55 protein-coding genes (2 of these 55 running past the window's edge) are annotated in these 57,014 nt (G+C 60.2%); 30 read left to right on the top strand and 25 right to left on the bottom strand.

The annotated features are described in order from the left end of the window. From ACFC20_RS01800 to ACFC20_RS01780, 5 genes are all read right to left on the bottom strand, one after another. On the bottom strand, window positions 1–1,571 hold the 5' portion of the coding sequence (locus ACFC20_RS01800) for an EAL domain-containing protein (RefSeq protein WP_375191500.1). It extends 979 nt beyond the left edge of the window; only the first 1,571 of its 2,550 coding nucleotides appear in the window; its start codon is at window positions 1,569–1,571; its stop codon lies beyond the left edge, outside the window. A 131-nt stretch (window positions 1,572–1,702) separates the two neighbouring features. Further along, the gene (locus ACFC20_RS01795; protein ID WP_375191499.1) at window positions 1,703–3,328 is read right to left on the bottom strand and encodes a methyl-accepting chemotaxis protein; all 1,626 of its coding nucleotides are present in this window, start codon (window positions 3,326–3,328) and stop codon (window positions 1,703–1,705) included. Between the two features lie 194 nt (window positions 3,329–3,522). Continuing rightward, window positions 3,523–7,077, bottom strand: a complete 3,555-nt coding sequence (locus ACFC20_RS01790) for an EAL domain-containing protein (protein WP_375191498.1) — start codon at window positions 7,075–7,077, stop codon at window positions 3,523–3,525. A 112-nt stretch (window positions 7,078–7,189) separates the two neighbouring features. Further along, the gene (locus ACFC20_RS01785) at window positions 7,190–8,341 is read right to left on the bottom strand and encodes a putative sulfate/molybdate transporter (protein ID WP_375191497.1); all 1,152 of its coding nucleotides are present in this window, start codon (window positions 8,339–8,341) and stop codon (window positions 7,190–7,192) included. A 40-nt stretch (window positions 8,342–8,381) separates the two neighbouring features. Further along, a complete protein-coding gene (locus ACFC20_RS01780; RefSeq protein WP_375191496.1) occupies window positions 8,382–9,266 on the bottom strand; it encodes a substrate-binding domain-containing protein in 885 nt (294 codons plus the stop codon). 117 nt (window positions 9,267–9,383) lie between these two features. On the opposite strand from ACFC20_RS01780, the gene ACFC20_RS01775 reads away from it, so the two are divergent. From ACFC20_RS01775 to ACFC20_RS01745, 7 genes are all read left to right on the top strand, one after another. Next, window positions 9,384–10,085, top strand: a complete 702-nt coding sequence (locus ACFC20_RS01775; protein ID WP_375191495.1) for an ABC transporter permease — start codon at window positions 9,384–9,386, stop codon at window positions 10,083–10,085. Beyond that, on the top strand, window positions 10,082–10,825 hold the full coding sequence (locus ACFC20_RS01770; RefSeq protein WP_375191494.1) for an ATP-binding cassette domain-containing protein: 744 nt from the start codon (window positions 10,082–10,084) through the stop codon (window positions 10,823–10,825). The genes ACFC20_RS01775 and ACFC20_RS01770 overlap by 4 nt, the downstream gene beginning before the upstream one ends. 31 nt (window positions 10,826–10,856) lie before the next feature. Then, the gene (locus ACFC20_RS01765) at window positions 10,857–11,663 is read left to right on the top strand and encodes a substrate-binding domain-containing protein (RefSeq protein ID WP_375183273.1); all 807 of its coding nucleotides are present in this window, start codon (window positions 10,857–10,859) and stop codon (window positions 11,661–11,663) included. Window positions 11,664–11,813: 150 nt separating this feature from the next. Continuing rightward, a complete protein-coding gene (locus tag ACFC20_RS01760; RefSeq protein WP_375183274.1) occupies window positions 11,814–12,683 on the top strand; it encodes a formate dehydrogenase accessory sulfurtransferase FdhD in 870 nt (289 codons plus the stop codon). Between the two features lie 12 nt (window positions 12,684–12,695). Then, the gene (gene mobA, locus ACFC20_RS01755; protein ID WP_375183275.1) at window positions 12,696–13,283 is read left to right on the top strand and encodes a molybdenum cofactor guanylyltransferase MobA; all 588 of its coding nucleotides are present in this window, start codon (window positions 12,696–12,698) and stop codon (window positions 13,281–13,283) included. Beyond that, a complete protein-coding gene (mobB, locus tag ACFC20_RS01750; RefSeq protein ID WP_375183276.1) occupies window positions 13,280–13,786 on the top strand; it encodes a molybdopterin-guanine dinucleotide biosynthesis protein B in 507 nt (168 codons plus the stop codon). Before mobA ends, mobB begins: the two co-directional genes overlap by 4 nt. Beyond that, on the top strand, window positions 13,783–15,030 hold the full coding sequence (locus tag ACFC20_RS01745; protein ID WP_375183277.1) for a molybdopterin-binding protein: 1,248 nt from the start codon (window positions 13,783–13,785) through the stop codon (window positions 15,028–15,030). The genes mobB and ACFC20_RS01745 overlap by 4 nt, the downstream gene beginning before the upstream one ends. Here the strand turns inward: ACFC20_RS01745 and ACFC20_RS01740 are convergent, their stop codons facing one another. From ACFC20_RS01740 to ACFC20_RS01725, 4 genes are read right to left on the bottom strand one after another with little or no spacing between them, the layout of a single operon-like run. Then, a complete protein-coding gene (locus tag ACFC20_RS01740; RefSeq protein ID WP_375183278.1) occupies window positions 15,031–15,507 on the bottom strand; it encodes a DUF6505 family protein in 477 nt (158 codons plus the stop codon). Window positions 15,508–15,517: 10 nt separating this feature from the next. After that, on the bottom strand, window positions 15,518–16,222 hold the full coding sequence (locus ACFC20_RS01735) for a biotin/lipoate--protein ligase family protein (protein WP_375191493.1): 705 nt from the start codon (window positions 16,220–16,222) through the stop codon (window positions 15,518–15,520). Continuing rightward, entirely contained in the window at window positions 16,219–17,064 is an 846-nt protein-coding gene (locus ACFC20_RS01730) for an Mrp/NBP35 family ATP-binding protein (RefSeq protein WP_375191492.1), read from the bottom strand. Before ACFC20_RS01730 ends, ACFC20_RS01735 begins: the two co-directional genes overlap by 4 nt. Before the next feature lie 19 nt (window positions 17,065–17,083). Beyond that, window positions 17,084–19,063, bottom strand: coding sequence for a 4Fe-4S binding protein (locus tag ACFC20_RS01725; RefSeq protein WP_375183513.1), 1,980 nt, complete (start codon window positions 19,061–19,063; stop codon window positions 17,084–17,086). Between the two features lie 142 nt (window positions 19,064–19,205). On the opposite strand from ACFC20_RS01725, the gene ACFC20_RS01720 reads away from it, so the two are divergent. The 10 genes from ACFC20_RS01720 to ACFC20_RS01675 all read left to right on the top strand — a co-directional run bounded on the left by ACFC20_RS01720 (window position 19,206) and on the right by ACFC20_RS01675 (window position 26,950). Continuing rightward, on the top strand, window positions 19,206–19,784 hold the full coding sequence (locus tag ACFC20_RS01720) for a DUF3305 domain-containing protein (protein ID WP_375183512.1): 579 nt from the start codon (window positions 19,206–19,208) through the stop codon (window positions 19,782–19,784). Window positions 19,785–19,797: 13 nt separating this feature from the next. After that, window positions 19,798–20,439, top strand: coding sequence for a DUF3306 domain-containing protein (locus ACFC20_RS01715; RefSeq protein ID WP_375191491.1), 642 nt, complete (start codon window positions 19,798–19,800; stop codon window positions 20,437–20,439). Between the two features lie 109 nt (window positions 20,440–20,548). After that, a complete protein-coding gene (locus ACFC20_RS01710; RefSeq protein ID WP_375191490.1) occupies window positions 20,549–21,160 on the top strand; it encodes a molecular chaperone in 612 nt (203 codons plus the stop codon). A 39-nt stretch (window positions 21,161–21,199) separates the two neighbouring features. Next, on the top strand, window positions 21,200–21,391 hold the full coding sequence (locus ACFC20_RS01705) for a twin-arginine translocation signal domain-containing protein (RefSeq protein WP_375191489.1): 192 nt from the start codon (window positions 21,200–21,202) through the stop codon (window positions 21,389–21,391). 91 nt (window positions 21,392–21,482) lie between these two features. Further along, window positions 21,483–24,368: a formate dehydrogenase subunit alpha gene (locus ACFC20_RS01700; protein ID WP_375191488.1), complete on the top strand. Its 2,886-nt coding sequence runs from the start codon at window positions 21,483–21,485 to the stop codon at window positions 24,366–24,368. Between the two features lie 15 nt (window positions 24,369–24,383). Continuing rightward, a complete protein-coding gene (gene fdh3B / locus ACFC20_RS01695) occupies window positions 24,384–24,992 on the top strand; it encodes a formate dehydrogenase FDH3 subunit beta (protein ID WP_375191487.1) in 609 nt (202 codons plus the stop codon). An 88-nt stretch (window positions 24,993–25,080) separates the two neighbouring features. Then, window positions 25,081–26,256: a formate dehydrogenase subunit gamma gene (locus ACFC20_RS01690; RefSeq protein WP_375191486.1), complete on the top strand. Its 1,176-nt coding sequence runs from the start codon at window positions 25,081–25,083 to the stop codon at window positions 26,254–26,256. Beyond that, window positions 26,253–26,378, top strand: a complete 126-nt coding sequence (locus tag ACFC20_RS01685) for a hypothetical protein (RefSeq protein WP_375191485.1) — start codon at window positions 26,253–26,255, stop codon at window positions 26,376–26,378. The genes ACFC20_RS01690 and ACFC20_RS01685 overlap by 4 nt, the downstream gene beginning before the upstream one ends. Next, a complete protein-coding gene (locus ACFC20_RS01680) occupies window positions 26,371–26,610 on the top strand; it encodes a sulfurtransferase TusA family protein (RefSeq protein ID WP_375191484.1) in 240 nt (79 codons plus the stop codon). The genes ACFC20_RS01685 and ACFC20_RS01680 overlap by 8 nt, the downstream gene beginning before the upstream one ends. Window positions 26,611–26,704: 94 nt before the next feature. Then, a complete protein-coding gene (locus ACFC20_RS01675) occupies window positions 26,705–26,950 on the top strand; it encodes a hypothetical protein (RefSeq protein WP_375191483.1) in 246 nt (81 codons plus the stop codon). A gap of 22 nt (window positions 26,951–26,972) precedes the next feature. Here ACFC20_RS01675 and ACFC20_RS01670 read toward each other — a convergent pair whose 3' ends face one another. Further along, on the bottom strand, window positions 26,973–27,527 hold the full coding sequence (locus ACFC20_RS01670; RefSeq protein ID WP_375191482.1) for a hypothetical protein: 555 nt from the start codon (window positions 27,525–27,527) through the stop codon (window positions 26,973–26,975). A gap of 280 nt (window positions 27,528–27,807) precedes the next feature. Here ACFC20_RS01670 and ACFC20_RS01665 point away from each other — a divergent pair, with 280 nt between their 5' ends. Beyond that, complete coding sequence (locus ACFC20_RS01665; RefSeq protein WP_375191481.1) at window positions 27,808–29,733, top strand: methyl-accepting chemotaxis protein; 1,926 nt, start codon at window positions 27,808–27,810, stop codon at window positions 29,731–29,733. Here the strand turns inward: ACFC20_RS01665 and ACFC20_RS01660 are convergent. Next, window positions 29,721–30,410, bottom strand: a complete 690-nt coding sequence (locus ACFC20_RS01660; RefSeq protein WP_375191480.1) for a hypothetical protein — start codon at window positions 30,408–30,410, stop codon at window positions 29,721–29,723. The two genes, ACFC20_RS01665 and ACFC20_RS01660, sit on opposite strands and share 13 nt — an antisense overlap. Before the next feature lie 276 nt (window positions 30,411–30,686). Here ACFC20_RS01660 and ACFC20_RS01655 point away from each other — a divergent pair, with 276 nt between their 5' ends. The 3 genes from ACFC20_RS01655 to ACFC20_RS01645 are packed head-to-tail and all read left to right on the top strand — an operon-like array spanning window position 30,687 to window position 35,594. Further along, window positions 30,687–32,261: an NADH-quinone oxidoreductase subunit L gene (locus tag ACFC20_RS01655; protein ID WP_375191479.1), complete on the top strand. Its 1,575-nt coding sequence runs from the start codon at window positions 30,687–30,689 to the stop codon at window positions 32,259–32,261. Further along, window positions 32,261–34,612 (top strand): YbcC family protein, encoded by a 2,352-nt coding sequence (locus tag ACFC20_RS01650; RefSeq protein WP_375191478.1) that lies wholly within the window; start codon window positions 32,261–32,263, stop codon window positions 34,610–34,612. Before ACFC20_RS01655 ends, ACFC20_RS01650 begins: the two co-directional genes overlap by 1 nt. Next, complete coding sequence (locus ACFC20_RS01645) at window positions 34,605–35,594, top strand: L-threonylcarbamoyladenylate synthase (RefSeq protein ID WP_375191477.1); 990 nt, start codon at window positions 34,605–34,607, stop codon at window positions 35,592–35,594. The genes ACFC20_RS01650 and ACFC20_RS01645 overlap by 8 nt, the downstream gene beginning before the upstream one ends. Here ACFC20_RS01645 and ACFC20_RS01640 read toward each other — a convergent pair. The 3 genes from ACFC20_RS01640 to ACFC20_RS01630 all read right to left on the bottom strand — a co-directional run bounded on the left by ACFC20_RS01640 (window position 35,591) and on the right by ACFC20_RS01630 (window position 38,365). Then, entirely contained in the window at window positions 35,591–35,878 is a 288-nt protein-coding gene (locus ACFC20_RS01640; RefSeq protein ID WP_375191476.1) for a hypothetical protein, read from the bottom strand. The two genes, ACFC20_RS01645 and ACFC20_RS01640, sit on opposite strands and share 4 nt — an antisense overlap. A gap of 123 nt (window positions 35,879–36,001) precedes the next feature. Continuing rightward, entirely contained in the window at window positions 36,002–36,640 is a 639-nt protein-coding gene (locus tag ACFC20_RS01635) for a hypothetical protein (RefSeq protein WP_375191475.1), read from the bottom strand. 186 nt (window positions 36,641–36,826) lie between these two features. Next, window positions 36,827–38,365: a diguanylate cyclase gene (locus tag ACFC20_RS01630; protein ID WP_375191474.1), complete on the bottom strand. Its 1,539-nt coding sequence runs from the start codon at window positions 38,363–38,365 to the stop codon at window positions 36,827–36,829. A 123-nt stretch (window positions 38,366–38,488) separates the two neighbouring features. Between ACFC20_RS01630 and nfsA the strand changes: the two genes are divergently transcribed. After that, the gene (nfsA, locus tag ACFC20_RS01625; RefSeq protein WP_375191473.1) at window positions 38,489–39,226 is read left to right on the top strand and encodes an oxygen-insensitive NADPH nitroreductase; all 738 of its coding nucleotides are present in this window, start codon (window positions 38,489–38,491) and stop codon (window positions 39,224–39,226) included. Between the two features lie 13 nt (window positions 39,227–39,239). Here the strand turns inward: nfsA and ACFC20_RS01620 are convergent, their stop codons facing one another. Further along, window positions 39,240–40,001: a putative 4-mercaptohistidine N1-methyltransferase gene (locus tag ACFC20_RS01620; RefSeq protein ID WP_375191472.1), complete on the bottom strand. Its 762-nt coding sequence runs from the start codon at window positions 39,999–40,001 to the stop codon at window positions 39,240–39,242. 122 nt (window positions 40,002–40,123) lie between these two features. Continuing rightward, window positions 40,124–40,996, bottom strand: coding sequence for a hypothetical protein (locus tag ACFC20_RS01615; RefSeq protein WP_375191471.1), 873 nt, complete (start codon window positions 40,994–40,996; stop codon window positions 40,124–40,126). A gap of 107 nt (window positions 40,997–41,103) precedes the next feature. Between ACFC20_RS01615 and ACFC20_RS01610 the strand changes: the two genes are divergently transcribed. Together ACFC20_RS01610 and ACFC20_RS01605 are read left to right on the top strand one after the other, a co-directional pair. Next, window positions 41,104–41,733 carry a metallophosphatase domain-containing protein gene (locus ACFC20_RS01610; protein ID WP_091990074.1) on the top strand — a complete coding sequence of 210 codons (630 nt, stop codon included), beginning with the start codon at window positions 41,104–41,106 and terminating at the stop codon, window positions 41,731–41,733. Window positions 41,734–41,826: 93 nt separating this feature from the next. Beyond that, on the top strand, window positions 41,827–42,837 hold the full coding sequence (locus ACFC20_RS01605) for an LLM class flavin-dependent oxidoreductase (RefSeq protein WP_375191470.1): 1,011 nt from the start codon (window positions 41,827–41,829) through the stop codon (window positions 42,835–42,837). 28 nt (window positions 42,838–42,865) lie between these two features. On the opposite strand, the gene ACFC20_RS01600 is transcribed toward ACFC20_RS01605, so the two are convergent. Further along, on the bottom strand, window positions 42,866–43,417 hold the full coding sequence (locus tag ACFC20_RS01600) for a glutathione peroxidase (RefSeq protein WP_375191469.1): 552 nt from the start codon (window positions 43,415–43,417) through the stop codon (window positions 42,866–42,868). Between the two features lie 146 nt (window positions 43,418–43,563). On the opposite strand from ACFC20_RS01600, the gene ACFC20_RS01595 reads away from it, so the two are divergent. From ACFC20_RS01595 to ACFC20_RS01575, 5 genes are all read left to right on the top strand, one after another. After that, a complete protein-coding gene (locus ACFC20_RS01595; protein ID WP_375191468.1) occupies window positions 43,564–44,103 on the top strand; it encodes a YqiA/YcfP family alpha/beta fold hydrolase in 540 nt (179 codons plus the stop codon). Window positions 44,104–44,244: 141 nt separating this feature from the next. After that, a complete protein-coding gene (gene dctP, locus ACFC20_RS01590) occupies window positions 44,245–45,273 on the top strand; it encodes a TRAP transporter substrate-binding protein DctP (protein WP_375191467.1) in 1,029 nt (342 codons plus the stop codon). 108 nt (window positions 45,274–45,381) lie between these two features. After that, the gene (locus ACFC20_RS01585; RefSeq protein ID WP_375191466.1) at window positions 45,382–45,975 is read left to right on the top strand and encodes a TRAP transporter small permease; all 594 of its coding nucleotides are present in this window, start codon (window positions 45,382–45,384) and stop codon (window positions 45,973–45,975) included. A gap of 35 nt (window positions 45,976–46,010) precedes the next feature. Continuing rightward, complete coding sequence (locus ACFC20_RS01580) at window positions 46,011–47,297, top strand: TRAP transporter large permease (RefSeq protein WP_375191465.1); 1,287 nt, start codon at window positions 46,011–46,013, stop codon at window positions 47,295–47,297. 31 nt (window positions 47,298–47,328) lie between these two features. Further along, on the top strand, window positions 47,329–47,769 hold the full coding sequence (locus tag ACFC20_RS01575; RefSeq protein ID WP_375191464.1) for a universal stress protein: 441 nt from the start codon (window positions 47,329–47,331) through the stop codon (window positions 47,767–47,769). Between the two features lie 3 nt (window positions 47,770–47,772). On the opposite strand, the gene ACFC20_RS01570 is transcribed toward ACFC20_RS01575, so the two are convergent. The 7 genes from ACFC20_RS01570 to ACFC20_RS01540 form a co-directional block, all read right to left on the bottom strand. After that, on the bottom strand, window positions 47,773–50,034 hold the full coding sequence (locus tag ACFC20_RS01570; RefSeq protein ID WP_375191463.1) for a diguanylate cyclase: 2,262 nt from the start codon (window positions 50,032–50,034) through the stop codon (window positions 47,773–47,775). A 166-nt stretch (window positions 50,035–50,200) separates the two neighbouring features. Further along, window positions 50,201–50,509, bottom strand: a complete 309-nt coding sequence (locus ACFC20_RS01565) for an antibiotic biosynthesis monooxygenase (RefSeq protein ID WP_091990047.1) — start codon at window positions 50,507–50,509, stop codon at window positions 50,201–50,203. A gap of 138 nt (window positions 50,510–50,647) precedes the next feature. Further along, a complete protein-coding gene (locus ACFC20_RS01560; RefSeq protein WP_375191462.1) occupies window positions 50,648–51,688 on the bottom strand; it encodes an extracellular solute-binding protein in 1,041 nt (346 codons plus the stop codon). Continuing rightward, the gene (gene potC / locus ACFC20_RS01555) at window positions 51,685–52,455 is read right to left on the bottom strand and encodes a spermidine/putrescine ABC transporter permease PotC (RefSeq protein WP_375191461.1); all 771 of its coding nucleotides are present in this window, start codon (window positions 52,453–52,455) and stop codon (window positions 51,685–51,687) included. Before potC ends, ACFC20_RS01560 begins: the two co-directional genes overlap by 4 nt. Then, window positions 52,452–53,312, bottom strand: coding sequence for a spermidine/putrescine ABC transporter permease PotB (potB, locus tag ACFC20_RS01550; RefSeq protein WP_375191460.1), 861 nt, complete (start codon window positions 53,310–53,312; stop codon window positions 52,452–52,454). The genes potC and potB overlap by 4 nt, the downstream gene beginning before the upstream one ends. Then, entirely contained in the window at window positions 53,305–54,429 is a 1,125-nt protein-coding gene (potA, locus tag ACFC20_RS01545; RefSeq protein WP_375191459.1) for a spermidine/putrescine ABC transporter ATP-binding protein PotA, read from the bottom strand. The genes potB and potA overlap by 8 nt, the downstream gene beginning before the upstream one ends. Before the next feature lie 119 nt (window positions 54,430–54,548). Then, complete coding sequence (locus ACFC20_RS01540; protein ID WP_375191512.1) at window positions 54,549–55,562, bottom strand: TRAP transporter substrate-binding protein; 1,014 nt, start codon at window positions 55,560–55,562, stop codon at window positions 54,549–54,551. Between the two features lie 214 nt (window positions 55,563–55,776). Here ACFC20_RS01540 and ACFC20_RS01535 point away from each other — a divergent pair, with 214 nt between their 5' ends. Continuing rightward, the gene (locus ACFC20_RS01535) at window positions 55,777–56,955 is read left to right on the top strand and encodes a response regulator (RefSeq protein ID WP_375191458.1); all 1,179 of its coding nucleotides are present in this window, start codon (window positions 55,777–55,779) and stop codon (window positions 56,953–56,955) included. Here the strand turns inward: ACFC20_RS01535 and ACFC20_RS01530 are convergent, their stop codons facing one another. Continuing rightward, window positions 56,956–57,014, bottom strand: the 3' portion of a protein-coding gene (locus ACFC20_RS01530) for a methyl-accepting chemotaxis protein (RefSeq protein ID WP_375191457.1). 1,618 nt of this gene lie beyond the right edge of the window; only the last 59 of its 1,677 coding nucleotides appear in the window; its start codon lies off the right edge, out of view; it ends in the stop codon at window positions 56,956–56,958.

The raw sequence follows: 57,014 nt of genomic DNA, 5'->3' as shown, positions 1-57,014 counted from the left end.
ATTCTGAGCAGGGTTTCTGCAAGCTTTTCCGCATTCCGGGCTGCACTCTCTTCAGTGGTGCCCAGCTCGTTGGCAATGATCACGAACTCGTCACCGCCGAGTCGGGCGACCGTGTCGCATTCGCGGAGGTTCTCGGTCAACAGTCGCGCCAGGCCTATCAGCAGTCTATCGCCAAAGGAGTGGCCGAGACTGTCATTGAGCGTTTTGAAGTCGTCCAGATCAATGTAGAGCAACGCGCCAAACTGCCCATGTCTGGCCGAGGCAGCAAGGGCGCAGTCGATGCGATCCTCGAACAATCGGCGATTCGGCAAGCCGGTCAGTTCATCAAAGAATGCCAGTTGGTGAATACGCTCTTCCGATCGCTTCTGCTCGGTGATGTCGTTAATGAAGCCGCTCCAGACTACACTGCCATTGCCCAGGCGCTCCGGGATCGAATTACCCTGAAGCCAGCGCTCCTCGCCATCAATCTTTACCCGAAATTTATGCTTCCAGGCGCTCAGAGTGTCCGCCGACTCGCGAATTGACGCTTTGAGCCCGACAATATCGTCGTGATGAACAAAACCAAAGACCGTACTGACACCCGCACGTACATCCTCTGCCGTAACGCCAAGCACTGATTCGATCGCGTCGCTGGCATAAGGAAAGTGGGTGTGGCCATCCGCGTCTATCTGGAACTGGTACACCATGCCCGGAAGACGGCTGACAAGCTTCTGAAATCTGTTGTCAATTCGCTGCGCTTCCTGCTCGGAGCGGGCGGCCAAAGCATCCAGGGCAAGGATCCTGTGTCGCAGAATGACTGTTAGCGTGGACACAACCAGAATAAACACACTCGCAATGACGGCGAGCGTTACGATAAGCCTCTCGTCCATGTTTTCGCCAAATTGCCCAACAACACTGGGCTGGTCGGCGGGGATGAACACAGTCGCCGCCATGGCCACGTAGTGAAGGCTGGAAATGGCCAATCCCATGAGAATGGCGGTTGCCAGCTTGAAAACGCCGCCGGACAGTCGAACCGGAAACCGCGCCTCCAATGACTTGATTGCCCGGGGCACGATCAGAGCCAGACTTGCCATGAAAACGGCAACCAAAATGGACGCAACAAACAGGCCGGGCTGGTACACCATTTGCGCATCCACGATCATGCCACCCATACCGACGTAATGCATCACGCCGATCCCGGCACCCATGATGGTACCGCCGAGAATAATGGCCCTGGCTCCTGGTTCGGGTTGTCGCAGAACACTCAGGCCGGCATAACCGGCAAGGACAGCAGGCAGCACCGAGACCAAAGTGGGTAATGGGTCGAAATAGACCTCGATGGGCAGTCGAAAAGCGACCATGCCCACAAAATGCATGGTCCACACCCCAACGCCCATTGCCAGCGCGCCAATGAGATGCCAGCGTCGCACAGCGCTGGGGGATTCCGATGCCCGCATCAGGTCAACATGACTAACGCTGGCAAAGGCCGCGAATATCGCCACCAACACAGAAACCGCAACCAGAGGCAGAGAATACTGGCCAGCCAAGGCTTGCCCCAGAGATGTGCTGGCGTCGGCGAAGTGGAGTTGCATAAAAGCCGGTTCATTTTCACTGGATGTGTCGCCACTATAGCTGGATCCAGGCCTTCCTTGTGTTAAATGAGCCGTTTTTTACATTTTTCCAACGAATCCGGCCCTTCCTGCAATCGCACCTCCGCGCCGAATCACACCACGAACCGGGCTGACATATCCTTCAGGTCCCCGGCAAGACGCGCCAACTCCTCCCCGGAGCTGGATACCTGGCCTATCGAAGCGGCGCTTTGCACGGCCACTTCACTCACACCCGTGATACTGCGATTAATTTCTTCGGACACGGAGCTTTGCTCCTCGGTGGCAGCCGCGATTTGAGTGGTCAGATCGTTGATCCGGACGACGCCCTGGCCGATCGCATCAAGGGCCTGGCGCGCGTGCTCGGCCTGCTGCCGTGCGTCACCCGCCTCGGCCAGGCTGGTTTCAATTGCACTTACGGCCGATGCACTGCCTTCCTGCACCTTTTTCACCGTGGCGGCAATTCGGTCGGTCGATTCCTGGGTTTTCCGGGCGAGCGACCGCACCTCGTCGGCAACCACGGAAAATCCGCGGCCCGCTTCGCCAGCCCTTGCCGCCTCAATAGCCGCGTTCAGTGCCAGCAGGTTGGTCTGGTCGGCAATGCCGGTGATGATGTCGATGACCTCGCCAATATCCAGCGCGTGCCGGTCCAGCTCACGGATCACGTCCGCGGCGGCATTCATGGCCGAAGCCACATCGCTCACGGATTGCTCATTATCACGGATGGTTTGCTGGCCCTTCCCAGTTTCCTGGTTCACGCTGTCTGAAGTAGACGACGCGCCCGCTGCGTGCCGCGCCACCTCCTGGACCGAAGCCACCATCTGGTTCATTGCTGTCGCTGCCTGCTCGGTCTCCCGGCGCTGCTGCTCGATACCCTGAGCGGTTTGCTGCGATACGGTGGACAGCTCCTCAGCCGCGGAAGCGACTTGTACCGAGGCATCTCGCAAGCGACCGAGCATGCCACCAAGCTGCACTCGCAAATCCTCGGCGCTACGGGCCAGTTTGCCGACCTCATCTTCCGAGCCCGTTGTTACAGGTCTGGAAAAATCGCCGGTGGCCATGTGCTGGAGGTCTGTCATGACCACTTTAAGAGGAGCAACAACCGTGCGACGCACCAGCCAGAACAGCAACAATGCAGTCAGGCCTATTGCCAGCACCATGGCCATTATTCCGACTGTCAGCTCGCTCCAGGCATCCGCCATCGTGCGCTCCGCCTTTTCTGTACCACGCTCCTCGATATTTCGCCGAAGGTCCTCAAGCGCATTACGCATGGGTGTCATTAGCCCTTCCAATTCATCGTCAACTCGGTCAGCCTGAAATCCATTGCGATTGAGCCGGTCGCGAGCTGCATGCATAACCTGGGTCATCTCCGAATGAACACGAGCAAGGTTGCTGAGTGAAGCCGATACCTGCGGGTCGTCAAATTGTGTATCCAACTCGCGAATGTTTTTCTTAACGCCGGCCTCGGCCGCTATAAGACGTTGCCAGTAGGCTTCCCGCGCCGAGGGATCCTCTCCCCGGATAAGATAATTTTTCCAGGCTATCGCCTCGGCCGCCGAGCGTCTCTGAAGGTCAGCGGAGTCACCCATCTCCGCCGCTATTTCCTCCTGGATCAGATCGAACTCCCGAACCGCATCCCAGGTTTCGTAGAGCGCGAAACTGGCCGCACACACCAGAAGAAAGACACCTAGCGCAATCGCGCTCAGCAATTTGGCTTCAACACTACGCCGTAAATAACTCATGACCACACCATTTATAGAATTTTTCAATATTTAACGGTTTTTTGATAACCAAAAATTAACAGAGGCGATTCTAGTCACGCAGGGTGTGAGCACAAGTTATTTTGTGTAAATGAAATGAGCCTATGGACAGCCATTCGCCGCCAGGATCCTGTGCTTGGAGTGTGCTAGAAGAAAAGAAATTGATTCGAGATGAATTATTCAGCGTCTTGCTGCAATGACCGGGCGTTCTCCTTGTTTGCCGAAGTAGTGCAAGAGTCTCTTGAAGCCGCCCAACCCGGAATCGCTTCTCCGGGCATCGGTTTGGCAATACCATATCCCTGGCCATAGAGACACCCGATCTCCATCAACCTGGCGCTGTGGTCCGGCGTCTCGACTCCCTCAGCAATAACATCAAGGCCGAACGAGTCGGCAAGGCCCAGTATGCCCTGCACAATGGCAAAATCGTTCGGATCCCGCAGCATGTCGCGCACGAAGCTCATGTCTATCTTAAGCTTCTCAACCGGCAGGCGCCGCAGGTAGGAGAGCGATGAGTACCCGGTGCCGAAGTCATCCAGTGAGAACACAACGCCCAGCGACCGACATTCGTGGATCAGCTCAGAGACGGTTTCAAGGTCCTCCAGTGCCGACGTCTCGACAATCTCCAGCTCCAGCTCTCCGGCCGGCACCGAGGGGTATCGCTCCAGGATGTCCTTCAGGCGACACGCAAAGTGTTTCTGCCGGAGGTGGAAGGAGTTGATGTTCACGCTCACCGGAACCTCAAAACCCTGGTCCCGCCACTCGGCCATTTGCCGCAAAGCCGCACCAAGAACCCACTCGCCCACGCTGACACTCAGTGCGTGATGTTCAATCAAAGGCAGAAACTCACCAGGGGCCACCAGCCCCCGTGCGGGATGCTGCCAGCGAATCAGGGCTTCCAGCCCGATGACTGCCCCGGTTCTCATATTTACCTTGGGCTGGTAAAAGAGCACAAACTCCCCGTTCTGCAGGGCCGCACTTACCTGGCCCACGGATTCGTGGAACTCCCGAACCGCCTTGTCGTTCTCGGTATCAAAGTACTGGTAGCCGTTGCGGCCCTGCTGCTTGGCGGCGTACATGGCCTGGTCTGCCTGGCGCAGTAGCTGGTCGGCGTCCAGGTCGTCCTTCTGGGGATAGAAGGTCAGTCCTATGCTCGCCGTGATGTCCACCTGTCGACCGGACAAGAGTACGTGTCTTGCCACCGCTGCGAGAATCCGCCTGACCACGTCATCGGCGGTTTCCTGCTTCTCGAGTTCCGGCAATACGATGACAAACTCATCGCCACCGAAGCGGGAAAAGGTATCGCTGTCTCGTAGCTCTTCGGAAATACGATGGGTGATGATCCGTAGCAACTGGTCGCCGCTTTCATGGCCCAGGGTGTCGTTCACCTGCTTGAACCCGTCCAGATCAAGAAACAGCACGGCCAGGCGCTTGCGATTGCGCTCGGCCTGGCGCATGGCCTGATCGAGCCGGTCGCCCAGAAGCACCCGGTTGGGCAGCCCGGTGAGTGCGTCGTACCTGGCCATGCTTTCCAGCTGGCGTTGGTAGGTTTTCAACTCGGTGATGTCGCTGATCAGGAAGATGTAGCGCCGCACCGCGCCGCGCTCGCCCCTGATTGCGCTGATTTTCAGGACCAGTTCGACGGCATCGCCGCGCTTGTTGGTCAGCGCGGTTTCTCCCTGCCACTGGCCAAACTGGTCCAGCGCAACGAGCACCGCCTGGCTCAGAAATGCCGTGCCCTGATCGGGAAACAGAGACTCCACTTTGCAGCCCGCGGCCTCATCAATCGGGCAGCCGGTTATCTGGCTGAAGGCGGCATTCACATCCACGATCACAAAGTCCGGGTCGGTCAGGAAAATACCCTCGTCCACGTGGCGGAACACGCTGGCAGTCTCCTGAAGTTTCCGGTCTGACCAGAAGCGCTCCGTGGCAATCGAGATTACCTGGCAGGCACGATTGATAACATCAACCTCCCAGGGCGTTTGTGGGCCACCAACCAGCCGCAGGATCCGAAGGCTCCCCAGCCGAAGCCCCTGGGAATCCCGAACAGGCACCACCTGCCAGGGTCTGCTCGCCAGGGCTGCAATACTCCCTTTACCCACCAGAAGGTAGGAAGCAGGCGGAAAGTAAGTGTTTGCTTCGCAGTCGGGCCCGCCCAGTTCAATCACACAGCGTACCCGGATCATGGATTCAAGGTTGGCCAGGACCGTACGATAGACCTCTTCCAGCGCCCCCCGCCTGGCCAGCTTTTCCAGTGCCTCTCGCCCAAACAGCTCGAGCTCGGACATCCTTCTCTGTTCTGTCACCTCGGTTTCCACCGCAATAAAGCCGGTGATGCCGCCGTTCTCCGCACGCAAGGGCTCACAGTTGATGCGAACCCAGTAGGGCAACCCATCCTTTCCGCGATTGGTTACTTCTTCTTCAAAACTGCGCCTGTCTGCCAGCGCCCGGCGAATTCGTGTTACCGCCTCCTCGTCCGCACCCGCGTTCGCCAGAACGGGGGCGAGCTTGCGGCCCTTCATATCCTCAATGCCGTATCCGGAAATGCGAGTAAACCCCTCGTTAAGCCACTCCACCCGGCCTTCCAGATCGGTAATCACAATGCCGTTGGTTGAACTGTTCAAAGCCGTCGAGAGCCGCCAGATCGGCGCCGTGAGCACCCGACTGAGGATCTGGGAGGCGAGGATACCCAGAAGCAGCAGCACGCCGAGCAGTACCACCAGTTTGAAGGCTGCACCCGCCAGTTGGGCGGCAACAGGGCCCGAGGGTGCCTGAACCACCACCGTGAGTGGCTCACCGTTGTTTACCGACTGAACCATCTGGTAGCGACCCTGCCGTAACGCCTGAACGAACGACAGATTGCCCGGTGGTTCCAGAAAGCGCAGCTCGCCGTCTTTCATGGGCGCAGAGGTTGGCCGAAGCTGGTCTGTCCAGGGCCCACCGTTGCTTGCGACGACCGTTCCGAAGGGATCGAGTATCGCGAAGGCCAGGGAGGAATCGATTCTTGGCCGGGCCACAAAATCTGCAAGAACCTCGTCTGCCGGTCGTTCTGACAGCTCCACATCGGTGGCCAGGTGGTTCAGCAGGCCCGACAGGCGAGCGACCAGAAGGTTCTCCGTGTTTCGCTCATCGTGCTTGCTCGACTGGATGATAGGCAGAGTGCCCGCACCGAGGATGAGCGCCACCAGCGAGTGAAACAGTATGTTCTTGATCTGCTGGCGCCCCAGATAAAACCGGGAAAAACGCCCAAGCCCTATATTGATCAGCAAGACGGCAAGACTGGCCACCAGCACATTGAAAACGGCGTTGATGAACTGCTTCAGGGTAATCAGCCAGGAAGACTCGAACGGCAGGGCAATGATCTGCGTGAGGTACAGCAGGGTGATGGGCATGCCTGCCACAACCCAGAACAGGATATCCGCACTGAGCAGCGACTTGCCTCTGCGGCGGCTCAATCCAAAGACAATCGCCGCTTCCAGAGCGAAGACCAGGCCTGCGTAGGGATGCCCCCACATAAACCAGGTGACCGCTCCACACGCGCCGGCCACCGCCAGTGCCGCGGGCAGGCTCAGAAAAGCGACGGCAATAAAGACAAAAATCGGACCGAAAATGAGATCAACACCGAAGGCGAGGCTCACCGAAAAGATATTGCCCAAACCGGCCAGAAGCGCCAGCACAGGCGCAGCGGCAAAGGTGGCAAGCCGGGCAGAAAACAAACGATTCGCACCGTTCATTGTCCATTACCTCGGTGGGCGGGCATCATCGGCGGGAAGGCTGGAGCAATCGGTTTTCCCGGCTTCTCAATTCATTGTAGTTGACTGGTCAGGAGTTGACGGATTATGCGCCTCAGCCCCTGGAATCCCCGGATTCCCGGGCCTCTGACCCAAGCCCCCGCAGCCACGCCGCGCGGAACGTCTCGGCGGCCACACCGGCGATCAATCCAAAGAACGGATCCGCCCAGAAAGTGACCAGAGCCGTTACGCCAATGACTGGCCAGCAGGACGGTTTGGCAACCCTGAGCCTGCGGGAAAAACCAAGCTCCACCGCTGCAACCAGCAGCAGGGCACCCAGCCCGGCTGCCGGAACCGCAGCAATGAAGGACAGGCCGCCGGGCACCAGCGCTACCAATAACAGACAAGAACCGAGGACCACCGGTGCCAGACCGGAGCGGGCGCCAAAGCGGTAATGGGCTGCAACGCCGCCCGCACCGTGGCACATGGGCAAGGCGCCGAAAGGCGCCAGGCACAGGTTGGCCAGGCCGGTGGTCACGGACAGCCGCGCCGGTGTGGCCCGGTGGCCCTGCTCACCGAAGTAGTCGCCCACCACCAGCGCCGTCAGCACAATGGCATTGGTGACGGTCAGCGCCAGTTGTGGCAGTACGAGCATGGAGAAGCCCTGCTGCCACTCATCCACGGACGGCAGTTGGGGCAGCGGGAAGGGCTGCGAAGACGCCTCAGGCAGCGGCAATCCCGGGGCACCGATCAAAACCCCGATTCCGAGGGCCACGGCGAGCCCTACAAGGGCTGCGGGCCAGGCTGGCAACAGCCTGAGCATAAGGATCAGTACTGCCAGGGTCACCAGACCCGCCATCGGGGAGGTGACGATCAATCCGACGCTCATCCAGGCCAGCAGCAGCCCGAGCCCCAGTTGCAGCCCGCTGAGCACCGAGCCGGGCACCAGCCGTGCAGCCCGGTTGATCCAACCGGTCGATCCCAGCACCAAAAGAATCGCACCAATGAGCACGCCGCCTGCAATCAGGCTGCCGGCACTCATCTGGGTGGTAAGAAGAAGAGCCGCCACGGCTTTCATGGGCTGTACCGGCACGGGCAAACGGTAATACAGCCCTGTGGCAATGTAGAACAGGGCAAAACCCAGCAGTACGGGCACTGGCGCCAGCCCGGCAACGCCAATGGCCCCGAGCGTCAACGGCAGCAGCGTACCTATATCCCCCAGCGCGCCGCTGATCTCGGTGATCAGATTCTTTTTGGTCAACCCCATCAGAGGGCTCCTGCCTTAACGGTCTTTTTATTGTTGTCGTTCAAGCGTTGTACACAACTTTGCCAAGCTCACTTATATCATACCCCCCTAACGCCTCGGCGCGCTGAACAAATCGTTCGCTGCCCACAAACCCCAGCAGGCGCTGCATGGCGGGCTCAAAGTAATGGCGCCGGCGCATGGCCAGATCAAAATGCTCCTGTTGCAGGGGAATGAACGCCAATCCCTGGCGCCGGGCCGCCGCCTCAATACCTATGCCCACATCGGCTTCGCCCTGGCGGATGGCCAGGGCAAGGTCGTCCTCGCTGAGCGATGGATGCACTGCCCAATCCAGTTGCCGGGCATCAATCCGGTGGCGCGCAAGCAGCCCCTGCAGCAAATGGCTCACGCCGGCGTCGGGCTGGCGGTGCGCCAACCGGATACCGGGGCGGGCAATGTCTTCGATCCGGGCCAGTCCGTGGGGGTTGTCCGCCGCCAACAACAGCCCCTGCTGGCGCCTGGCCCAACGAATCAGCACCAGGTCCCGCATACCACTCAGGCCCAGGGTGGCAGGATCGTTGTAGCTCTGGCTGTCCGCGTGCCAGATATGCACGCCCGCCAGCATCGCCCGGCCATCCACCAGCCGCTGGACACCGTCGCCACTGCCCTGGCACAGCAGCGCCAGCTCGGCGCCGCTCTCTTTCACCGCCCACTCCAGCAGCGGATCCTGGCTGCCCGCCAGCACCTGCGGGGTTGGCGAGCTCACGGCGTCGTCGCCCTCCAGGTGGTTCATCAGCCACAGGTCTATACGCTGGCGAGGGAACAACAGCTTACCGGTCACCCGCACGCACGGAATCACGCCCTGGCTGACCAGATCGTACACCTTGCGCTCCTTCAGACGGAGGTACTCGGCGGCTTCAGCCGTGGTGAGGTAGGCGGGAAGGGGCATGGGCTTCTCCTGGGGTCTGCGATAGGCGTATGACTGTTTTTAACTGCATTAATTCCACAACGCTGTGCAAAGCGTAGTGAAAAGCGCCAGGATGCTCAACGGTGAGGAGACGCGGTTGTGGACAATAATAATGCGTTTTATGTAGCACTCTCGCTACTGTTGAATCTAGATTCGTCACTGCTCCAGATTGTGGGACTGTCTTTGCAGGTCTCGCTGATGGCCGTCGTGATTGCAGCTGTGCTGGGGTTTCCCCTGGGCGCGGCCGTGGCGCTTTGGCGATTTCCGGGGCGCGGCGGCGTTGTGGTGGTGCTCAACGCCCTGATGGGTTTGCCGCCAGTCGTTGCCGGCCTGATGGTGTACCTGCTGCTGTCCCGGGCCGGGCCACTGGGCGAGTACGGACTGCTGTTCACACCCGGCGCCATGGTCATCGCCCAGGTGGTGCTGGTACTCCCCATTCTGGCCGCCCTCTCCCGACAGAAAGTGGAAGAGCTTCTGGGAGAATACCGGGAGCAACTGGTGTCTCTTGGCATGTCACGCCTGCGCATGATGCCGACCCTGCTCTGGGATGCCCGCTTCGCCCTGCTGACCATCCTGCTGGCCGGGTTCGGGCGCGCCAGTGCCGAGGTAGGCGCCGTCATGATGGTGGGCGGCAACATCGACGGCATTACCCGGGTGATGACCACCGCCATCGTCCTGGAGACCGGCAAGGGCAACCTGCCCCTGGCCCTGGGGCTGGGCATTGTCCTGCTGACACTGGTTATGCTGATCAACGCCACCGTCTATCTGGTGGGAGAGACGGCAAGGAGGCGCGCAGGATGACCTCTCTCAACGGACTTTTCACCGCGGCCACGGTGCTTTCCCCGGCGCCCGCCCTGCACTTTAACCAGGTAACCTTCAGCCACCAGGAAAAAACGCTGCTGGGCCCCTGCTCGTTTGCGCTCGACGGCACCGGCCCCACCCTGGTCATGGGCCCCAACGGCGCCGGCAAAAGCCTCCTGCTCCGATTGGCTCATGGCCTGCTCACCCCCACCGAGGGTCAGGTATCCTGGTCTACCGGCACCCGCCCGAGGCAGGCCATGGTGTTCCAGCAGCCGGTGCTGCTGCGCCGCTCGGCTATGGCCAATCTGGTGCACGCCCTGGCGGTGAATAACGTAGCGCGCAGAACTCGCACAAAGCTGGTGGCGGAGGCCCTCGAACGGTTCGGTCTCACCGCCCGCGCCCACACCCCCGCACGAGTACTATCCGGTGGGGAGCAGCAGCGGCTGGCCCTGGCCCGCGCCTGGGTGCTTCGCCCGCAGGTCCTGTTCCTGGACGAGCCCACCTCCGCCCTGGATCCGGCGGCCATCAAGGCCGTTGAGGCATCGGTACGGGAATTTCACAACCAGGGTACCCGCATCGTGATGACCACCCACGACCTTCACCAGGCACGACGACTGGCCAGCGATGTGCTGTTCCTCTCCGGCGGACAGGTCCGCGAGCACACACCCGCAGAGACGTTTTTTCAATCGCCGGCCTCCCGCGAAGGGCGGGCCTACCTTTCCGGAGAACTGGTTGACTAGTTCCTTCAAACCGACGACGGGAGAATAAAAGATGAAGAAAGCCCTGAACCTGATACTCGCAGGCCTAACAACCCTGGGATTCGCGCTGAGCGCCCAGGCAGAGGAATACATTACCCTGGCCTCGACCACCTCCACCCAGAATTCAGGTCTCTTCGACGCCATTATTCCCAAATTCAAGGAAGCCACCGGCATTGATGTGCGGGTGGTGGCCGTCGGTACCGGCCAAGCGTTTGAAATTGCGCGGCGTGGCGATGCCGACAGCCTGCTGGTTCACGACACTGCTGGCGAAAAGCGATTTGTCGAGAACGGTTACGCCACGGAGCGCGCCGACGTCATGTACAACGATTTCGTACTGATCGGTCCGTCTGAGGATCCCGCCGGCATCAGCGCCGCACAGAGTGCCGCCGAGGCCTTCGCGGCCATCGCCGAGGCAGAAGCGCCCTTTGCTTCCCGCGGTGATGACAGCGGCACCAACCGGGCCGAACTGCGTCTGTGGGAGAATGCCGGCGTGGAGCCAGGCGGCGACTGGTACCGTGAATTGGGCAGCGGCATGGGCGCCACCCTTAACACGGCCGCCGCCATGGATGCCTACGTGATGTCTGACAGAGCCACCTGGGTGGCCTTCAAGAATCCGCAGAACCTTGAGCTGCTCTATTCCGGCGATCCGGCCATGTTCAACCAGTACGGCAGCCTTGTTCTGTCGAAGGAAAAGCACCCGGGACTCAAGCACGACCTGGCGGAACAATGGCACAACTGGCTGATTTCCGAGGCCGGCCAGCAGGCCATCGCCGGCTTCAAGGTGAACGGACAGCAGTTGTTCTTCCCGAACGCCAAGTAACCATCCCGCCTCGACGAGAGCCCGGCCCCGGCCGGGTTATTTTATGCTTGATCACCCGCTGTTTTTCCCAAACGCCAAATAGGCTAATCTCTGGCAATCTGCGTAGATAACCCACGCTCAAAGACTTCCAGAAATGGCCGCAAAAAAACAATGACGATTGATCCCATACTCCCAGACCCGAAAGACCCCCGACTGTCACGCGCGGTGGAAGGTGTCGACGAAACTGGCCAGCCGAAATCGATCAGCGTGATCGAAGAACGTCCCCTGACCATCTACCTGAACAGCCAGGAAATCGTGACCGCCATGACCATCGGCGACCACCCGGAATACCTGGCACTGGGGTTTCTCCTGAACCAGGGCATGCTGACATCTCGGGATGAGGTCACCGGCATCGACTACGACGAGGAACTGGAAGTGGCGGTAGTCAGAACTGCCGGCACCACCAACGTCGAGGACAAGCTGGAGAAGAAAACACGCACCTCCGGCTGTGCCGTGGGCACGGTGTTTGGAGACATGATGGCCGGCCTGGAGGGGCTGGAACTGCCGGATACTCCGGTACACACCAGCACCTTTTACGATCTGTCGTTCCAGATCAACCACACTCCCAGCCTGTACATGGAGACCGGCGCCATCCACGGCACCGCACTCTGCCAGGGCCGGAAGATCCTGGCCTACATGGAGGATGTCGGGCGCCACAACGCGGTGGACAAGATTGCCGGCTGGATGCACCAGAACGACATTTCGGCCGAAGACAAAGTGCTGTACACCACCGGTCGCCTGACCTCGGAAATGGTGATCAAGACCTCCCTCATGGGCATTCCCACCCTCATCAGCCGCTCAGGGTTCACCGCCTGGGGCGTGGACATTGCCCGCCAGGTGGGGCTGACCCTGATCGGGCGCATGCGTGGCCGGAAGTTCACCTGCCTCAGTGGCCAGCACCGGCTGGTGTACGACCAGGACCTGTCACAGGTGCCCGAAGAGGACAAAAAAATGCGCCGCAAAGGCGCCCGGGACGATTGACGGAGGCGACCTATGACGCAATGCGCGGTGATTCTGGCCGGTGGGCAGGCGACCCGCATGGGCGGTGGCGACAAGGGCCGCCTGATGCTGGGGGACCAGTCGCTGATCGAGCGGGTCATAGCCCGGATCACGCCCCAGGTGGACGCCGTGGTGCTGAACGCCAACGGCGATCTGGCAAGGTTCAGCGACCTGGGATTGCCCGTGGTGCCCGACTCGATCGGGGATTTTCCCGGCCCCCTGGCCGGCGTGCTGGCCGGCATGGACTGGGCTGCCGAACAGGGCTATGAGTGGCTGATCAGCGTGGCCGCCGATACGCCCTCGTTTCCGCTGGACCTGGTTGAACGCCTCGGCCAGGTCGATACACCCATAGCGCTGGCGGCAACGCCCGATCCGGACCGTGGACGTTTGCCCCAGCCCACGTTTGGCCGCTGGCCGGTGGCGCTGCGCCATGATCTGCGGGCGGCCCTGAATGACGGCGTGCGCAAGATCCGCCAGTGGACTCAGGCCAAGGGCGAAACCCTGGTCATTTTCGACGACAACGACTTTTTCAACATCAACACCCCGAACGATCTCGCCTGGGCGGAGCAGAACCTGACGTGAACATCATCGGCATTGTGGGCTGGAAAAATTCCGGCAAGACGACCCTGGCCAGCGCACTCATTCGTGAGCTGTCCCACCGTGGCCTGAAGGTCAGCTCAATCAAACACGCCCATCATCAGGTGGACATCGACCAGCCCGGCACCGACAGCTACAAGCACCGGGAAGCCGGCGCCCGCGAGGTCATCCTCGCCGGTGGTCAGCGCTTTGCCATCATGCACGAGCTGCGGGAGGCCGCCGAACCCTCTCTGGAGGAACTACTGGCCAGGCTGTCACCCTGCGACTGGGTGGTGGTGGAAGGCTACAAGACCCATGGGCATCCGAAAATCGAAGTGCACAGAAAGGACACCTCTCGCACACCGCTGTACCGGGAAGATGCCAACATTATCGCCGTGGCCTCCGATTACGATGCGGATTTCCAGGGACCGTTGTTCGATGTCAATGACATCACCGGCATGGCCGACTTTATTATTGAGAACGTTCCGCCATCAGCGAGAGAGTCATGAAACCCCTTCGCAACGACTGCTTTGCCTTGCCCCCCGGGGTGAACTGGACACCGGTTGAAGAAGCGCTGGAGCGCTTGCACTCGCGCCTGCATCCGGTGGTGGATGTCGACCGCGCTGTGCCCCTATCCGAGGTGAATGGCCGCATTCTGGCGAGCGACGTGCTGGCGCCTCGGGCACATCCTCCCAGCACCAACTCCGCTGTTGACGGCTACGCCCTGGCCGGACCACTGACCGAAGTACCCTGTACTCTGCCGTTAGTCAATGGTCGCAGTGCAGCTGGTGAGCCCTACCAGGGCACGGTTCCGCACGGCCACGCCATTCGCATTCTCACTGGCGCGGTCATGCCGGCAGGCACGGATACCGTGGTTCTGGAGGAGGACTGCGAGGTGGTGGATGGCCAGCTGCAACTGAACGGCACCCTGAAGCAGGGCGCCAATGCGCGGAAGGCTGGTGAGGACATACAGGCTGAAGAGTGCGTCCTTACCGCAGGCACCCGGCTGACGCCCACGCAGATCTCGGTGCTGGCCAGCGTTGGCGTATCTTCGGTGGATGTGTTCAAGCGTTTGCGCGTAGGCGTTCTGTCCACTGGCGATGAAGTCAAACCGGTCGGCGCTGAGGTAACCGACTGGCAAATCTACGACGCCAACCGGCCGATGCTGAGCGGCCTCGTCACCCGGCTGGGCTATGAGCTGGTCGACCTGGGCCACGTGCTGGACCGGGCTGAAGACGTCAGAGCGGCGCTGGCGCGTGGCGCCGAACAGTGCGACCTGATCCTGACCAGCGGCGGGGTCTCGGCCGGCGACGAAGACCATGTATCAAAAACCCTCAAAGCCCATGGCGAGATCAGCAACTGGCGCATCGCCATCAAGCCGGGGCGGCCGCTGGCGCTGGCGATGTTCAAGGGCACCCCGGTGGTGGGCCTGCCCGGCAACCCGGTGGCCGCCTGGGTCTGCGCCCTGCGTTTCGCGGCCCCGGCCATGGCGCTGCTGGCCGGGGGCGAATGGTTTGAACCCCAGGCCTACGTACTGCCCGCCAACTTCTCGAAAAACAAAAAACCCGGGCGCAGCGAAATGTTACGGGCCCGGGTTCGGGATGGCCAGGTAGAGGTGTTTGGCTCGGAAGGCTCCGGCCGGGTAACTGGTCTGGCCTGGTCCGAAGGCCTGGTGGAGCTGGACGAAAGCGCCCGGCAGATCGAGCAGGGCACCCCCGTGCGCTTCATTCCCTACGGCAGCTTTGGCCTGTAATCAGTCCACGCTGCCGTGCACCGCAAAGGCTTCCAGTGAAGCGTCCTGCGGCGCCCGGGAACGATAGGTCTCCTCAACCCCCAGGTCGGTCAGGGTACGGCTGACCATGAGCAGGGTATTGTCCTCGAAGTCCTCACACATGCTGCGCATCTGGTCGATTTCTTCGCAGGCCACCGGGTAGGCGGCCTCGATGTCCGGGGCACCGTAGATCTCCACGAAGGTCTGCGCCAGGGTGTGGCGCAGCCGCTCCAGCTCCGGCTCGGTGATATCGCACACGCCAACAAAGCTGGCGCGACCACCGGATTCAATGCTGTACCAGCCATTGGTAAACGCCTGGCGCGCCTTGCCTTTCAAATCGGCTTCGGTCCAGTTGGAAAACTCGAAGCCGCCGGAAATGGCCCACTCGCCGCTGGGGGCCGGCCGCTCGAAGACGTTCTCATCGGAAATATCCAGTCGCAGGGTTCGGGCCAGTTTCATACGTTTTCTCTCAAAGGTGCTCTGCAAATTCAATCAGACTCACTGTTTCGGTCATCACATCCTGGCGCACCAGCATACGTCCCTTCTCATCCAGCCCCACAAACAGGCCTGTTCTGGGCTGTTCGATGCGTTTGCCGATGGCGTCACAGCGTGGGCGCCATTCGTTGTGCACCCGCTCAAATCCGCTGTCCAGAAAATAGGTCAGCCACAGCAGCGTGTGCTTGGACCAGCTCTCCAGCAGCGCCATCGGCGTTATCTCGACGCAGCCCTCCTCGTACAGGCAGGTCTGATCGGGTGTTTCGCCAGGCTCCCCGCCCGGGTGGGTGAAGGGCACAGCAATGCCGATCACCAGCCAGTTGGGCGTGGCTTTGGGGTCAGACACATCGGCCGCGAACCGGACACTGCCGCACAGCGCCCCGTTCACCTTGATGCGGTCGGGCCAGTCGAACTGCACCGGCACTTCCGGCGGCGCCAGGGCGCCAAGGCTTTCCGCCAGACCAATCTGGGCCACATACACCGCCTGAATGGCCTCTTCCAGAGGGGTCTCGGGCGCCAGCACCAGGGCGGCGCGCAGGGTATCCACCGCTTCGGAGTAAAACACCGTACCGGAATCCACGCCGGCAATGGCGCGGCTGACAGCCTTGTCGAACGGATCCGTGTGCGGCGGCACCACTTCTCCGGTCAGCAACGGGGGAAAACGGGGTGACTCAATCATCGGATGGCCTGGGCGTAGAGTTCAGAACCAACGATTTCATCGGCCAGACGCTGGAATGCCAGCGCCTGTGGGCTCTCGGGCTTGGACACCACGATGGGCACGCCACCATCGGAGCCTATCCGGATGTCCAGATCCAGCGGAATCTCACCGAGGAACGGCGCTCCCAGTTTTTCTGCCTCGGCCCGGGCACCGCCATGGCCAAACGGGTGATGCTCCTTGCCGCAGCCGTCGCAGATAAACGACGCCATGTTCTCCACCAGGCCAAACAGCGGCACGTCCATGCGCTTGAACATATCAATGCCCTTGCGTGCGTCCATCAGGGCAATGTCCTGGGGCGTGGACACTACCACGGCACCCGCCACGAAGAACTTCTGGCTCAGGGTCATCTGTACGTCACCGGTACCGGGCGGCAGATCCACCAGCAGTACGTCCAGTCGCCCCCAGTCCACCTGGTTCATCATCTGCTGCAGCGCGCCCATGAGCATGGGCCCACGCCAGACGATGGCCTCCTCTTCCGAGGTCATCAAACCAAGCGACATCAGGGTGACCCCGTGGTTTCGCAGCGGCAGGATGGTGTGGCCATCCGGGCTCGACGGCCGACCCGACACGCCCAGCATCCTCGGCTGGCTGGGTCCGTAGACGTCGGCGTCCAGCAGCCCCACTTTCAACCCCTTGGACGCCATCGCCACCGCCAGGTTGGAGGAGACAGTGGACTTGCCAACGCCGCCCTTGCCCGAGGCGATGGCGATGATGCGGTCAACGCCCTTTGGATTCTTGTCCTGAGGCCGGGGCGCATCGGTGCCAATCAGGTTACTTTTTCCTACTTCGGTGTACTGGACCATGGAAATTCCTGTCTATCAATCAATTGTCCCGGTAGTCATCACTGGTGCGAACCTTGGGTCTTGCGGCGCCAGCCATGGGCGCTGTGTCGCCATGGAACTGTGCCTTCACCCGGCAGTCGTCACACATCTTGATGAGCTGGACATTATCAGATTTGGTGTACATCCAGTGCTGGTTTTCCAGCTTGGCAACAATCCGGTTGATGGTGCTGGCCACCCCGAACGGCTTGCCACACTGGATGCATTCGAACGGTTCTTCCGCGTGCAGGGCGCGGGCGCTGAGTGCCGCCTTGGACAGATCCAGCTGGGGTTTGAGCGTAATGGCTGTTTCCGGACAGGTGCTTTCGCAGATACCGCACTGCACACAGGCGTTCTCGGTGAACTGCACCTCCGGCCGATCCGGGTGATCACCGAGGGCGCCGGTGGGGCACAGGGACACACAGGCCAGGCACAGGGTGCACTTGTCGGAGTCGATCTCAACCGCGCCGTAGGGCGCGCCCTTGGGCAGAGGAATCGGCTCATTAACCTTTTCCGCCATGGCAGTGGCGGTCACCCGGGTGATATCGCGACGACCGCCAACCAGCAACACCGGCTCGCTGACCCGCCCGGCGTTGTCTCCCGGCGCGGAAAGCTCGATGGCGTCAATGACCCGCACGCGGCTGGGCGAGTTATGGGTACCGGTCAGCATCGCCTGAGCCAGCTCCACTTCGGCCGCCAGCGCCCGCTTGTCCAGTTCATTGTCCGCCAGGATCAGAACCTCCGCGTACCCGGCCCCGAACGCCGCCATGATTTCGGCATGACCAATCCGGTCCACATGCTCAAGGCCAAGCGGAATCAGGTCATCGGCCAGGCCGTCGTCGTAACGGGCCAGGTAGGTGATGGCCTCGGCACCCGCTTCCAGAGTGTGGAACACAAGGCGCGGCGATTCGTGAGTGTGCTCGCGATAGGTCTTTGCCATCACATCCATCACCTTCACCAACGCCTCGTAGGGCGTTTCGTTCATGGTGACGGCGGATGTGGGGCACACGGCCGCGCAGGAACCGCAGCCGGCGCAGATATCGGAATCAATCTGGATGTGATCCCCGGCGGAAAAAATCGCCTCCGTGGGACACACATCGAGACAGCGTGTGCAGCCGGGTTTGTTGGCCCGGGAATGTGCACACAGGGACTCCTCAAGGCGGAAGTACACGGTCTTCTCGAACTCGCCGACCATTTCCCGCGCCGTCAGGGCAATGCGCTCCAGTTCGCCGGATTTGGCAGGATCTGCCCAGAAATAGCCGTTGCGTTTCTCATGGCTCGGGAACGCCGGTGCGCCGCCGCGCAGATCAATGAAGACATCGCATTCGCTACGGGCCGTGGCCTGGGCCGCTGAGTAACCCAGCTCGCCGCGACCGGCCGGGTGAAGCGTCTGCAGGCCGGCAAACTCCAGCTTGAAGTTGCCCAGGGCACCGTAGGCGCTGGTCAACTGCCCCTTGGCCACGTCGTAGGCGGCGGAAGGCAACTGGATGGGGCCGGCGTCGTTGACCACACAGGTCACACCCAGCTCATCCTGCACCAGCCCGGCCATGCGGATGGCCTGCTCGGTCGGGCCCACTATGCAGCAGACCCCACTGGACTGAATGGTTTTCGCCGGCGCCGACGGACCGGGCAACTGGGCCGCTGCCACCAGTGCCGCCTGCTTGGCTTCCAGACGTTTCGGATTGGCGTTGGCGGAACTCCAGCCGGCACGATCCCGGATATCGATAGTGCTCAGCGGCGCCACATGCTGGATCTCCGCGTGGACGTCTTCCGCCAACCGCTCGAACAGCGCCGCCTGCTGGCCGCAGGCAATGAGCACGTCGTTGCGGGCCCCCAGGTGCTCGGCGGCGGTTTTCATATCCTTGCCGCACAGCTGGTCTACCGCAACCACCTGCTCGGCACCGGCAACTGCCTGAAGAACCTCGGAATTGAAGGTCTGGCTTTTGTCACAGGTGCACAACAATAGGGATTTTTTTGGTGTCATCAGGAACTTTACTCTGTTCGTTGTTGTTATACGTATACGACATACTCTCTTAAATTGAGCATGCCACAGGCATCTACTTTCGGACAATTGGATAATTGTTGGAGCCCTGCTAGCTTCTAGCTATAACAAGAAGAGATCCATCATGAGCAGTAGAACCGATCACTGGAAACGCACACTTCAGGTTGGCGCCGTTGTCCGCCGGTCTCCGGGGGTAACCCGCTGGGCCAAAGAAATCTGGAAACCTGTCGCTGTTATCCCCGGGGCACCGGACGCCTTCTGGAAAGAACTGGTCCACGACGGCGAGGTGGTTGACTACCACGCCGGCACGGTCACCATGGAGCTGTTTCGAGCGGATGTCGAGGGCTATCTGGTATCCCTCAACATGAGCGTGCCGTCCGCCTGGGTCATTCTCGATCGGGACGTCACCGGTCAATCCCCCTCAGGCTGGATGCTCAGCACCATTACAGCCAATGCCCACGAGGCGCTGGACTCCCTGGACAGTGGCGAGAGTATCGTCGAATCCGTCCCCATCCCCGAGTCCCTGGCAGCCTGGATCAAGGAATTTATCGACATGCACTACATCGAGGAGCCGTTCAAGAAGCGGCGCCGGGACGAGGTGCGTGTGGATGCGGTGGAAGACGCCAAGGGCGACCCGCGCATCCGACAGGAAAGCGACGTGTTCCGGGCGCCCAACAACATCAAGAAACCCAAAGTGCATTAACGAGGGTGTAGCAATGGTTGAATCCCGTTGGCAGCGCTGGTCCCGTAAAAAGGCCGAAGCCAATAGAAAGGTTGGGCCTACCCCCGCGCCGGCACAGGAACCGGAACCGTCAGCCCCCGCCCCGGACCCGGAGCAGCAGGAGTTGGCCCTTAACGAGACGCTCTCGGAACAGGAGCTGCTGGACAAATACGGGCTGCCTGATCCGGCGTCCATCGAAATCGGTACGGATATCACCGGGTTCATGCGCCGGGAGATTCCCGAGTTTCTGCGTCGCAAGGCATTGCGAAGCCTGTGGAAGTCCAATCCGGTGCTGGCCGTATTGGACGGGCTGAATGACTATGACGAGGATTACACGCTGGCTTCCACGGCCGGACAGACCGTGAGCTCGCTCTATCGGGTCGGTGAGGGCATGGTCGAAAAAGCCAAGAAGGCAGCCGAAGTTGTGGACGAGCCGACCAGCAGTCTGGCGCAGCCGTCAGAGGTCGAGCCTGAACCCGTTAGCGACCAGAGCCCGGAAGCCCAGACCGCACTGGAGGCCGACGATGCCCCGGAGCCGCAGGTTTCTGGCAACCTTCGGGTCACACAGGCGGAACCTGAAGAGACTGAAGAGGCGCCGGAGCCCCGGTTCCGGCCTCGCATGCGTTTTGACTATTAGTGAAATACGATTCAGCTATTGGTAAATATATCGTTGCTTGCTCCACTATTTGCGGTTGTGTACTAAGCTAGTGTGAGAGTGCGCACATAATAATTAGAAGGAAACCGACTTGACTGACACGGCGGAAATCCAGTGCCCTCGTTCGATCACCGAAGAAGATCGCGCCAGGGCTCAAATCTATCAGTTGCTGGGCGTGTTGCTGGCCAACCCGCCGACGGCGGACCTGTTGCAGGGTCTGTCATCCCTCCAGGGTGACGACACGCCCCTGGGCCAGGCTTCGAAGAACCTGGCCGCACTGGCCGAGCGCAGCAACCCTCACGATGTCGAGCGGGAATTCAACAACCTGTTTGTTGGGCTCGGTCGTGGCGAACTGCTGCCCTACGCCAGCTATTACCTTACCGGTTTCCTGAACGAGAAGCCGCTGGCGGAACTGCGAACCGACCTGATGTCCCGGGGCATCAAGGCGCGCAGCGACGTAAAAGAACCCGAAGACCACATCTGCACGCTCTGTGAAATCATGGCCGGCATCATCACCGGCGCCTTTCCCTGTGACAGCGATGTGGCCTCTCAGAAAGCCTTTTTCGATGCCCACCTTGCCAAGTGGGCGGAACTGTTTTTTACCGACTTGGAAGAAGCGCAAAGCGCTGTCTTCTACGCGCCGGTGGGCTCGCTTGGGCGGGCTTTCATGGCAGTGGAAGCGGAGGCCTTTGCAATTCAGTAACCGGGATCGAAGATCCCTTAACCCAGGGGGAGGTGTCCAATGGACAACCCGAAGCGTGAAAACAGCCGTCGCCATTTTCTCAAAATGGCAGCCGTTGCAGCTCCGGCTGCTGTGGCAATGACGGTTGCACCGAACGCCGCAGCCGAGGTGGTCAGGAAAGACGCGCCGAAAAGCCGCGGATTACGTGATACCGAACATACACGTAAGTATTTCGAATCGGCTCGCTTTTAACGGGGGTTTGAGTTGATCAAGGTTGCGAAAGGCCCTTGAGAGACTGAGCTTTCCGGAAAAACGAGAATAATAAAAGAGAGAGGTATGAGACATGTTAAGGAAGAAGACCAACGGGGTAGCGAAAGGCCCCCGTGCAGGCTCCTTGCTTTCTTCACTCGCTGCCAAGACTCTGGACCGTCGTCAGTTCCTGACAACCTCCGGTGTTGCAGTGGGTGGTCTGGCAGCGCTGTCGCTGACATCCGGACGTGTTGAGGCTGCCGCCCCGACCACCGGTGGCGGTGAAGTGGTTGTCAAGAAATCGGTCTGTACACACTGCTCGGTCGGCTGCACGGTAGAAGCCGAAGTCCAGAACGGTGTGTGGACCGGCCAGGAACCCGGCTGGGACAGCCCCTTCAATATGGGCGCCCACTGTGCCAAGGGTGCGTCGGTACGGGAGCACGCCCACGGCGAGCGTCGTCTGAAGACCCCCATGAAGATGGTGAACGGCCAGTGGCAGAAGATTTCCTGGGACACCGCCATCAACGAAATCGGCGACAAGATGCTGCAGATCCGCGAGGAAAGCGGTCCCGATTCCGTGTACTGGCTGGGCAGCGCCAAGTTCAACAACGAACAGGCCTACCTGTTCCGCAAGTTTGCCGCCTACTGGGGCACCAACAACGTCGACCACCAGGCGCGGATCTGTCACTCGACAACCGTTGCCGGCGTAGCCAACACCTGGGGCTACGGTGCGATGACCAACTCGTACAACGACATCCACAATTCCAAGGCCATCTTCCTGATTGGCGGTAACCCGGCAGAAGCCCACCCGGTGTCTCTGCTGCACGTACTGAAGGCCAAGGAAGAAAACAACGCGCCGCTGATTGTGTGCGACCCGCGCTTCACCCGCACCGCCGCCCATGCCGATGAGTTCGTACGCTTCCGTCCGGGCACCGACGTGGCCCTGGTCTGGGGTATCCTCTGGCACATCTTCGAGAACGGCTGGGAAGACAAGGAATTCATTCGCACTCGCGTTTACGGCATGGAAGATATCCGGGCCGAAGTCGCCAAGTGGACTCCGGAAGAGGTAGAGCGTGTCACCGGCGCGCCGGGTGCGCAGCTTGAGCGCGTTGCCCGTACTCTGGTCAACAACCGTCCCGGCACCGTGATCTGGTGCATGGGTGGTACCCAGCACACCAACGGTAACAACAATACCCGCGCCTACTGCGTTCTGCAGCTGGCTCTGGGCAACATGGGCGTCGCCGGCGGCGGCACCAACATCTTCCGTGGTCACGACAACGTACAGGGCGCCACCGACCTGGGTGTGCTCGCCGACACCCTGCCTGGCTACTATGGCCTGGCGGCTGGCTCCTGGGCCCACTGGGCGCGCGTCTGGGAAGAGGATCTCGACTGGCTGAAAGGCCGCTTTGCGGTATGGGACAAGGATGGCAAGTCCCGGGCCATGATGAACGAGAAGGGTATCCCGGTCTCCCGCTGGATCGACGGTGTTCTGGAAGCCAAGGAAAACCTGGAGCAGCCGGACAACACCCGGGCCATGGTTCTGTGGGGCCACGCGCCCAACTCCCAGACCCGGATGACGGAAATGAAGGAAGCCATGGAGAAGCTCGACCTGCTGGTCGTTGTGGACCCCTTCCCCACCGTTTCCGCCGTGCTGCATGATCGTAAAGAGGGCGCGTACCTGCTGCCCACCACGACCCAGTTCGAAACCTACGGTTCCGTGACCGCTTCCAACCGCTCACTGCAGTGGCGGGAAAAAGTGGTTGAGCCGCTGTTTGACTCCAAGGTCGACCACGAGATCATGAAGCTGTTCGCGGACAAGTTCGGTTTCACCGATCGGATGTTCCGCAACATCGCCCTGAACGGCGATGAGCCGTCGATCGAAGACATTACCCGCGAATTCAACAGGGGTATGTGGACCATCGGTTACACCGGCCAGTCGCCAGAGCGTCTGAAGAAGCACATGCAGTACCAGCATCACTTCGACAAGACCACCCTGCGTGCTGTCGGCGGCCCCTGTGACGGTGACTTCTACGGACTGCCATGGCCGTGCTGGGGCACCCCGGAAATGAACCACCCGGGCACCGCCAACCTGTACGATATGTCGCTGCCGGTTTCCGAAGGCGGCCTGACCTTCCGCGCCCGTTTCGGTGTGGAGCACAACGGCCAGAACATCCTGGCAGACGGCGTGTACTCCAAGAACTCCGAGATCAAGGACGGCTACCCCGAGTTCACCATGCAGATGCTGATGGACCTGGGCTGGGATGGCGACCTGACGGCAGAAGAGCGTGCAGTCATTGACGGCATTGCCGGCGCGGAAACCAACTGGAAAACCGATCTGTCCGGTGGCATCCAGCGTGTGGCTATCAAGCACGAATGCGCACCGTTTGGTAACGCCAAGGCACGGGCCATCGTCTGGAACTTCCCGGATCCCGTCCCGCTGCACCGCGAGCCGCTGTACACGCCGCGTCGCGATCTCGTGGCCGACTACCCGACCTACGAGGACAAGACCTTCTGGCGAGTACCAACGCTGTATGAAACCATCCAGCAGAAGGACTTCAGCAAGGAGTTCCCGATCATTCTCACCTCCGGCCGTCTGGTCGAATACGAGGGTGGCGGTGACGAAACCCGTTCGAACCCCTGGCTGGCAGAACTTCAGCAGGAGATGTTCATTGAAGTGAATCCTCGTGATGCCAACAACCTGAACATCCGTGACGGTCACGATGTCTGGGTCCATGGCCCCGAGGGAGCGAAGATCAAGGTCAAGGCCATGATCACGGAACGAGTAGGAGAAGGCGTTGCCTTCATGCCCTTCCACTTCGGCGGGCACTACCAGGGCAAGGACCTGCGGGACAAGTATCCCAAGGGCGCAGACCCCATCGTTCTGGGTGAATCCACCAACACCGTTCAAACATACGGGTACGACTCGGTCACGCAGATGCAAGAGACCAAGGCAACCCTATGTTCGATCATGCCGGCATAAAGAGAGGTGTAGACCATGGCACTTGAAGGACAAGCAAGAGCAAAATTCCTTTGCGACGCCGAGCGCTGCATCGAATGTAATGCCTGCGTGACGGCCTGTAAGAATGAGCACGAAGTTCCCTGGGGTATCAACCGCCGTCGGGTAGTTACCATCGAGGATGGCAAACCCGGTGAACGTTCGATCTCGGTAGCCTGCATGCACTGTTCAGACGCGCCCTGTATGGCCGTCTGCCCGGTGGACTGCTTCTACCAGACCGAAGACGGCATCGTGCTGCACTCCAAGGATCTGTGTATCGGTTGTGGCTATTGCTTCTACGCTTGCCCGTTCGGTGCGCCGCAGTTCCCGCAAGCGGGTAACTTTGGCAGCCGGGGCAAGATGGACAAGTGCACGTTCTGTGCAGGCGGTCCGGAAGAAGACAACTCCACGGTTGAGTTCCAGAAGTACGGGCGCAACCGTATTGCCGAAGGCAAACTGCCGATCTGTGCGGAAATGTGCTCTACCAAAGCCCTGTTGGCCGGTGACGGCAACGAGGTGGCGGACATCTATCGCCAGCGCGTGGTGAACCGCGGTTTCGGTTCCGGCGCCTGGGGATGGGGCACAGCCTACGAGAAGAAGGGCGCATAAACTGGCCCGACCGATTCGGGGCCCTTCGGGGCCCCGTTGTCGGTTACGGCAACAATTTCTTCTTGTTGATTCCGCTGGAGTGCTCTAGATGAACAAAAAACTCTTAGGTGTCGTCGGCCTGTTGCTTGCGACACTGATGCTAAACCCTGTCTGGGCGCAGGACATTCCCGAGCCGGAACGAAGCGCGACCGGAGGAGCTCAAACCCTCGAAGATATCCTGCGACGTCAAAAACAGCTGGAAGTCGACGACAGTTTCCGCTCCCAGAACCTCGGTAACCCCGAAAATGCTCCGCCAATCTCGGCACCCCTGGGTACCCGGGGCGGCGTCTCTGATTCGGAAAACTGGCGGGCTATCCGCTATAACGAGATCGACCCGAGCACGCAGGTCCGTGGCCCTGCCGCAGATGTTCTGATTCAGGACGGCGGTATGCCCTGGTACAAACTTCGTGAGGGTCCGGTTATTACCTATGGTGGTGGCGCACTGCTTGCGATCATTGCTCTGCTGGTGGTGTTCTATTTCGTCCGTGGCCGGATCATGATTGATGGAGGGCCTGCGGGCACAACCATCGAACGGTTCAAGGCCATCGAACGATTCGGCCACTGGCTGCTCGCCGGTTCCTTCATCGCCTTGGGCCTGACCGGCCTGATCACGCTGATGGGCCGAAGCTTCCTGATTCCGGTCCTGGGGCCCGACGCTTTCGCAACCCTGGCTGCCGGTTCCAAGTGGCTGCACAACAACGTGGCCTGGGCGTTCATGCTGGGCCTGGTCATGACCTTCGTGATGTGGGTATCCCACAACATCCCCAACAAGCTTGACTGGCAGTGGTTGAAGGCAGGCGGCGGTATCATCGGCAGCGGCCACCACCCCTCGGCGAAGAAGTTCAATGCCGGACAGAAGATTGTGTTCTGGACCGTCATGATTCTCGGCTTCTCCGTGTCACTGTCCGGACTGTCACTGTTGTTCCCGTTCCAGATGCCCATGTTTGCTGACACCTTCGGCGTCATCAACAGCATTCTTGGAACCAGCTTCCCGACCGATCTGGCGCCCCACGAAGAGATGCAGTACGCCAACATCTGGCACTCGATCGTGGCATTCATCATGATGATGGCCATCATCGCGCACATCTACATCGGCTCGGTCGGTATGGAAGGCGCCTTTGATGCCATGGGCAACGGGCAGGTGGATCTGGAATGGGCACGCCAGCACCACGATCTGTGGGTGGCTGAGGTTGAGGCCAAACAGGGCAAGGGAGGATCATCATGAAAGTCATGATTTCCGCGTTTGTCGCAGCGCTGGTCATAGCGTTCGCAGCTCCGCCAGTGCTGAACCAGTTCGGTTGGTCTTCTGCCGAGCAGACCAGCACCGAGAGTGTGCGTCTTGACTGAGCAAACCGGGGTATACCAGATCGACGCAGTCGGTCTGGTATGCCCACTCCCCATACTGCGTTTCAAGAAGCGCACCCAGGGTCTCCCCAGTGGTACCGAGGTCGATTTCCTGGCCGACGATCCCAGCGGTCGTAAAGACCTGCAGGCACTGTGCGAGATCACCGGCCACCGGATTGAATGGATCGAGGAAGAGGAAGCCGGGGTAACCCGGTACCGAATCCGCCTCGCCTGATTATTAAATCCTATCGTTCTGTTTGAGATCCATAGCAATAAAGCGATCGTACTTCGCCCCTCTCGATTCAATCATTCCGACACGGAGCTGTATCATGAGGGACGGAAAACGACCGGTGTTTTTGACCACCGACCAGATTGCCACGCTGCAGGACATGATTCTGGAAAAACAGTATCAGCTCGCCGCAGCCCAGGCTGAGAACCTTCAGTCAACCGATTACGCGAAGCTCAGTGAGAAGATGAGCCACACCACGGACCTTCTCATGACTCTTTCGAATGCGCTCCCAGAGCCCGCAGAATCCGACCCTTACGCCCTGAAAGAGTTCCGGGAGAGCGCCTGATCCCGTCATCGATCACCACCTTTCAGTGACCACCCCGGGGGTGTTTTCGGGCTTCCAGATTGCCCAGAGACACCTTTACGTCGCGATCAGACAGATCCGGTAATTGCTCAAAATCCGACACCTGCGGAAATGTCGCATCTATCAAGGTAGCCAGCGCGTTATCGATGCACAGGGTTTCCGCTACCGCCCGATGGCAGCCCTGCATCAGTATGGCCTTGATTTCAACGATGTCCCGGGTACCTGTTTCCACCTCCCCGGAACGACTGGCGCCAATCACCGTATGCTCGCCCCGCCAATCGATTTCGCTACCCGCGAAAAAGCGCGCGACAATGTTATTGCACCGGGTTGACGTGGCTTCCAGCAGGGTACGGAAATTGGGCGAACACGCGAGGCTCTCCGCTTTGATTCTTGCCGCCGATTCTTCGTCGGCCACAAACACAAGATAAAGCTTTCCATCAACCACCACGCCCCAGTAATCGCGGGTAAACGCCTCGGGTTTCGGATAGTAAACGCTCGCCGTCAGCGTGGAATGCTTCTTCCTTCGGGCCAGCTCTGACCCTCTCTTGCCACTACTCAACGCAAAAACCTCGATTCAACAACCTCAAAACACGGGCCTGACCGGCTCATGAAAACCAGCCGCCAAAGGTGGTGATTGCAAGTGGCAATTACAAATTGCGCAAACGAGTTCGGCATCAGGTTCTGAGTAAACCGACCCGCGGCAGTCCGGAATCCGGCCCTCCATACTCTCTGGTCGAACAACCTCCAATTTCCTCTCACGCTTTTGCAAAACAGGCCGTTAATAGAACAAAAGGCATCGCCATCGGTGGCAGCAAGGACTTGTTACGGGGGAAGAAAGCATGTCCATCAGGAAACTGTTTATTGTCTGGATATCGGTTGTGCTGCTGGCAATCGCCCTGATTGTCAGCGGTTTGATTGCATACCGTACCCAGCAAACCATCACTTCGGACGTCGTCGATCGCAAAAACGATCTGGTTGAGGAAATCACCGGAATGCTCACCATTACTGATGAGCTGATGTCCAAGCGGGTGCAGAACTCCCTGAACCTCATGATCGAGCGTGGAAACCAGCTGGGTGAGGCCCGAGTTCAGGGCAACGAGGTGGTGGCCGGACAACCCAGGCCAGCGCTGTATCTGGGCGACACTCTGATCAACAACAACTTCGAACTGGTGGATGGCATCACCAAAGTGATGGGCGGCACGGCGACGCTGTTTGTTCGTGACGGTCAGGACTTTGTAAGAGTGTCGACCAATGTGAAAAAGGACGACGGCTCCCGAGCGATCGGCACCACCCTCAACATGGCTGGTGCGGCTGGTCGCGCCATCAGCCGAGGCGAGGCTTACTTTGGCCAGGTGGATATCCTCGGCAATCCCTACCTCACCGCCTACAGTCCGATACGCAACGCGACCAACCAGGTTGTAGGTATCTGGTACGTTGGCTACTCCGCCGACCTTAAAGAACTGGAGCAGGCGATCACGTCCTCTAGCCTCCTTGAGAATGGCTTCGTGGCACTGGTCGACGACAAAGACCGACTCAGGATGCACTCGGACACTATCTCTTCCGAGCAACTGCAGGGCATTCTCGAACAAGGCTCTGATGGCTGGCAGCTTGACCGCATCGTATTCGAACCCTGGGGCTATCAGGTTGTCACCGGATACTCAGAGGCGGAGGTATCTGCCATGGTGCGCAACCAGACGGTAAGCGCGATTGTCGCCATTCTGGTAGGAGGCGTCATTCTGATCGGTGTGCTGAGTGCACTGGCACAGCTGGTTGTCGCACGGCCTTTGCAGAAGATGATCGCCGCAATTGATGATATTGCCAGCGGCGGTGGCGACCTGACGGTCCGTTTTAATCCGAAAGGTAAGAGCGAACTGGATGTGATGGCGCGAGGATTCGATCGTCTGCTGGAGCGACTCCAGGCAACCATTTCCGAGACCAAGGAGTCCTCGGAAAGCCTGGTAGACGCGTCCACCAGGCTACGCGGCATTTCCGCAGACTCGGCGACGGTCGTTTACCGGCAGACCGGCGAGACGGCACAGGTCGCCACGGCCATGAACGAGATGACTGCAACGGCCCAGAACGTGGCGGAGAGTGCCTCCAGAGCGGAGAGTATTGCTCGGGAAGCCGATGGCCTCGCGGAGAGCGGACAGTCACTGATCAAGCAGACCACGGCGAAAATTCAGAATCAGCTCGACAACAATGAGCGCTCCACCCAAACCAGTGCTTCCCTCAAGGAAGCCTCGGATAACATTGGCAGCATACTCGCCGTGATCGAGAACATTTCAGAACAGACCAATCTACTGGCCCTGAACGCCGCTATCGAAGCCGCGCGGGCCGGAGAACACGGGCGAGGCTTCGCGGTGGTTTCCGACGAAGTACGAAATCTCGCCCGCCGCACCCAGGAGTCCATCAAGGAAATTCAGGCCCAGATCAACCACCTGCAGGAAGGTGTGGCCAGTGTGACAGATGTTATTGAGGTGGGTAGTCGGTTGGCCAACGAAACCAGCGGAATGATCCGTGAAACCGGCAACGCAATCGATGCCCTTCGAGAGAGCGTGCTGGCCATACGCGACACCAACATCGAAATGGCCGGAGCCGCCGAACAACAAAGTAGAGTGTCAAAGGACATCAACCAACGTCTCGAACACATTCGGGAAATGGCCGCGAACAGCGAGCAAAATGCGACATCAACCAATGAAGCGGCGGAGAGCCTCGAGCGTCTTGCAGAGACACTGAAAACCCGGTTGGGATCCTATCGGACCTGAGAAACGGACTGCTCGGGTAGCTGACGGCAGCGGTCACTGGCCTGGTTGAGAGACCGGGCCAGTTCGGGGAGCGTGTTGCGGACATAGTAGGCGACGTCCAGATCGCGAACTTTCTCGGCGGTCAGGTCGCCCTGCTTCGATTCCGCCAGGGTACCGTAGGTTTTTTCAGTAATGAGCACATAGTCGGCCCGTCCCAGCCGGAGCATGGCGATGGCCTGCTGCCACTCGCTGACCTCGAACGTCGGCCCCTCAAGATCCCGTAACAGGGCCTTGCCGGCAAATCCGCGAACATAGACATAGCGGGCCTTGTCCTCATGAGGCCTGACCTTGTTGGCCGACAGAGAGATTCGCAGATAGCTGGATTTAACAACCGTATCCCCGAACACCGCGAACCGGTCACGGACGGGGTCCTGAACCAGCGGCAGCCCCACGTCAATGCGCCCCAGCTCAAGTTCATGGACCAGCCTGGCCAGAGGCAGCGTCACGAAATCATATCGGTAGCCGGCACCATCCAGAATACAGCTGTAGGCCCCTGCTATCGGCCCGTAGAGGCCATTTTCACCAACAGCGACGACGTTACTGAACTCCTGCCCGACCCCAACCCGGTAGCTTCTGTTTTCTCCATGCGCCGGGAGGAGCGTGCACAACATGGCAGCCAACGCCAACAGCCTACCCATCAATTTCAGCTCCGTTACTTGTTATCGACTGCTCACACGATCACTTGCTGCCCGAATCGCATGTCGCACCACTATAAGCCTTTGGCACGCCCGAGGTACATACAGGGGCTGTACAGATTGGGTAACCGGTACTGCAAAAAGGTTACAGAAACACCGGATATGACAGAGCACCTGTTCGTTAATTTAGAACGTTTCGTCCGGATATATATATTTTTATTCACGTAAAAAGCCCGGGATACTACGCCTACTCACTTATCGCTGATTACGGGGTCCTTCATGTTCGATATCCAGCACATCGAACCCTTGCTCTTGCTCCTGGTACCGCTGTCGTACGGCGTTGGTGCTTTCGCTACCGCGAGATCAGGCCAGAGAGCGAGTGTGCTGATAAGATCGGCCATCTTCAGGCTGGCGTTCGCCTTCGCGCTGGTTGCGGCCATCGGCAGCGTTTGGTGGCCGGTATCGGCAACCTGGCTGAGCCAGGCTCCCCTGGCCTTCATCATGTTGCTGCTGATCACCCTGCTGGGCATGGTGCTCGGGCAGTTTTCCGAAAGGTACCTGGCCGGGGATCCCGGGCAACGCCGCTTCATGGTCTGGCTCCAGGTGATTCTCGCGAGCGTCTCTGTAATTGCCATCACCAACCATCTGGTGATGTTTCTTGTCAGCTGGGTCGCCATCAGTGTGAGCCTGCACCAGTTGCTGATGTTCTTTCCGGATCGACCTCGTGCCGCCCTGGCCGCCCACAAGAAGTTCATCTTCGCGCGATTGGCCGAGCTGTGCCTCGGAATCGCCTTCGTTCTGCTCTACATCCAGTACGATACGCTGCTGATCGATCAGATTCTGGCTCGGGTTTCCGCAGACGCGGACATTCCCCCGGGAACGCAGGCCTCGGCCATTCTTATGGCGGTGGCCGCCCTGCTCAAATGTGCCCAGATACCGTTCCATGGCTGGCTTATCCAGGTGGTGGAATCACCCACCCCGGTGTCTGCCCTGCTCCACGCGGGCGTGGTCAACCTTGGCGGGTTCCTGATGATCCTGATGGCACCGCTGATTTCCCAGGTAAGCGCGGCCCAGTGGCTGCTCCTTCTGGTGGCCGGCCCGACCGCGGTGTTTGCCAGCCTGGTGATGATGACGCGTATTTCCATCAAGGTCCGACTGGCCTGGTCCACCTGCTCCCAGATGGGCTGGATGCTCGTGGAGTGCGCGCTGGGCCTGTATGAGCTGGCGCTGCTGCACCTGGTGGCTCACTCCGCCTACAAGGCGCACACCTTCCTCAACGCTGGCAATACCGTGGAGCTGTCGATGAAAAAACGCCTGGTTGCGGTAAACCAACCGGATGGCAAAAAATGGCTGGCGGCGACCTGCCTGGCGGGACTGTTCGTTGTGCCAACGATGCTCCTCTCCCCCGGATCGGGTGCGGCTCATCATTTCTCCTGGCTCGTCCCGGGGATCGCGCTGGTCATTCTGTTCTCGGAATTCTTCTCCGCCGGCGGTGGTGTTCTTAACAAGGCGAGGGGGCTTTTCATCGGCGCCGCCTTCTGGGCTCTCTACTGGCTCCAGAAAACCTTTTTCAACCTGATGCTGGCACCACCGGAAAACCCGACCAGCCTACTTGAGCTTGTCTTTGTCGGCGTGCTCTTCGGGGTTCTCGTACTCGGCTACTACCAGATCCGCTATCACCGTTTCTCTCCAGCCGGTGCACGGCTCTACCGGTTCCTCTTCGCGGCCGGTTACCTGGATGAATGGTCCACTCGCCTGACCCTGAAAATCTGGCCGGCCAAACTGCCTGACGTGGTGCGGCCAAGGCCCGTTGTCACCGTCTCTTCACCCTCTGGTTCCAGGGAGTCTGCCTGATGCTTACCACCCAAACGACTGAGTCTTCTGAGCAACACAGCAGCACTCCAGACTGGTATGCTGCGGTCACGGAGGCCTGCGACCGCATCGCCCCGTCCTGGCCCCTGGATCAGATGATCGCGGTCAATCCCCTCTGGGAAATGCGCGACCAGCCTTTTGCCGGGGTTGCCTCGCGCATGGCAGCACTGAATGGCACCTGTTGTCAGAATCATTCGGCGCTTCACAGCCTGGGCGATACTCCGGCGTCGGCCGAGACCGCCCACATGCCCGAGCACTGGCAGAACCTCAGCGCCCAGCTGGATCGCAATCGTGACACCGCGCACCAGGTCGGCTGGCAGGATGAGGTGGTGCACCAGATCAGCCAGTTCTGCGGCGACTACTTCCAGCGCCTCGACGCCGGTGACTTCCAGGCCGATGCCCAGGATCTTTATTACAGCTGGCTGCAGATGACGCGGGCGGATCGGGGAATTGCCATTGTTATGGGGGAGCCCTCACTGCCCTCCCAGTTCCAGGTTCTGCCCGATCGGTATGAAAAACTGATCTCCGATGGCTTCAACGCCCTGGCCGCACAGCCCGACCACGCCCCGGACTACGCCCATGCCCTGCTGCTGGACATCAACGGCTGGTCCTCCTGGGCCGCCTATCTGCGCTGGCAGGCCAGGCTCCGTGGCAGCGAGGAAGACCTCATGCCGGGACTGCTGGCCATCCGCCTCGCCTGGGAGCTGGCGATCTGGCGACACGTTCAGCATGGTGGCGGCGCGATCTTCGCCGAGCTGAAACGTCACTGGCTCAGGCAATGGCAAGAGTGGCCAGAAATGCTGCATACCCATGAGCAGTCCCAGATTGCCGGCTGGCACCATCAGACTGCGGCGGAAGCAGCGTACCAGTCAAGACTGGCGGAAAAGCTGCTGTCCGGGCCTGCCCGTGAAGGCGTCCCGGGTGATCAGCCCCTGAAGCTGCAGGCTGCCTTCTGCATCGACGTACGCTCAGAAGTTTTTCGCCGCGCGCTTGAGGCACAGGACGAAGCCATCCAGACCCTCGGCTTTGCCGGTTTCTTCGGGCTGCCCATTGCCTACCGACCCAAGGGTACCGGATTCTCCCGGCCCCAGCTGCCCGGCCTGCTTGCTCCAGCGCTGGAAGTCTCCGAAGTCGAGGCGTCGTCCAGCTTCCGCCAGCAGTCGCTGGCCAACCACGTTCACTGGTCGCAGTTCTCCAACGCCGGGCCGGCGAGTTTCAGCTTTATCGAAAGCATGGGGCTGGCCGGTCTCGCGCGCATGGTCCGCAAGACCTTTTTCGGCAAGGCCTCGGAAAACCCGGTCGACAAGCTACACAGGGACCAGACCGAGTTCGAAATCCGGAAGGATGGCACTTTGCTGGGCGCCGAGGAAAAGGCGGAACTGGCAAAGGGAATTCTCCGCGCCATGACGCTGACGGACCGGTTTGCCCCCATCGTACTGCTGGTCGGACACGGCAGCAGCACACGTAACAACCCCCACGCCGCCGGCCTTGACTGCGGTGCCTGTGGTGGCCAGACGGGCTCGGTCAATGTCCGGGTTCTTGCCGGCATTCTGAACGACCGGGACGTACGCGCGGCCCTGGCCGAGCGCGGGCTGAGCATTCCCTCCGGGACGCGTTTCGTCGGGGCACTGCACAATACCACCACGGACGAAGTGGAGTGCACCGGTGAGGTGCCTGGCGAGATCGCGGACTTCCTTGCCCGTGCCGGGGCCCAGGCACGCCGCGAGCGGGCGACCCGTCTGGGCATCGCCAACGAGCAGGATGTCGACAACGCCGTCCGCAAGCGCAGCCAGGACTGGTCAGAGGTACGGCCCGAGTGGGGCCTGGCCGGTAACGCGAGCTTCATCGTGGCTCCACGCTCAGCGACCCGGGGCCTGGATCTGGAGGGGCGAAGCTTCCTGCACGACTACCATTGGCGCGACGATGAAGGCTTCAAAACCCTTGAGCTGATCATGACCGCGCCCATGGTGGTTACCCATTGGATCAATCTGCAGTACTTCATGTCGGTCACCGATAACCTGCATTACGGCAGCGGCAACAAGGTGCTGCATAATGTGGTGGGTGGCCACATCGGGGTGTTCGAGGGCAACGGCGGCGACCTGCGGATCGGCTTACCCCTGCAGTCGGTGCATGATGGCGAACACTGGGTGCACGAACCTCTGCGCCTGAGCGTATATCTGGCAGCTCCGGAAGAAGCGATTGCGGAAATCGCCCGGAAGCATCCGGTGGTGCAGCAGCTGATCGATAACGACTGGCTGTACCTGTTCCGGATAAACGACGAGCAGACCTCCATTGAACGATATTACCAAGACGAGTGGCTAACTCATGCCTGACACCCTCACGCTGGATGCAACGCGCCCCGCCGACCTGGACCAAGCCGCCAGCTTGCTGCGCGACGGGTACCTTGTGGCGATGCCGACCGAAACGGTATACGGCCTCGCGGCCGATGCCAGCAACGAGCAGGCGGTGCGTAAGGTCTTCGAAGCCAAGCAGCGGCCCATCGGGCACCCACTGATCGTGCACGTTCCGGCGCCGGAACGGATCAGGCTCTGGGTTGGGCAGCTGCCAGACACCGCCATTCGGCTTATGGAGGCTTTCTGGCCCGGGCCGCTCACTTTGTTGCTCCCGAAGCAGCACGGCGTCAGCGACTTCATTACCGGCGGCAATCCGGGCGTGGCGGTCAGGATGCCGGCCCATCCTGCAACGCTGGCAACCATGGAACGGCTGGGCCGCGATCTCGTTGCCCCCTCCGCCAACCCCTATGGCAGGATCAGCCCGACCTCCGCGGACCACGTGCTCGCTGGTCTTGCCGGAAAGATCGCGGCGGTGCTGGATGGCGGCGACTGTTCCGTCGGCATCGAGTCCACCATCATCGATCTGACCGGCGACACGCCGGTTATTGCCCGGCCCGGGCAGATCTCACAAAATGATATAGAACAATGCCTGGGCCTCACGCTCGCGCCGGGCAAGAGCGCCAGCCAGGCCGTGCCGGGCAGCGTCAAACGACACTACCAGCCGGTGACGCCTACCATTGGTGTAGCTACCGAACGGTTTGCCGACCGTCTGCAGGCGTTTGCGAGGGCCGGAGGCAGGACCGGTGTGATCTGGTGGCAGACCGCACCGGGAGACAGTGCGTCAGAAGCCATCCGGCTCGGCGCCGATCCGAAAGACTATGCCCGCATGCTCTACACCGCGATGCACGCAATGGACCGGGCCAAGGTCGACCGGATTGTCATCGAGCTTCCACCCGAGCAGAGCCAGTGGCTGGCAGTACTCGATCGGCTTGCGCGGGCCTGTACTGAAGAGAACGATTAGCGCTTGTCGTCTGGCCCGATCAGGTCCGACAGCTGCTTGCGGACCGATTCGATGTTGTCTTCACCGCTTTCCTTGAGCTCATCCAGCTTTTTGCGACCGTCGGAGATCTTGTCCTCCACCGAACGCAAAGCATCTGACGCGCTCTGCTGAATATCGGCGCTGGCCTTTTCGTTTTCCGCTTCGGCCTCTTTCGCCTTGGCATTGGCTTTCAGGGAATCGGCCTGCTTTTCCCACTCTTCCAGCTGCGTTTCGGCTTTTCTGATCAGTTCGTCTTTCAATGACATAGACTGCCTCCTTTGCGGAATGAATAACTCAGAGGAACCCATCCTCAGGAATGAAACCGGAAAACGCAAGTGCAATGGCCGCCACGGGCCTGAACAGACAGTGAGCCACCACCAAGGATATCGCTACTGTGACTGATCGGAGCTGTCCGATTCCGAGCGTCCGCGCCGCTCTGGCTGAAGCTCCTGCTCGATCCAGTGGCGCACTTCGTGGCGGTCCCGCCGACGGATCAGCTGTTCGCTGTGAATGTTGTGGGGGAAGATTTCCGGGCCACCTTCGTGGCGCAGGGTGAAGCTTCGACGCACGCCCACCGGGTACTTGCTGGGGCCGTGAATCACCGCCGCCCGCAGTTCCACATCGGTGATATCCTCGAACAGGTAATCGCTGTCGCTGTCTTCGCTCCGGCGCCCCAGGATGATGTTGCGAAACGATCCCAGTACCAGATAGCCACCCGGCTGCAGGGGGCCCTGCCGCAACACCTGGTGCACGTTGACGTCGTCGGCGCTTACCCGCCGGTACTCGGTGACGGTCATGGTCTTTTCTTCACCTGCCCGGGTGTGAAGCACCGCCTGCACACACTGGACATGCACGGTTTCCTTGCCCATGTTCACCAGCAGACACAGGGCGTCGGGATTCTCATTCTGGGCGTGGTGAATCACCAGGTAGGGCCGGTTGTTCCGTTTGTACTTCAGAAAAAACAGCTGGAAATAAACAATCCAGACCAGGGCCATGACCGCGCTGCTGATCGGAGCGACGTATTCCATCCACTCACCCTCCCTTTAACCTGAGTCTTCAGAAGGTTAGCACGATGTCTGCGGTTCGCACGCCCGGGCGGGCGGGTCAAGCGTCAATCTGGAAAAAGCGGGGCAGATCGGAGATAATTTCGCCACTTTTATCGCCGCAGTGTTACGTACAAGTCTCTGCTTATGACCATTTACAGCGTTTTACAACTACTGATCTTTTCCATCCTGCTGCTGAACACTGTGCACCTGATGCCGGCGTTCAATCGGCTTCTGAAGGGGGCAGACTCTGCTTTCCGATCCGGCGGCCTGTGCGCCATCCTGACCTTGCGCCTGGCCCGCAATATCCTCGGGCTGATCCTGGTGACGGCCTCCACGGCTCCCAATCCCGAGATTCATGCTCTGGTTCCCAAGGGTATCCTGCTGTTCCTGGTTCTGGCGCTGCTCAATGCCGGGCTGACCCAGTATCTGGAGCGCAATCGGCTGGGAGAAGATGCGGGCGTCTGAGTGTAATCCCCGCGCGGTTGGAAGCGCTTTGATCTCAGGCCCTGGCCCCCATCGGCGAGGGCACGAATTCAGCGCGGTTGCGGCATTGTGCTTGGCGCGATAAAGCGCCCTGTCGGCACTGACCAAGACATCCTGGAAGCAATCGTGGTCGGAAGTCAGGGTAGCCCCTCCGATACTCGCCGACAGCTGCACCGGTACATTGTTGATTTCCCGGCCTGCCTCCGAAATACGCTGGAGCAGGCGTGCAGCAACGGACTCAACGGCCTCGCGGTTATTGTTGCGTAGCACGGCGGCAAACTCCTCACCGCCCACCCGGCCGATGACGTCATCATCCCGCAACTCCGCCGTGAGAAGGTCGGCCACGGTTCTCAGCACCTCATCCCCGGTAGCATGCCCCCAACGGTCGTTGATCTGTTTGAAGTGATCAAGATCGATCATCAACACGGTAATCAGATTTCTCCCCTGCCGTGCCTGCTTGAAAGCCAGCTCCCCCTCCCGATGAAAGGCTCGGCGGTTCAGAAGCTGGGTCAGTCCGTCCTGCTCTGCCAATGCAACCAGAATCTGCTCGGTCCGGGTAAACGCCAGTAACGGCAGCGCCATGGCCGTTGCACTGACCAGCAGCAGGTGATTAACGAGGATGAGCTTGAGCAGGGTTTCCACGTCCAGTTGTCCGCCAAGCACAGGGGCCAACCCGATCACCAGCACCTGGGCCATCATCAGGGTGCCGTGAATGGCAAAAAGCGTTTGCAGGATTCCGAGGGGCAGACGGGGCTTGCGCTCAATGGCGCCCAAGCGATAGATCGCCAGACTGAACAGGAGCGCTGAATACAAGGCGGTCAGAAACCGGGGAACGTGAGGATCCAGGCCAGCGCCCACCGCCAGCCCCAAAAGGTAGATCACAGAGGCCAGGTACAGGATCCTGGCCGAACCGCGTGTTCCCGCCGGGGGCAGATCCATTAGCAGGTGGATACCCGCCAACAGCAGCAACGGTGAGAGGCCCAGCAGGAGATGGGTGACAAAACTGGTACCGACTGGCAAATCGGTCAGGCGCTCCGCGACCGCGATTGCGGTGCCCACTACAAAGGTCAGACAGGCGACGGCCCAGTACAGGAAACAGCGCTCCCGATGCCTCAGGTGGTACATGGCCCAAAGCATGCCGCCGATCAGGAGGTTGATCATGACCGAGGTGACCAGCAAGGTTGGCAGGTGCATCGTCAGGCTCATGGCGGTGGGGCAGTCCATGCAGGGGTTATCATTACCAGCAGGCTATCAGCCCCAGCCGCCCCCTTGCGCCCCTGAACTGTAGCGTTTGGTATGATATTTGTGACAGACATAACGCATTCCACGAAGGTGACCCGAAACCCCATGAACCCAACCATCGAATTGCTCAAATCCCACCGCTCGATCCGTAAATTCACCGACCAGAAAATTCCCCCGGAGCTGCTGCGAGAACTGATCCGGGCCGGTCAGTGCGCCGCCAGCTCCAATCATGTGCAGGCTTATTCCGTGATCCACGTGATTGATCGGGAAAACCGCCGGAGAATCGCGGAGCTGGCCGGTGGCCAGGATTACATTGCCGAATGCGCGGATTTTCTGGTGTTCTGCGCCGACATGCGCCGGTCCACGGACGCCGCCGAGCGGGCCGGGGCCCAGGTGACCCGGGGCATGACCGAACAGTTACTGGTGGCTACCATCGACGCCAGCCTGATGGCGCAGAACGTGGCCATCGCAGCCGAGTCCGAGGGCCTTGGCCTGTGCTACATCGGAGGCATCCGAAACAACCCGGCCGAGGTCAGCGAAATTCTGAGGTTACCGGAGCACGTGTACCCGGTGTTCGGCATGTGCCTCGGCTACCCGGACCAGACACCGGAGATAAAGCCCCGTTTACCCGTGGAAGCCATCCTCAGGCAGGACTACTACGCCAACGCCCGGGACGAAGAACTGGTGGCGGGATTCGACCGGACCATGAACGAGTACTACCGGGTCCGCACCGGCGGCAACAAGGACACAACCTGGTCGGAACAGCTCAAGCCGTTGTTCACCGCCAAGTTGCGACCGCACATGCGTGAATTCCTGCGCAAATGCGGCTTTGAAATGAAATAGTCCCGGATGGGCCTCAGTTCCGGTCGCTCAGCTTTTCCCAGACGGTCAGCTCGGAGAAGCTGTGCTGGAACTTGTTGCGGGTCTCGCGGATGACAAACGGCAGGCTCCAGGGCTCGAACAACAACCGGAAATGCGGCGCCAGCATGGCCTTCAGGCCATCAAATGTGGACACTTCCTCGCCGTCTTGCAGGAAACCGCCCACCCAGTGCTCCCTCGGCGTGTATTCCTCAAGCCAGGTGTAGGGCGAGGCAATCACGAGCAAACCCAACTCGTTGATCCGTTCATGAATGGATTCCAGGAACAGCGACGGCTGGTAAAGCCGGTCGATCAGGTTGCCCGCCAGCACCAGATCGTAGCCGGTAAACTCCGGCTTCAGGTCGCAGGCGTCGCCTTGATGGAATGAAACCCGTTCAGCGCTCGACTCCAGCCCCATTGAGGCAAGGGTGCGGTGCTGGTAACTGACCAGTTCGCCCTCCTCCGGCCGGGCGTAGCGTACCTCCCTGTCCCGAGCCACTTCCCGGCACTTTTCCACGAACGCATTGGAATAATCGATGCCGTCCACGTGCCGGAAATGCCGGGCCAGCTCGAAGCTGGTCCGGCCGCAGGCGCAGCCAATGTCCAGCGCTCGTTCAAGGGGACGACCGTCCATGGCCGACAGCGCCGCGTCCGCCAGCGCCTTGGGAAAGTTGGCCTCGCCGTGCCAGCGCTCGCCAAAATGGAACTCAAGGTACTGGGCCAGTGCCGTGTCTTTCTCATAGAAGTCGCTCTGCTGCACGGTAAGTCTCCTCGGGGGCGGGGCTGGAATCAGTCAACTGATTGGTCTGGCGACCTCAGGCTCTACTATTCTAGGCGAATAACCACAGGAAAAACCAAGATCAGAACCTGGCGCTCGCCGATTCACCGAGGCCGCTGGCCGCCACGGCCAGTTCTGAGCAGGCCGGTGAGCCAATCTGTCAGCTCCGGGTAGGCGTCCAGGTCCAGAACAAATTCCTGCCCCCGGGCAGCGGAGGTCAGGTAACACCAGGGCGGCGCCAGCAGCCAGCGGTCGGGCCGGCTGTGGTAGCTCAGGGGCGGACGGTCTCCGCCCGGGAAGAACGCGGACGGCAGTCGCCAGCGGGTGGGCAGGCGACTGTCGGGATCTGTCAGAACCAGCGCCTCCTGCAGTTCTGGAAAGACCCCACTGCCGGGCAGGGCCTCAGTCCCACTCGGCCATTGAAAGGAAGACGACGAGAGGTAGAGGGTGTTGCCGGGATGGGGCTGACCATGGCGGTGCGGATGGTAGTCTGCCCAGGGCAGCGCGCCGGTCGGCAGTTGGTCCACCGCGCGTACCTCGGCAACATGCAGCCAACCCCAGATAGCGTGGAACGGCCGCGACCCGGGCACAAAACGCCACCGTCGCTGGTGGATCTCGGCACGGCGAAAAACGCCAAAGAACAGGAACAGGTCCCCGGCCCCGACACCCTGATTACGGAGATGCCCCTGAGCAGCGCCGGTCTGTCCGAGTAACGGACGCCAGCCATCGGCCCGGGGGTAAGCGCTGGCAATCAGGTCCGGATCCAGGTGAGCGCCATGACCGCCCCGTACGCGGCCGCCGGTCAGATCCCGCACCAGCCGGTCCAGGCGGCGCTGCTCAAACATCACGTCCCGGTATCGGACCAGGGAGGCCTGGTCCGGGATGGGCAACACGCACAGGGAACCATCCGGCAGAACCGGATTGGGACAACCGCCGGCGGATGAGTCAAAGCCCTTACGGCTCAGGATCAGTCGCATGGCCTCTCTCGAAAAGCGTGGGAATGTAAGGGGATGTAACCAGCGGTCAATGCTATCGTAGAAACAACAACAATGCGCAATCAACACACACCGGGCCGGCCTGCACCATGAGAATTGTCTGTATTTCCGACACCCACAGCATGCACCGCCAGATACAGGTACCCGACGGCGATCTGCTGATCCATGCCGGTGACTGCCTCGGGGTGGGGACACTGGAAGAGCTGGAAGACCTCGACCAGTGGTTCTCCGAGCTGCCGCACCGGAACAAGATCCTGATTGCCGGCAACCACGACTGGTGTTTTCAGGATGAACCGGCAGATGCACGGGCACGGGTGCGCCACGCCCACTATCTGCAGGACAGCCCGCTGGAGGTGGCGGGCCTGAGATTCTGGGGCAGCCCCTGGACACCGGTGTTCTTCAACTGGGCGTTCAACCGGGAGCGGGGCGACGCCATTGCAGAACGCTGGGCGCAGATTCCGCAGGACACCGACGTTCTGATTACCCATGGCCCGCCAGCGGGCATCCTCGACCGGATCGAATCGCCCTCGGGCAGTATTCATCCTGGATGTGAAGCACTGGCGGAACGCGTGGCCAACCTTCCCCTGAAACTGCATGTGTTTGGTCACATCCACGAAGGCCACGGCCAGCACAGGATCGGTGACTGCCTGTACGTAAATGCCAGCAGTTGCAATGGCCGGTTCCAGCCCGAAAACCCGGCCATCGTGATTGACCTCTAGCCCGACCCCGGCAAACGCCCCAGGCCTTGAAACCGGCGCCAGTGAACGCCATGTTTGCTTCTTGCCAACAATCATTCCTGCCCGGAGAGCCCTATGTCCCGCTCGGAGAGCCCGATACCCAAAAGTCCCGACTACTCACTGCTGGAACTGGCTTCGGTGCGGGAAGGCGATTCCGTGGGTACCACCCTGGCCAACAGCGTTGCCTATGCGCAACGGGGGGAAAAGCTCGGCTTCAAGCGTTTCTGGCTGGCTGAACATCACAACATGGAAGGCATCAGCAGTTCCGCCACCGCGGTACTGGTAGGCCACATCGCCGGTCGCACCGAGACAATCCGCGTTGGATCGGGCGGCGTGATGCTTCCGAACCACCCACCGTTGGTGATTGCCGAGCAGTTCGGCACCCTGGAAAGCCTGTACCCGGGGCGCATCGATCTGGGGTTGGGCCGTGCCCCTGGCACCGACCCGGTCACCGCCCGCGCCCTGAGAAGGGACGGCCTGGGGGCAGAGCAGTTTCCGGAAGACGTTGCCCGCCTGCAGACCCTGCTGGGCCCGCTGCAGCCCGGGCAACCGGTGAAGGCCATTCCCGGCGCCGGCACAGACGTTCCCATCTGGCTGCTGGGCTCGAGCCTCTACAGCGCCCAACTGGCCGCCATGCGCGGGTTACCCTACGCGTTCGCCGGCCATTTTGCACCCCGACTCTACCGGGAAGCGCTGAAAGTCTACCGGGACAATTTCCAGCCTTCCGAGCACCTGCAGACGCCCTACGCCATGCTGGCCATTCCCGCCATTCCGGCCGACTCGGTGGAAGAGGCCGAGTACCTGGCCACCACCAGCTATCAGCGCATCCTGTCGCTGTTCCGGGGCCAGCCGCTGTGGATGAAGCCGCCGGTTGCCTCCATGGACGGACTCTGGAACGCCGGTGAGAAAGCAAGTGTGCAGGACTTCCTGAGTCTTCAGGTACTGGGCGATGCCGACGCCCTGCGTCAACAGATCAAGACGTTGCTGGCGTCAGTGGACGTGGAAGAACTGATGTTTACCGTGGACATTTACGACCCCGAAAAGCGCCGCCACGCCCTGGATATCCTGACCGCAACTCGAGACTGACCGTGAAGGCCGCTGGCCACCGGCCAGCTCAGAGCACCGATTCGATGGCGCTGATCAAGGCCGGATCCTCCGGCCGCACCCGGCTCGGAAAGGTGTCCACAACGTTCCCTTCCCGATCCAGCACGTACTTGGTGAAGTTCCAGCGAGGCGGCTGGCTCTGGCGGTTGATGTCGGCAAACACCGGGTTCGCGTCCTGGCCCGTTACCGCACCGGGAGCAATCATGGTGAAGGTCACGCCGAAGTTCTTGTAGCAGACCTTTGCTGCTTCCGCCTCAGTGTCGGCTTCCTGTCGGAAATCGTCGCTGGCAAAGCCCACAACCACCAGCCCGCGCCCGGCGTACTCCTTGTGCAGGGCCTCCAGCCCTGCAAACTGGCCGGTGTAGCCACACTGACTCGCGGTGTTAACCACCAGCATAGGCTTGCCCGCGGCGATGTCGCAGAGGTTCACCGACTCGCTGGAATGCAGCCTTCGCTGCTCGTGATCCAGAAACGCCGGACACGCGTCGGCCAGCACGGATGGCGCACCAAGGCCGCCCCCTATAACAACCGTGATAAAAAGAAAGAAGGATCGTAGAGCCATGGTCATGCTTCCTGTCATTCGGTTCTGTCTGTGTACGAGCGAGGCTCCCTGCTGGCTCACGTGCGCTGGACAAGCCCGGCTTCGCCAACCCATGATCGGTAACCCATGATCAGGAACCGCCCGACAAACGACCGGAGACACCAGGCATGACCGACCCGACCACCCATATTTTCCTGTCCCACGGCCTCGAAAGCGGGCCGGGCAGCACCAAGATCCAGGCCATGAAGGCCGAGGCCGAACGCTTTGAGAATGTCCGCGCCCACGCCATTGATCACCGATCCACGAAGGATCCGGCCACCCGCCTCGCCCAGATGCGTGAGGCCATGGCCAGCGTTGGCGCGGCCCCCGAGCGCACCGTGCTGGCCGGCTCCAGCATGGGGGGCTGGGTGTGCGCCCAGACCAGTTCTGAGACCCCGGTGCTGGGTTGCTTCCTGCTGGCAGCGGCCCTGGCCATGGCCCGCTATCCGCAATCCAGCCCGGTGATCCGGGCCCGCTACTGCCAGATCATTCACGGCTGGGACGACGACGTGGTGCCGGTGGGTCCGGTGCTTGATCTGGCATGTCGCCAACGGCTCCCGATCCTGACGCTGCCCGATGGCCACCGACTTGAAAACAGCCTGAACCGGGTGGTCAGTGAGTTCCGCCTGTTCCTCGAAACCTGTCTTCTGGATACGAAAAATCGGTGAATTCATGAACTTGCGAATCGGCAAATTTGTCGGCGCCGGAATGGATTGATTTGGCCATTTTCTTGCGAAAACCACTTTGTTTTGCCAGTCTTTACTAATGTAACAATAAATTTCAGCAAAAAAACGAACGGAGAAAACCCGATGAGCAGCATCAGCAAGTTCAAGAAACTGGCCGGAATTTCAGCGTTCGCATTCGCGGCCATGACCGCAGCAAACTCCGTGAATGCCGCCAACTGGCGGTACGCTCACGAGGAGTATGAAGGCGACGTACAGGATGTGTTCGCATACGACTTCAAGGAATACATCGAGGAGAACTCGGACCACACCATCCAGGTATACCGCTTCGGCGAGCTGGGCGAATCCGACGACATCATGGAGCAGACCCAGGCCGGCATCCTGAATTTCGTGAACCAGTCTCCCGGTTTCACCGGTGCCCTGATTCCTGAGGCCCAGATCTTCTTTATCCCCTACCTCATGCCGACCGACATGGACACGGTGATCGAGTTCTTCCGGGAAAGTGAAGCCATCAATCAAATGTTCCCGAAACTTTACGCCAAGAACGGTCTGGAACTGTTGAAGATGTACCCGGAAGGTGAAATGGTAGTGACCGCCAACGAGCCGATCACCAGCCCCTCCGATTTCAACAACAAGAAGATCCGGGTAATGACCAACCCGCTTCTGTCCGAGACCTACGATGCCTTCGGTGCAACACCGACCCCCCTGCCCTGGGGCGAGGTTTATGGCGCGCTGCAGACCAACATGATCCAGGGTCAGGAAAACCCGATCTTCTGGATCGAGTCCGGTGGTCTGTACGAAGTGTCTCCGCACCTGACCTTTACCAAGCACGGCTGGTTTACCACCGCCATGATGGCCAACAAGGACTTCTATGACGGCCTGTCCGGTGAAGACCAGAAGCTGATTCAGGACGCGGCGGATTATGCCTTTGAAGAAATCATCAAACATATCCAGGGCCTGTCCGAGCGCTCGCTTGAGAAGATCAAGAAGGCCAGCGATGAAGTCACTGTTACCCGCCTGAACGACGAACAGATCGAAGCCTTCAAGGCCCGCGCGCCGCAGGTGGAAGAGAAGTTCATCGAGATGACCGGTGAGAGCGGCAAGGAACTGCTGAACCAGTTCAAGGAAGACCTGAAAGAAGTTCAGAACGACTGAACCAAGCAGAAACAATCCCGCCGGCGCAAGCCGGCGGGACGCTGTGCTTAACCCCGCCCCGCCGGGGCTTTCCACCGGTCGGGAGCGACATGCTCTGGAGCAGACCCCATGTCCGAGAATTCCCCGGAAATAGAAGACGATACCGGTACCTTTGAGTCCGGCCTGCCCGGGTTTCTGGGAACCATTGATGTCCTGATCAGTAAGATAGAAGCGGTCATGCTGGCCATGGGTGTAATCCTCATGGCGATCAACACCTGCGTTAACGTTATTGCCCGATACGTGTTCGGCGAAGGACTGTTTTTCTCCGGTGAGATCAACCGGATCCTGATTATCCTGATCACCTTCGCGGGCATCGGCTATGCAGCCCGCCACGGTCGACACATCCGGATGTCGGCAGTGTACGACGCTATCCCCACCAAGGGACGGAGGGTGCTGATGATCGTTATCGCGCTGTTCACGTCTCTGATAATGTTCTTCCTCTGCTACCACTCCTACGAATACATCCAGACCCTCTACAGTCGAGGCCGAATCCTTCCGGCACTGGGTTTTGAGATCTGGTGGATTTACATCTGGGCGCCTGTCGGTTTCGCCATCACCGGCATCCAGTACTTTCTGACTGCGATCAAGAATTTCACCAGCAAAGACGTGTATCTCTCGACCGGGGTGGTCGACGGCTATGCCGATACCGAGAAAGAAGTCTGACCCCTGCTGCAGACCTTAAGGAAGGATAGAAACCCATGGGCACTATAATGATGATAATCATGATCGGGTTGCTGCTGCTGGGCTTCCCGATGATGGTTCCGCTGATCACCGGTGCGGTGGTCGGCTTTGTGATGATGTTCGACGGCTTCGGCCAGATGGGCACGTTTATCCAGCAAATGATGGGGGGCATCCGGCCCGCTTCCCTGATCGCGGTTCCCATGTTCATTCTGGCCGCGGACATCATGACTCGCGGCCAGTCAGCCGACCGGCTGATCAATATGGTCATGGCGTTTATCGGCCACGTCAAAGGCGGCCTGGCCATCAGTACCGCTACATCCTGCACACTATTTGGCGCTGTCTCCGGCTCAACCCAGGCAACGGTAGTTGCGGTGGGGTCTCCGCTTCGCCCGAAAATGCTGAAGGCCGGTTATTCAGACCCCTTCACACTGGCACTGATTATCAACGCGAGCGATATCGCGTTCCTGATTCCGCCGAGCATCGGCATGATCATCTACGGGGTCATTTCGGAAACCTCCATCGCCGAGCTGTTCATCGCCGGCATCGGGCCTGGCATCATGATCCTGTTCATGTTCTCGATCTACTGCCTGATTTACGCCTACAGAAACAACGTGCCCACCGAGGAAAAATCCACCTGGGGACAGCGGGCCATTTCTGTGCGCGATGCACTCTGGCCGTTGATGTTCCCGGTGATTATCGTCGGCGGTATCTACGGCGGCATCTTCAGCCCGACCGAAGCCGCGGCCGTTTGCGTTCTCTATGCCTTTTTCCTGGAATTTGGCGTGTTCCGTTCCCTGAAGCTGGGTGATGTCTACAAGATTGCCAAATCCACCGGCCTTATTACCGCGGTTGTGTTCATCCTGGTGGCCGTTGGCAACGGCTTCTCCTGGATCATCTCGTTTGCCCAGATTCCCCAGTCGATCCTAGAATCGGTGGGCATCAGTGACATGGGCCCAGTCGGTGTGATGGTCACCATCTGTGTTGCCTTCTTTATAGCCTGCATGTTCGTGGACCCGATCGTGGTCATCCTGGTGTTGACCCCGATTTTTGCGCCGGCTATTCAGGCAACCGGCCTGGATCCGGTACTGATCGGTGTGCTGATCACCCTTCAGGTCGCCATCGGGTCGGCGACGCCGCCATTCGGCTGTGACATCTTCACCGCGATTGCGATCTTCAAACGGCCCTACATGGAGGTGATCCGGGGCACGCCACCGTTCATCCTCATACTGATTGCGGCGGCCGGCCTGATCATCGCGTTCCCCGACATCGCCCTGTTCCTGCGAGACCTTGCCTTCAGGGACTGACAGAACGGACCGGAATCTTAAGGAGAGAAACATGTTCAAGAGGATCCTGGTAGCCGTTGACGGTTCCAAGACATCGCTCAGGGCCCTGGACAAGGCCATCGAGCTGCAGAAGCTGACTGATGCAGAGATCTACATTATCTGCGTCTACAAGCATCACAGCCTGTTTGAGGCCTCGCTGTCCATTGGACGACCACAGGAGATGGATATCCCGGACAAGGTTCTCTCGGAATACGCCAAGGAGGTGGTCAACCACGCCAAGGAACTGGCCAAGGAACACGGGGCCACCAAGCTGCGGGGATTTGTGAAAGGTGGCCGGCCGTCGAAGGTGATCGTCAAGTTCGCTCAGGACAAGGAGGCAGACCTTATTGTCGTTGGCACACGTGGTACCCACAGTGACAAGGACGGCATGATCCTGGGCAGTGTCTCCCACCGGGTGGCTTCACACGCGAAATGCCCGGTACTGGTGGTCTGAGGCCTATCGGGCCACTTCCACGCGGTTGCGGCCGGCTTTTTTCGCACGATACAGGGCCTGGTCTGCCAGGCTCAGGAGACTGGCAGGCTCCTGGCCGAGATCGGGCCAGTTGGCCACCCCCACGGACACGGTGGCGGCTCCGAGGTCCGTGTTCCGGTAATTGATGACACTGGCCCTGACCGCCGCACAAAGCTCTTCAGCCTTCTCGGTTGCCGCCGCCGTGGTCGCCCCGGGCATGACTGCCACGAACTCCTCGCCGCCATACCGGCAAACGATGTCGCTTTCCCGGAACAGCTGCTCCAGCACACGACCAACGGTCTGCAACGCCAGATCCCCGGCCTCATGGCCATGGCTGTCGTTAAAGCGCTTGAAATGATCGATGTCGACGATCAGCAGCGAAAGCGGCAGATTATTTCGTTGCGCGACGGCGCTCTCGTGCTCGAAGAGCTGGTCGAAGTAACGTCTGTTCTTCAGTCCCGTGAGTGAGTCCTCGTAGGAGAATTTCTGCAGTTCTTCACGCAGTGCGATGCTCGAGAGCGTGATACCGATTCGCTGGATCGACTGGTCAAGCGCCGCAAACAGACGCGCTGCGCCATATTCCCCGCTCGACCGGCCAAAAATGCCTTCGCTGGCCAGCAGCAAAACCCCCTCTATCACAGTGCCCGCGCTGGCGGATTCGACCGGCACCCAGAAGCATAGCCGGGAGGGCCCTGTCGCCGATGTGGCGTCTGCGGTTTCGTGCCAGTGCCGGACCTCCGGCAGGGCCGAGGGTTCGGGCAGCCCCTCGCCGCCGTCCAGAACAGCGGGAAACGATTCATCCCCTCTGCCACCCCAGATCGCTACCCGCGGGTACCGGTCGTCGGCGCCGCGCAGGTAGTAGGCGCCTGGCAAAGGGCTGCAAATTTCCGGCATTACACGGGCCAGCAGGTCAAAGGCCTGTCTCAGCTCGATACAGTCCTGCAGTTGGGCGATAACACGGGTCACAACCCGGCTCTTCTGATTTTCAAAGGTGAGCAGCCGCACCCGCGCCTGCTCCCGGCGCGCAAGCCCTTCAGCGCGGGCGGTCCGCTCGGCCACCTGTTCTTCCAGAGACACGTTCAGGCGCTTGAGCGCCTGCTGGGTGCCGGCGTAATGCCACAGCGCAATCATAACGACGGCCAGCGAGAACAGGAGCATGCCCCAGCTCACCGGCACCCGACTCCAGGGCAGCACGCCATGGGCAACCGCCATATCCATTATCAGCAAGGCACAGAACACGGCGAATGCCAACAGCAGGATCTGTTGCTCTGGCAGCATCACACGGATCCGGCGCAGCACAACCGCCACAATCACGCTCATTGACGCCAGAAACAGGGCATCAAATACCGGGAAGGAGGAGGAAAGGTTGAACAGTCCCAGCAGGGAACCCCCGATTGCGCCGATCAGATACGCCAGATGGATCTTCCAGATCCGGTTGATGAGCCTGGGGCGATGGTTGATCAGCCACTGCTCCAGCAACAGCGCCAGGGCCACCGGCAACATGAAGTAGGAACCGGCGGCCAGGTAATCCCACATCAGGGGCCGGTAGGCGATCAGCAGGCTGGCCTGGCTTTCGGACACCAGCATCAAGGCCGACGCCAGCGTAAACAGGGAGATGCTGGCAAAGGTTTTTTTCTCCGATTGCAGCAACGAGAAGATCAGCGCCAGTATTCCGATCAGAACGGTGAAACCGGCGATCACCAGCGCCTCCAGGGAATTGTCGAGGATGTAGAGGACCAGATCCGGATGATCCATGATGGCAACCTCGCCCCACAGACCAATGTCGGTGTAGTTCGAGAAAATGCGGAAATAGACGGGCTTGCCCTCGTACCCCGACGGCAGGAGAACCTCATGCCAGGGCCAGCCCTCGAAGCGGCCGCGGCCCTGGGCGTCGAAGGTTCCGTACTGGTAGATCTTCTCACTCTCTGCCCACACCTGGACAATCAGATCGACACTGAAGATGTAGAGCACCGGCTCCTGCCATTCGCCCTCCGGCAGGGTTACCCGGAACCAGACATTCTCCCGCCCGTTGCGCTCTGGCGGGTTGGACGGGAAGCCAATACGGTGCCATTGCTCGGGCGCATCCTCCAGCACCCATTCCGGGACACCCTCGGTGTTGAACGGTGAATCGCCCCAGCGATACTCCCAACCTTCGGCAACCGCCTGGGAAGCGGCGTGACCGGGCGCCGGCAGGAGCAGTCCCGCAAGCAGAAGCAAGCAACAGCGTAGCAGGTGGGAAGGGAACATCGGCTGGGACGGACCTGCGCAGGGGGCGGAATGCTCTGAGTATAGCGCAGTACCCGCCTTTTCAGGAGTTCTGCTCAGGGCATTCGGCCGGTCTTCTGCAGCCGTTTCGTGACCATGCGATGATAGAGCTTGCTCAGCACCGGCCGGATAGTGCCTTCAGATCCGGTCATTGTGGCTTCACCACCCATTCCGGATCCTCAAACTCCCCGATGGGTGTAATCTCCACGTAGGGCGCCGCGCTGCGAATAATGGCGGCCACCTCGGGATTGTGCTGCCCTTCCATGGCGTCCCGGTGTTCCTTGCTTTCCCAGGAAGCGATGGCAATGAGGGTATTGGGGTCGCCGATCTTGCGATGCAGCTCGGTGCCCCGGGCGCCGGGCGCCTGCTGGATAATCTCACTCGCCCGCAGCCAGGCGTCGGCGTACTCTTCCGCGGTATGGCCTTCGCGGACATGCACTTCAAACAGGTATTTCATGAAAGCTCCCTGCCAACGATTCGGTGACGATGACCTCTCAGTTGAGGTTAGAACCGCAGGCAGCGACTGTAAAATGACAACAGGCCCGCCTCCGGAAACGGAGCGCGGGCCTGTTGCTGGAGGCGGATCAGGCCGGTCTTACTGACCGGACTTCAGCATTTCCCAGTACTTGGCGTAGACCTGCAGGGCATCGTCGCCGATATCGGTCTGGAACTCGGCGTTGATCATGTCCGTAGCGTTGGGGTAGCTGGCCCGGTTGTTGGCTACCTCGTCAGGCAGCAGTTCCCGGGCTTCGAGATTGGGCGTGGCGTAGCCGATTTCCTCGCTGATCAGTGCGGAAATCTCGGGCTGCAGCACAAAGCTGATGAACTTGTGGGCCGCTTCCGGATTCTTGGCGTTCTTGGGAATCACGAAGCTGTCGAGCCAGGCAATGATGCCTTCCTCGGGGTAAACGTACTTCAGGCTTTCCATGGTGTCCTGACCCATGACGGCCTCGCCGTTCCAGATCATGCCGACATCGGTCTCGCCTTCCAGATATGGCATGCGTGGCGCATCGGAATTGAAAGTACGCACCGACGGCATCAGCTCGGAGAGCTTCTCGTAGGCGGCCTCGATTTCCTCGGGGTTGGTGCTGTTGCCCGAGTAGCCCAGCACCCGGAGACCCACGTGGAACACCTCGCGCATGTCGTTGGTGAGCATCACCCGACCCTCGAAACGGTCGTCCCAGAGATCGGCCCAGGCATCAACGGGCTCACCCTCCACATCGGCGGTATCCACCGCCAGGCCGGTGGTGCCCCAGAGGTAGGGAATCGAAAACTTGTTGTCCGGGTCAATGTCCAGGTTGACCAGCTCGGGATCCAGCGCGTCGAAGCCCTCGATCTTGCTGCGGTCGATGGGCATCAGCAGGTCTTCCTGGCGCATCTTGCTGACGTAATAGGTGGAAGGCACCGCCAGGTCGTAGGCAGCACTGTCGTCCAGCAGCTTCAGGCGGGCATACATGGCCTCGTTACTGTCGTAGGTGGTGTACACCACCGGAATGCCGGTTTCCTCGGTAAAGCGATCCAGGACTTCCTGGGGCATGTATTCAGACCAGTTGTACAGGTTGAGTACCTGGGGCTCTTCAGAGCTGCATCCGGTCAATCCCACCGCCAGCATGCCGGCCAGTGCCAGTTTCTTCATCGTTTGCTCCTTATCAGAATCCATTGAGACAACATCAGCATAACCAGTGAAAACACCAGCAACAGTGTACCCAGGGCATTCACCTCGGGTTTCAGACCCACCCGCACCATGGAATAGATGCGCAATGGCAGAATTTCATAGCTCGGGCCGCTCACAAAGGTGCTCACCACCACGTCGTCGAGAGACAGTGTAAACCCTAGCAGCCAGCCCGCCAGTAACGCAGGCATGATCACCGGCAGCAGCACGGTGCGGGTCATGGTGAAATCGGAAGCCCCGAGATCCCGGGCGGCCTCGGGCAGGCTCTCGTCGAACCCACTCAGCCGGGCCATCACGGTAATCACCACGAATGGCAGGCAGAAGGTCACATGAGCCAGCAGCAGGGACACATAGCCCAGCTGCACGCCCACCAGCAGGAACAGCGCCAGCAGGGAAATGGCCAGGACAATCTCCGGGGACATCATCACCACGAACAGCATGCCATTGAGCAGCTTCTTGCCCCGGAACCGATAGCGGTGGAGTGCCAGGGCCGTCAGGGCACCGATCACCGTGGACACGGTGGCGGCGGACAACGCCAGCCACAGGGAATTCCACATGGCCGTCACCATGGCCCGGTTGTTGAACAGGGCCTCATACCAGCGAAGGCTGAGCCCGCCCCAGGCATAGCCGGTGCGGGACTCGTTGAAGGAAAAAACCACCAGTACGAGGATAGGCACGTACAGCAGCAGGTACACCAGGCCCAGATAGGTGCGCTGCAGCCAGCGACTCATCCGCCACCCTCCTCGCCCAGGCGCCGTTTGCTCAAGCGGTGGGCGAACATCAAAAACGCCATGGTAAGGGTGAGCACGATGCTGGCGGCAGCACCAAACGGCCAGTTGCGGGCATCGAGAAACTGGTTCTTGATCACATTACCCACCAGCAGGTTGCGGGAGCCGCCCAGAATATCCGGCACAAAGAACAGCCCCATGGCCGGGAGCAACACCAGCATGACACCGGCCACCACCCCGGGCAGAGTCAGCGGAATAATGACGTGGACAAACGTGGCAAACCGGCCGGCGCCGAGATCCCGCGACGCCAGTAGCAGCTCCTCCCTGAGATCCTCGAACACCGAGTACAGCGGCAGGATCATGAACGGCAGGAGCAGATAAACCAGACCGATGATCACCGCGCCCTCGGTGTAGAGCAATCGCAACGGCTCTTCGATCACCCCCAGCGACATCAGGGCATTGTTCAGCAAACCGTTGGTGGCGAGGATCAGCTTCAGGGCGTAGGTGCGCACCAGGGAATTGGTCCAGAAAGGCACGATCAGCAGGAAGATCAGAATCAACTGCCGCTGTTTGCCCACGCGGGACAGGGCCCAGGCAAAGGGGTAGCCGATCAGAAGGCACACCAGGGTGGTCATCGCCGCCATGTACAGGGAGTGCAGGAACACCTCCAGGTACAGCGGATCAAAGAGCTGGCGATAGGCGTCAAGGTTCAGGGGCAATGACAGGAACGACACCGGATCCCGGGTCATCACGCTGGCACCCACCACCAGCAGGTTGGGCGCCAGCACAAGGAACAGCAGCCAGCCCCAGACCAGGATCAGCACCGCGGTTTTGAACGGCTGCTGTCTCACACTATGCATCGGCCGGAAGGTCCTCTTCGGCGTCAACCTGTGCGTCTTCCTCGGGCAGCAGCCACTCCCAGCCGTCGACCCAACTCACCCGCACCGGTTCCCCGAGCCGGTAATCGAAGGCTGGATCGTCTTCATCAAAGAACTCGCTGGCCAGCACCTCGGTACCGTCGTCCAGATGAATCACCGAGTCCAGGGTGCTGCCCTTGTAGTTGCGCTCGACAATCCGGCCCGCGACACCCTGCTCGTCCGATGGCGCCAGCACCCGGATATCCTCCGGTCGCAGCAAAACGTGCAGGCGCTGGCCGGCATGCACCGGAAAATCCGGCCGACGGAGGTTCCGTTTGAACCCGAGCACATCCACGGCAATAGCGTCGTCGCCAACCGACTCCACCGTGCCGGGAAAGAAATTGGTCTCACCCACAAAGCGTGCGGTAAAGAGGTTGGCGGGCCGCTCGTAGACCTCCCGGGGTGTGCCCAGCTGCTGCACCTGACCATCCCTGAGCACCACCACCCGGTCTGACATCGAGAGCGCTTCCTCCTGATCGTGGGTAACGAACACGAAGGTAATGCCAAGCTCCCGTTGCAGGCGCTTCAGCTCCACCTGCATGGTGCGACGCAGCTTGTAATCCAGGGCGGACAACGGCTCATCCAGCAGCAACAGTCGTGGCCGTTTGACCACGGCCCGGGCAATGGCCACCCGCTGCTGCTGGCCGCCAGACAACTGACGCGGCTTGCGCCGGGCGTAGTCCTGCAACTGGACCATCGCCAACGCTTCGTCGACCCGTTGGCGAATCTCGTCTTTCGGACGTTTCTCCATCTTCAGGCCATAGGCCACGTTATCGAACACCGACATGTGCGGAAACAGCGCGTAATGCTGGAACACCGTATTCAGCGGCCGGTGTTCCGGCGCCGTGTGGGTGAGATCTTCCCCGCACAGACGGATGTGGCCCGTGTCGGGGTGTTCGAAGCCGGCCATCAAACGAAGCAGGGTGGTTTTACCGCAACCGGACGGTCCCAGGAGGGTGATGAACTCGCCGTCGTAGATCTCCAGATCCAGTCCGTCGAGCACGATCCTGTCACCAAATTGCTTGGAGAGGTTGCTCAGGGATAGCAGTGTCTGTTTCATCGGCGCTGCCCAAAGAATGAGCGGCCTATTTTTCCAGAAAGCTCCCCAAACAGAAAGGGGCAGCCGGGGAGGGAGCCGCGGCTTCCGGCCTCGACAGACCGGAAACCGCGCATCAGGGATCAGTCTTCGGCAACGCTATTGAGGTACGCCTTGTCAGAAATGTTGGTCCACTGACGAACCTGCTTCAGGTAGGCGCGCTGGGACTCGATGATTTCCCGGGCCAGCGGGTCTTTCTCTGCCGCTTCGGCCAGCAGCCGGTTGGTCGTAGCTCGCAGGGCGTCGATCACCTCGGGCGGAAACACCTTGTGGGTGACGTCCGGATAATCTTCTTTCATCCGATCCCAGGCAACACCACTCTGGTGGGTGCTCTGGATGTACATGTCATAGGCCGCTGTGCGCATGGCTACCCGCAGGATCTCCTGCAGGTCCTTGGGAAGACTGTCCCAGGTTTTCTTGTTGATCAGGAACTGCACTTCCGCGCCTGGCTCCTGCCAGCCGGAGTAGTAGTACTTGGCAATCTGGTGGAAGCCCATCTGGAAGTCCAGGGCTGGCCCCACCCATTCAACGGCGTCCACCGTGCCGCGCTCCAGAGCGGTATAAAGCTCACCCGGCGGCAGATTGGTAACAGCAACCCCAAGCTCAGACATTACCTCACCCGCAAAGCCCGGCGTGCGCATCTTGAGACCTTTCAGGTCTTCCAGGGAGTTGATCTCCTTGCGGAACCAGCCGCCCATCTGGTTGCCCGTATTCCCGCCCGGGAAAGAGAGCATGCCATAGGGCTCATAGACTTTTTGCATCAGCTCCATGCCGTCACCGTGGTAGAACCAGGCGTACATCTCCGGCGCAATCAGCCCGAACGGAACCGTGGTGAAATACATGGCATTGGGTATGCTGCCCTTGTAGTAGTACGACGCCGTGTGCCCCATGTCGTACTGGCCATTGCGCACCAGATCGAAAATGCCAAAGGGAGCCTTGTGCTTGTTGGACGGATCAATCCGGATCTGCAGCCGGCCATCGGACATGGTTTCGGCCATGTCGGCCATGTGCTGGACTGTCTCCCCCAGAATCGGGGAATTGGGGCCCCAGGTTTGCGCAAGGCGCAGGGTGTGCGTCTCCGCGGCGAAACTGATCATGCTGACACTCAGCAATACAAAAGCAAGCAGCGATCTACCTACAGTGACCATCGTGTTGTTCCTCTGATTCGTTGTTATGTTTTGAATCCCATAGCGCAGCAATCTTAGCCCTTGCAGGCAATAATCACCAACCCGGTACCGTGGCGTTTCCGGCACAATCGGCTATCTTTCAGACAGGTAAATACGCCACATCCAGGGACTGGGGGCTTGGGTTATGTCGGATCAGAATCGCAGTGAACCACGGGCACAGCTGAAAGCCCTGAGGGCTGAATATCTCAGAAAGTTACCCGAGCGCTTCCAGCAACTCGACAGGCTCGTTGAGGCCGTTCCCCTGGAGGATCCGGGGCCGGACAGGGTAGCCACCCTGAATGCCTCTCTCTCACTGCTGGCACAGGAAGCCCACAAACTGGCCGGCTCTGCCGGCTCACTCGGACTGGCGGGCGTTTCAACAGCCGCCAGAGATTTGCTCTCGCTTGCCGAACGATGGCACGAGCACCCGATGGATGCGGCGTCCAAAAAGCAACGGATGTCCGAGCTGGTTGCCAGGATGCGGGCCAGCAAGGATGAGCCAGGCACCGACGCGATTGAACTCTCGACGACCGGCAGTCGAAAGATTCACATAGTCGATGACGATGAACTGGTCGCCCAGCAAATGCTGACATGGCTTCTGGAAGCCGGGTTCGATGCCGAGGTTTACCACTCATCCTCGGTATACCTGGATACCTTCGAGACTCTGCCCGCCCCCCAGATGATCCTCATGGATGTGGCGTTTGGCCACGATGAGGCGGCAGGCCCGGACGTGATACGCCAACTCCGCCGCCGTCTTGGCAGAATGCCGGCGGTTGTGTTCCTGTCGGTGCACGATGAACTGGCTACGCGCCTCGCAGCCCTGAGAGCGGGCGCCTCCCGCTATCTCGTGAAGCCGGTCAGCAAGACCAGAATACTGGAGCTTGCCCACGAGTTCGCCGAGCGCCGGGACATGCCCCGTTACCGGGTAATGGTCGTGGATGATGACAAGACCGCTCTTCAGTTCGCCTCAATTCAACTGGAACAGTCTGGCCTGGAGGTTCACGCCACCAGCGAACCCCTTAAGGCGCTGGATACTGCCCGCGATATCGAGCCTGACGTTATTATCCTCGACATTGTCATGCCGGGAATCTCGGGCACAGAACTCGCCGCCATACTTCGCGAGGACCGGAGGTTCGACGCCACGCCGATTGTTTTCCTGACCACGCTGTCGCACCAGGACGAAAAAACACTGAGCGTGGCGCTGGGCGGCGATGATTACATTCTCAAGCCGTTCGACGCGGACTACCTCACCGCCACAGTACGATCCCGGGCAAAACGCGCGCGCAGGCTCCGGGAACTTCTCGCGCAGGTTTCACCCGACTGATCAGACTTTAAACTGGCCCACCAGTTCACGCAGGCTTTCGCCCAGCCGCGCCAGCTCAT

The organism is Marinobacter sp. (assembly GCF_041984545.1).
GTDB lineage: Bacteria > Pseudomonadota > Gammaproteobacteria > Pseudomonadales > Oleiphilaceae > Marinobacter.
This window is presented reverse-complemented; position numbering and strand designations above follow the sequence as displayed.

Coding starts and splice junctions, on each gene's coding strand:
- ACFC20_RS01795 (WP_375191499.1), bottom strand. CDS start 3,328: ATGAGTTATTTACGGCGTAGTGTTGAAGCCAAATTGCTGAGCGCGATT.
- ACFC20_RS01790 (WP_375191498.1), bottom strand. CDS start 7,077: ATGAACGGTGCGAATCGTTTGTTTTCTGCCCGGCTTGCCACCTTTGCC.
- ACFC20_RS01785 (WP_375191497.1), bottom strand. CDS start 8,341: ATGGGGTTGACCAAAAAGAATCTGATCACCGAGATCAGCGGCGCGCTG.
- ACFC20_RS01780 (WP_375191496.1), bottom strand. CDS start 9,266: ATGCCCCTTCCCGCCTACCTCACCACGGCTGAAGCCGCCGAGTACCTC.
- ACFC20_RS01770 (WP_375191494.1), top strand. CDS start 10,082: ATGACCTCTCTCAACGGACTTTTCACCGCGGCCACGGTGCTTTCCCCG.
- ACFC20_RS01765 (WP_375183273.1), top strand. CDS start 10,857: ATGAAGAAAGCCCTGAACCTGATACTCGCAGGCCTAACAACCCTGGGA.
- ACFC20_RS01760 (WP_375183274.1), top strand. CDS start 11,814: ATGACGATTGATCCCATACTCCCAGACCCGAAAGACCCCCGACTGTCA.
- mobA (WP_375183275.1), top strand. CDS start 12,696: ATGACGCAATGCGCGGTGATTCTGGCCGGTGGGCAGGCGACCCGCATG.
- ACFC20_RS01745 (WP_375183277.1), top strand. CDS start 13,783: ATGAAACCCCTTCGCAACGACTGCTTTGCCTTGCCCCCCGGGGTGAAC.
- ACFC20_RS01740 (WP_375183278.1), bottom strand. CDS start 15,507: ATGAAACTGGCCCGAACCCTGCGACTGGATATTTCCGATGAGAACGTC.
- ACFC20_RS01735 (WP_375191493.1), bottom strand. CDS start 16,222: ATGATTGAGTCACCCCGTTTTCCCCCGTTGCTGACCGGAGAAGTGGTG.
- ACFC20_RS01730 (WP_375191492.1), bottom strand. CDS start 17,064: ATGGTCCAGTACACCGAAGTAGGAAAAAGTAACCTGATTGGCACCGAT.
- ACFC20_RS01725 (WP_375183513.1), bottom strand. CDS start 19,063: ATGACACCAAAAAAATCCCTATTGTTGTGCACCTGTGACAAAAGCCAG.
- ACFC20_RS01720 (WP_375183512.1), top strand. CDS start 19,206: ATGAGCAGTAGAACCGATCACTGGAAACGCACACTTCAGGTTGGCGCC.
- ACFC20_RS01715 (WP_375191491.1), top strand. CDS start 19,798: ATGGTTGAATCCCGTTGGCAGCGCTGGTCCCGTAAAAAGGCCGAAGCC.
- ACFC20_RS01705 (WP_375191489.1), top strand. CDS start 21,200: ATGGACAACCCGAAGCGTGAAAACAGCCGTCGCCATTTTCTCAAAATG.
- ACFC20_RS01700 (WP_375191488.1), top strand. CDS start 21,483: ATGTTAAGGAAGAAGACCAACGGGGTAGCGAAAGGCCCCCGTGCAGGC.
- fdh3B (WP_375191487.1), top strand. CDS start 24,384: ATGGCACTTGAAGGACAAGCAAGAGCAAAATTCCTTTGCGACGCCGAG.
- ACFC20_RS01690 (WP_375191486.1), top strand. CDS start 25,081: ATGAACAAAAAACTCTTAGGTGTCGTCGGCCTGTTGCTTGCGACACTG.
- ACFC20_RS01685 (WP_375191485.1), top strand. CDS start 26,253: ATGAAAGTCATGATTTCCGCGTTTGTCGCAGCGCTGGTCATAGCGTTC.
- ACFC20_RS01675 (WP_375191483.1), top strand. CDS start 26,705: ATGAGGGACGGAAAACGACCGGTGTTTTTGACCACCGACCAGATTGCC.
- ACFC20_RS01665 (WP_375191481.1), top strand. CDS start 27,808: ATGTCCATCAGGAAACTGTTTATTGTCTGGATATCGGTTGTGCTGCTG.
- ACFC20_RS01660 (WP_375191480.1), bottom strand. CDS start 30,410: ATGGGTAGGCTGTTGGCGTTGGCTGCCATGTTGTGCACGCTCCTCCCG.
- ACFC20_RS01655 (WP_375191479.1), top strand. CDS start 30,687: ATGTTCGATATCCAGCACATCGAACCCTTGCTCTTGCTCCTGGTACCG.
- ACFC20_RS01650 (WP_375191478.1), top strand. CDS start 32,261: ATGCTTACCACCCAAACGACTGAGTCTTCTGAGCAACACAGCAGCACT.
- ACFC20_RS01645 (WP_375191477.1), top strand. CDS start 34,605: ATGCCTGACACCCTCACGCTGGATGCAACGCGCCCCGCCGACCTGGAC.
- ACFC20_RS01640 (WP_375191476.1), bottom strand. CDS start 35,878: ATGTCATTGAAAGACGAACTGATCAGAAAAGCCGAAACGCAGCTGGAA.
- ACFC20_RS01635 (WP_375191475.1), bottom strand. CDS start 36,640: ATGGAATACGTCGCTCCGATCAGCAGCGCGGTCATGGCCCTGGTCTGG.
- ACFC20_RS01630 (WP_375191474.1), bottom strand. CDS start 38,365: ATGGACTGCCCCACCGCCATGAGCCTGACGATGCACCTGCCAACCTTG.
- nfsA (WP_375191473.1), top strand. CDS start 38,489: ATGAACCCAACCATCGAATTGCTCAAATCCCACCGCTCGATCCGTAAA.
- ACFC20_RS01615 (WP_375191471.1), bottom strand. CDS start 40,996: ATGCGACTGATCCTGAGCCGTAAGGGCTTTGACTCATCCGCCGGCGGT.
- ACFC20_RS01610 (WP_091990074.1), top strand. CDS start 41,104: ATGAGAATTGTCTGTATTTCCGACACCCACAGCATGCACCGCCAGATA.
- ACFC20_RS01605 (WP_375191470.1), top strand. CDS start 41,827: ATGTCCCGCTCGGAGAGCCCGATACCCAAAAGTCCCGACTACTCACTG.
- ACFC20_RS01600 (WP_375191469.1), bottom strand. CDS start 43,417: ATGGCTCTACGATCCTTCTTTCTTTTTATCACGGTTGTTATAGGGGGC.
- ACFC20_RS01595 (WP_375191468.1), top strand. CDS start 43,564: ATGACCGACCCGACCACCCATATTTTCCTGTCCCACGGCCTCGAAAGC.
- dctP (WP_375191467.1), top strand. CDS start 44,245: ATGAGCAGCATCAGCAAGTTCAAGAAACTGGCCGGAATTTCAGCGTTC.
- ACFC20_RS01585 (WP_375191466.1), top strand. CDS start 45,382: ATGTCCGAGAATTCCCCGGAAATAGAAGACGATACCGGTACCTTTGAG.
- ACFC20_RS01580 (WP_375191465.1), top strand. CDS start 46,011: ATGGGCACTATAATGATGATAATCATGATCGGGTTGCTGCTGCTGGGC.
- ACFC20_RS01575 (WP_375191464.1), top strand. CDS start 47,329: ATGTTCAAGAGGATCCTGGTAGCCGTTGACGGTTCCAAGACATCGCTC.
- ACFC20_RS01570 (WP_375191463.1), bottom strand. CDS start 50,034: ATGTTCCCTTCCCACCTGCTACGCTGTTGCTTGCTTCTGCTTGCGGGA.
- ACFC20_RS01565 (WP_091990047.1), bottom strand. CDS start 50,509: ATGAAATACCTGTTTGAAGTGCATGTCCGCGAAGGCCATACCGCGGAA.
- ACFC20_RS01560 (WP_375191462.1), bottom strand. CDS start 51,688: ATGAAGAAACTGGCACTGGCCGGCATGCTGGCGGTGGGATTGACCGGA.
- potC (WP_375191461.1), bottom strand. CDS start 52,455: ATGAGTCGCTGGCTGCAGCGCACCTATCTGGGCCTGGTGTACCTGCTG.
- potB (WP_375191460.1), bottom strand. CDS start 53,312: ATGCATAGTGTGAGACAGCAGCCGTTCAAAACCGCGGTGCTGATCCTG.
- potA (WP_375191459.1), bottom strand. CDS start 54,429: ATGAAACAGACACTGCTATCCCTGAGCAACCTCTCCAAGCAATTTGGT.
- ACFC20_RS01540 (WP_375191512.1), bottom strand. CDS start 55,562: ATGATCAGTTTCGCCGCGGAGACGCACACCCTGCGCCTTGCGCAAACC.
- ACFC20_RS01535 (WP_375191458.1), top strand. CDS start 55,777: ATGTCGGATCAGAATCGCAGTGAACCACGGGCACAGCTGAAAGCCCTG.